Raw genomic sequence first — 45,719 nt, forward strand, 5'->3', positions numbered from 1 at the left:
CATCGGACAGCTGCGAATTGTCCTGCGATGCGCCTTCCGTTCCTTGGCCGCCAGCGTCGGGCGCTGCCGAATTATCCGTTGCGGGCGGCGTCTGCGGCGAGGCGCTGCCATCCTGGGCAAAGAGTGCGTCGGGACTGAGCGTCAGGGTGGGAAGGAGGAGCGCCGAGCCTGCCATGAGGCGGCGGCGGGTGAGCAATGTGGGCATACGAGGGGCCTCCGGCAGAATCGGGCAGATTTTGGGCTATGCGAGGAATATGGCAAGCCTCTGACCTCACCCGATTGCTAACGGATTTTATGCCGCCTTGTCGACGGTAACTTCGACCGTGACGTGGGAGAGCTCATGAATTTCGGCAAGCCGCGCCTTGTAGAAGGACGGATCGCGCGAGACAGGTGTCGCGACCGCAACGATCGCAGCATGGTGCCCCGGGCCGACCTGCCATACATGCAGATCGGTGATGCGATCCTCATCCGTCTCGATCGCCTCGCGAATTTCCTCAGGCAGATCTTCGCTGTCGGGGATGAAATCGAGGAGAACGGCGCCGGAAACGTGCAGCAGGCTCCATGCCCATTGCAGGATCACCAGACCGCCGACGATCCCCATCAGCGGATCGAGGAAGGTCCAGCCGAAGCGACTGCCAAGCAGCAACGCGGCGATAGCCAGAACCGAAGTCATCGCATCGGCGATGACATGGACATAGACGGAGCGGAGATTGTTGTCTCTGCCGCCGCGTTTGCCATGGTCGTGATGGTGGTGATCGTCGTGGTCGTGATGATGATCATGTGCGTGGCCATGACTGTGTCCGTGACCGTGATGATGACTGTGATCGTCGCGCAGCAGCCATGCGCTGGCGAGATTGACCATAAGGCCGAGCACCGCAATCGCGATCGCTTCCCGGAAATTGATCGCCACCGGATCGAGCAATCTTAAAGTGCTTTCCCAGCCCATGATCAGCGCGATCAGCGCCAGCACGATGGCGCTGGCAAAGCCCGCGAGATCGCCGAGCTTGCCCGTGCCGAAGGTGAAGCGCGCATTGTGCGCATGCCGGCGCGCATAGAGATAGGCCAGAGCCGAAATCAGCATGGCGCTGGCATGGGTCGACATGTGCCAGCCATCGGCAACCAGCGCCATCGAGGCATAGATCGTGCCTGCCCCGATCTCGACCACCATCATGACGACGGTCAGCGCGATGACGAGCCGGATGCGGCTTTCGTTGCGCTGGTGGCCGGTGCCCAGAAAGACGTGGCTGTGGCCCATATCGGAGGAAATACTCATGACATCATTCTCCTGTTGATCGTCCCGAATCCCCGATCACCGCAGATAGGTCTTCAGCACATCGGCTATCTCATCGACCGCCTGACGGCGGTCCTCTTCGCTCTCGGCATGAAGCACATGCTCGTGCAGATGATCCTCCAGAACCTCGCCGGTCAGCCCCGTCAGCGCGCCGCGAATGGAAGCAAGGAGCTGCAGCACCTCACCGCATGGACGCTCGGCTTCGAGCGCTCGCTCCACCGCTTCCATCTGCCCTTTCAGGCGGCGGATGCGAGAGAGAAGCTTGGCTTGGTGACGAACGACGTGGGACATTGCAGCCTCGAATTATACTATAGGGGGGTATACTATTTATGGCGGCGGATTGGAAGCCTCCCAGTGGGTTCGCCTAGCCTTGTATTTTTTGCCGACGATTGCATATATTGCTCTAGAGACTAGAGCATGATGCCGAAAAGTGTAGGCGGTGTTCGGACGACATCACGCTCTACTTCTTTGATTCTAGAGCAGATTCAATTTCGGGTCGAACAGACCTAAAATCATCCGGCTTTAAAGGTATTGGAGGCCATACAATGCTGACGATCGGCGATCTATCCAGGCGTACCGGCGTGAAGGTGCCGACGATCCGCTATTACGAGCAGATGGGGCTGATCTCGGAGCCTGAACGCAGCGAAGGCAATCAGCGGCGCTATTCCAAGACGGATATGGAACGTCTCGCCTTCATCCGTCATGGCCGCGATCTCGGCTTGACGATCGATGCCATCAGGGAGCTGATTTCGCTCAGCCAGCATCCCGACCGTCCCTGCGCCGGCGCCGACCGCATCGCCAAGGAGCATCTCGAGGACGTGCGTATCAAGATCGCGCAGCTGAAGAGGCTGGAGCACGAGCTGGAGCGCATCGTCTCGCATTGCGACGGCCACAGCATCGAAGACTGCTATGTCATCCGAGCATTGTCGGACCACGGCCTGTGCGAAGGGGAGCACTGACACGCCCCATTGACAAATTCGCCGAACCGGATCATTGATGCGCCCATGATCACGAACGCGCTCCACAATTGCTCGTATTTTTGGCTGTACCTGTAAGGGGCGGCCAAGACAGATCATATGTCGACAAGCCGCCGTCAGGCGGCTTTGTTGTATCGGCAGCGTCCTGACGGCTCATTGAAAAACAAGGACGCAAAATGCCATGCTAGACGATAGCGACATCTCACTTCTCCGCCCGCCGGTTCTGACCATCCGCAATGCGCAGCCGCGCGACCTGCCGGAGCTCAACGACATGATCCGGCTGCTGGCCGCCCATCATGGCGATCCCTCGGGCACGACGCCCGAGCAGCTCGAGCGCGATCTTTTCGGTCCGGTGCCCTGGATAACCGCACTTGTCGCCGAAGGGGAGCATGGGCTCATCGGCTACGCTATCCTCGTGCCGCTCTACAAGGCGCAGGAAGGCCAGCGCGGCATGGATCTGCACCATCTCTTCGTGCGTGACGGCCACCGCGGCCATGGCGTCGGACAGCATCTCGTCGATCGCGCCCGCGATATCGCCCGCAAGGCCGGCTGCAGCTATCTTTCTGTCGGCGCCGCGACGGGCAATTTCCAGGCCCACCGGTTCTACGAAAACATGGATTTCAAGCCGCGGCCGGTCACCGGTATGCGCTACCTGCAGGCATTGGCCTGATGCCGGCCTTTACCGGGATCGCCAACAGACGCTCGATATCAGCGATCGATGGCGATCCCGCGGCCTGCAAAGAACTTATCGAATATATCCAGCGGCATCTCCACATTCTCACGCGTCGCATCGATGTGGCCGGAGGGATTGTGGAAGCGGATCGTGTTTTCGTCGAGGGCCGTGACCAGCACCAGATGGCCGCCCCTGGCAGGCGGCTCGGTCTCCGGCCAGCGGATGGAATGGTGGACTGAAGCGACGAAAAACTCCGATTGCGCGAGGATATCGGCGATATCGGCGGCGGAAACTCCGGTGACGACTCTTGTATTCATCCCGAAACGATCCCGAACGAAGGGCACGAACGGCGCATAGATCAGTCCCTTGATCCGGCCATCCGGCTCTTCGACATAGCCGCCATAATCCCGGCAGCCCATCGCAAGATCCATGATCGGCACCGCCTTGCCGGTACGGGCGGCAAGCACCATCTTCAGGCAGGCCATGCCGCAGAGATTGCCGGCCCAGCGGGCATAGTCCTCTACATTGCGCGCACCGGATAAGACCCAGCGCGGGTCCTTCAGCAAGGCGGACTGGGCACCTTCGCCCAAGACTGCCAGCGTCATGTCAGGCGTCTCCCGCTGACTGAAATAAGGAACCTTTTGCGCTATCCTTGCGTCCACGACTGCCCTCTCCCGTTGCCGAATCCCACACTATTGCCGATGTAAGCTTGATCGAAAATGCGCTAGAAAAATGGCTATCGGCTTCGATCTGCAACCGGAGGAAGCGTGTCTTGGAACAGCGATTCGCATTCAATGGCGTCGCCAGGCTCTACAACAATGCCCGCCCGATCTATCCCGATGCGCTTTTCGCCGATGTCATCGATTTTGCCGGACTGAAGCCCAAGGATCAGATCCTCGAAATCGGATGCGGCACGGGTCAGGCAACGGAAGGCTTCGCCCGCTGCGGTCTCTCCGTTCTCGCGCTTGATCCCGGCGCAGAGCTGATTGCGGTCGCGCGGGAAAGATTGTCGGCATTTTCGCAGGTGCAATTTCGGCAAACTACCTTCGAAGCCTGGCCGGGCGAGCAGCAGGACTTCAAGCTCATCGCGGCGGCGCAATCCTTCCATTGGGTTTCGCCGGAGCTGCGCTTCGCCAGGACGGCCGCCCTACTCAGGCCGGCCGGCGCGCTTGCCGTCTTCGGTAATGTGCCCATGCCGATCACATCACCGTTTGCCGGACAATTCGCCGATATTTACGCACGCCTTGCTCCGGAGCTTTCGGGACCGCCCGTGGAAGGATGGTATCTGCCTGACGGCCCGTTCTCCGAGCAGCTACGGCAGTCTGACGATTTTGAAAGTTCGACCCAGTATTGCTATCGTTGGAGCCAGCCGCACACCGCGCAAAGCTATACCGACCTTTTGCGCACGCTCTCAAGCTACCGTCTTCTGCCTGAGGATCGGCGAGAGGCGCTGCTTTCCGAACTTGCCGACGCAATCGTGGCCCAAGGCGGCGAATTCGGACTGTATTACGAGACGCATCTCCATCTTGCCCGGCGCTTATAGAGCCCTTCCGCTTCCAATCACGAAAACTCTGCTCCGACCTATTTCTTGGGCAGCGCCTTCAGATAGGCCGCGATCGCTGCGCGGTCGGCTGCCGGCAGATGGGCAATGTTCTGCTGGACTTCGGCCATCGAGCCGCCGGCGGAATCATAGTTCGGCGTGAAACCGGTTTCGAGATAGTTGGCGATGTCCCCCGCGCTCCAGCCGCCGATCGCCTTGGAACCCGGCGTGATATCGGGGATCTGGCCCTTGCCTTCCGGATTGGGCGCTCCCGCCAGCCATTGACCGCTCAGGAAACCGCCAAGGCTGTCGCGCGATGTGTGGCATTCGCCGCAATGTCCAGGCCCTTCCACCAGATATTGTCCACGCTTGACCTTCTCGTCGGCATTGGCGAGCACGACGCGCGGCTGATCGTTCAGATAGAGAAACTTCCAGCCGCCGAGCGCCAGCCGTATGTTGAAGGGAAAGGGCAGTTCATGCGGCGGGGCGACGTTGCTGCTCTTCGGCAGCGTCTTCAGGAAGCCCCAGAGATCGTTGATGTCCTTGTCGCTCATGCGAGCATAGGAGCCATATGGAAAGGACGGGTAGAGATGTTCGCCATTCCTGCCGACGCCGCGCTTCATGGCATTGCCGAAATCGGCAAGCGTCCAGCCGCCGAGTCCCGCCTTCTCGTCCGGCGTGATGTTGGGCACATGGAAGGTGCCGAAGGGGCCGGTGAGTGCAAGGCCGCCCGAAAGCACGAGCTTGGCATCCCCCTGGGCGCCTGGCGCGGCATGACAGCTGGTACAGCCGCCGGCCCAGAAAACCAACTCTCCATTCTTGATGTCGGGATCGCCGAGATTGGCCCAATGGCTTGACGGCAAGGGTGTCGGTGCTGCCACGACATAGAATGCGCCGCAACCAAGGATGATCACGCCGAAAAGGCAAAGCAGCCACCGGATAAACCGCGCCATCACTATCACCCCTAACTTTAGCTCCAGAGTCGTAAAGCATCTGCACCGGCGGCAAAACCGGTGCAGATGCCGAAAACCCAACCGTCGAACGAGGCCGACCTACCGCTTAGTCGTTCTTGACGCGGTAGGCCTGATGACAGGCGCCGCATGCACCGCCGAGCGTCTTCAGCGTTGCCCCGACCCCGGCCCGATCGGCGGGAAGCTGGGCGAGCGCCGTTTCGGCATCGATGGAGAGCTTGGCAGCCTTGGCCTTGAAGTCGTCGAGATTGTCCCAAACCTTCGGACTGACCTCGGCATCGCTCTTGTCGCTCTGCGGATTGAACTGGTTCGGGAACGCCTTTGCCGTTTCGGCGATCGTTGCCAGCGATGCCTTGACGATGTCGGCGTCGTAGGGCTTGTCGCCCTTGGCAATCGCGCCAAGAGCTCCCGTGGCGCCGCCGATCTTCTTCATCATCCCGATGCGGGAGTCATGCGTGCCATCGGCTGCGACAACCGAACCCAGAGCGATGCCGGCCAGAGCCGTTGCCGCCACAATCGCTTTCCACTTCATTTCGTTCTCCTACCTCTTCCTGATGATCAAGACCGCATGCACGGCCAGCGCATGATTACGGGCGACATGTTTGCCGTTTTCCCCTCCGGCAATGAAGTCACAAAGTGGTGAGAATCAAGCGAAATCAGTGTCATGCTGCCGACATATCTACTCGCCGCATCAGCCTTCATGCCGTTTTAAGGCCCTCCCAGACCGTGAACACCGAAACGGCGACAAGCAGCAGCCCCGCGGCGCGGCCGGCAAAAGCGGTCGCCTGCGGATTGGCGACCAACAGGTTGCGACTGCGCCCGGCAGTGACGGCAAGGCCTCCATAAACGGCAAATTGCGTTGCGATGGTCATGGCTCCCATGATGACGGCCTGTATCCACATCGGACCGTAGGCCGGCTTCAGAAACTGCGGGTATACGGCGAAGATGAAGAGATAGGCCTTGGGATTGATGAGGCAAGTCACCGCCCCCTGCCGGAACGCTTTCCAGGCTGAACGGCTGCCGGCCGGCCCTTCACCTCCAACGGTAATGGAACTGCGCATCAGCGTGTAGCCGATAAAGGCCATATAGGCGCCGCCGATAACAAGCAGCGGATTGAAAAGAATCGGCACGAAATGCATCAGCAGACCAATGCCGATGGCACCGTTCAGCGAATGAACGGCGCCGCCGAGCATGATACCGCCGGTTGCGGCAAGGCCGCGATTGCTGCCGCCGGCCAAAGAATTGGCGAGCACGAACAGCATGTCCATGCCCGGTACGATGATGATCCCTAAGAGAAGGATGAAGAAAAGCCAGAGATTTTCTGCGTAGCCCATGTCAGTTGCCTATCGAGCTCTCCATTGAGACCGGAGAGGAAATGGTTGATTTTCAAGTGAATAGGTAATCTTATAAATCCATCCAACTGACGGGGTATTGTCAGTAGCCTTCGTCTTCGAGGATATGAAATGCGCAAGGCATCGCGCCTATTCGAGATCATCCAGATCCTGCGGCTGGCCAGGAGGCCGGTGACGGCGGCCGGTATTGCCGAGCGGCTGGAGGTGACGGTGCGCTCGGTTTATCGCGACATCGCCGCGCTGCAGGCGATGCGGGTGCCGATCGAGGGCGAGCGCGGCATCGGCTATATTTTGCGGCCCGGCTTCGATCTGCCGCCGCTGATGTTCTCGATCGAGGAGATGGAGGCGATCGTGCTGTCGCTGGCGCTTCTGGAGCGCACCGGCGATGTTGAACTCAAACAGGCGGCCAAGCGCGTGAGCGCCAAGATTGCTGCCGCCGTGCCGCCGCCGCTGCGCCAGACGCTCGATGCCAATGCGCTGCATGCCTGGGGCTTTGCAGCGCCTTCGGCCTCCGCGATCGATCTTGCGCTGGTGCGTCGCGCCATCCGCGACGAGGAAAAGCTCGATCTTGCCTATCGCGACGAACTCGGCCGCGCCACCGAGCGCATCGTCAGGCCGATCGCGCTGATCTACTATGCAGAAACGGCCAATATCGTCGCCTGGTGCGAGCTGCGCCAGGCGATCCGCAACTTCCGTAGCGACCGGATCGAGGATTGCCAGCCGACCGGCCTCCGGTTCAAGGGCGAAGGCGATAGCCTCAGGCAGATCTGGGTGAACGGCTGGCAGATAAACACCCCAGCCGCCGCCGGCTGAGGTGTCGGGGCACGCCGCCGAAAAGGGAGGGGACCGAGATGCGGATGGCAGAACAATACAGGTCAGCTCTCGGTTTTGCGCCCCGCTACAAGGCAATCGCGGTCACCAGCAGAATGAAAGCCAGCAATCCAAGGGCTGCGCGTGCGGCATGCGACCATTCCCAGCGATCACGCAGCGCGATCCAATCCGGTTTGGCGTCAGCCTCGATCCGATGACCGCCAAAGGGATCGCGGGAGAAGAAGCTCTCGCCCAATCCTTTCAGCTCGGCATCCTCGAGCCAGAATTTGTTCACCGGCTGTACCAGCAGCCAAAAGACGGCGTGCATCGCGACCATGGCCGCAAAGGCCGCCACAGACAGCCAGAAGGAGATCGTGCTGACCGGCGTCAGGAACAGGAGGAGCAGAAGCAAAAGAGTGCCGATCGGCTCAGCAGCACCGCCGATGGTAAATCCGGGATAATAAATCCGCTGAACGGTCAGATAATCCTCTTTCGACAGCCGCATTTTGCCCGGCAGCTCCAGCAAATGTGCCAGTGCCAGCGCCATTGCGACAGCGACAATCAAGATCGTCAGGATTTGCAATATCGGAAACATCGGCTCCGCCTCACAGCAGCCTCAGTCCCAAAACTTCCGACAGTGCGGATCGTTCCCAGCATCAAAGACGCCAAGGTCTCATCAAGCGCCCTGCAGCGCCAGAACCCGGCTTTCTTCGCGCCCGTATCCGGTGATCTCCAGCCGATTGCCGTAGACAGCGACGATCGCATAGGCGCTCGTATCTTCGGTATCGACCATGCCCTTGAAGTTGACGAAGCAGATTCCGTCGGACACTCCGAAATTGCCGGAGTGATTGTGGCCGCTGAGATAGGCGACGACATGATCGTGCTCGGCCAGCAATGCGAGCATGCGGTCGCTGTTCAGCGCATTATGGGCATTATCCGGGAAGATCGGATAATGGTTCAGGACAATAACCTTCTCGCCTGCCGCTTTCGTCTCCCGCAGCTTCGCTGCAAGCCAGCCATATTGGGTGTCGCCGATCGCTCCGTTCCAGCGTTGCCCATTGAGCGCGCCCGCGCGCTCCAGCGCCGTCATCAGATCTTTCGCTTCCTGCCGGCGCGGATCGCCTTCCGGCGGGGCAAAGACGCTGATCTCATTGCCGTCGAGCACGATGAAGCGATAGCCGAAATGGACGAACTCGTAATAGGCCGACGGCATGCCCACGCGGGCGGATACGCTGCCGAGATGTTGCGATGCCACGGCGAAATCATGGTTGCCAAGCAGGAAGTGCTTGCGATGCTGCAAGGCCTCGTAGACCGGCAAAATGGCATCGAAGCTCTTCCATTCGCGGTCGATGATGTCGCCAAGCGTAACGACGAAGGCGAGATCATGCCGGTTGAACTCCTCGATCGCTGCGCGAAGCTTGTCGAGGCTGTTTGCGGGATAGCGATTGAGGGTGAGATTGGGCGCGAGATCGGCATATTGCGGATCGGCGATGACGCCGAAGCGGAAAAGCGGTGCTGATGGCATTCAGCCTCCTGGGGCACTCCTGGAGCCGCCATGCGGCACACGATACATCAATAAGGCTGGCAGACAAGAAAACACCCGACGCCCAAAAGACGCCGGGTGCGAAAGCGAGCCTATGCGGCGAACTTACTTCGTAGCGGCTTCGTAGCGCTCCAGGACATAGTCCCAGTTGATCAGGCTGTCGATGAAGGCTTCGAGGTACTTCGGACGCAGGTTGCGATAGTCGATGTAGTAGGAGTGTTCCCAAACGTCGACGCCGAGGATCGGGTTGGCGCCGTGAACGAGCGGGTTTTCGCCGTTCGGGGTTTTGGAGATTTCGAGCTTGCCGTTCTTGACGGAAACCCATGCCCAGCCCGAGCCGAACTGAGTGGCGCCGGCAGCGGCGAAATCGGCCTTGAACTTGTCATAGCCGCCGAGATCGGAAGCAAAGGCAGCTTCGAGCTTGCCCGGCAGCTTGTTGCCGCCGCCGCCCTTTTTCATCCACTTCCAGAAATGGATATGGTTGTAGTGCTGGGCTGCATTGTTGAAGAGGCCGGCGTTGGTGCCGAAAGACTTCTTCACGATCTCTTCGAGCGACAGATCGGCAAGACCTGCCTCTGCAGCGAGCTTGTTGCCGTTGTCGACATAGGCCTTGTGGTGCTTGTCGTGGTGATATTCGAGCGTCTCACGCGACATGAAGGGCGAAAGGGCGTCGTAATCATAAGGAAGTTCAGGCAATTCGAAAGCCATGGTCATATCTCCTCTTGGCAAAAAATTGCGTCGGCAGGTGAAGCGGAACATAGGAGCCGTCGCCTGGAAGAGCAACCGGCGACATGCCAAAAAAGTTGCGTGCGGGAGCAAAAATTGCCCTATTTATCAATAATGTATAGCATATACGTAGAAGTTTAACCCAAGTGCATATAATGATGTCCGGATACATGGGGAACGCTATTTCGAAATATCGACAAGCAAGGCTGCCGAGGCTAGATTCGCGGGTCTTCCGCCATGGTTAGGAGAACGCCCGTGACGATCGCCTGCCTGCACACCGCCGAAAGCAACATTGCCGTCTATGAAGCGGCGGCCAAGGCGCTCGGGTTGCCTGATGGCATGCTGCGCCATCGCGTCCGCGCCGATCTTCTGCTCGCTGCCGAAAAGGTGGGACACCTGACGGATGAGATTTCAGCGGAGACGGCAGCCCTCCTTTGGCATCTCGCCGAAGATGCCGATGCCGTCGTGCTCAACTGCTCGACGCTCGGCCCGGCAGCATCGCTCGTCCCTGCCCGCGCAGGTGCGCCGATCATCCGAGCGGATGCGATGCTGGCGGAAGAAGCCGTCAAGGCCGGCGGCAAGGTGATCGTGCTGTGCACGGTCGAGACAACCATCTCCCCGACGACTGCGCTCTTCGAAGCTGCGGCGAAGGCGACGGGCGCGGAAATCGAGGTTCGGCTGGTGCCGGGCGCATGGGCGCACTTCCGGGCTGGCAACCTGTCGGCCTATCTTGCCTCCATCGCCGGTGCGGTCTGCGCCGCCAACAGCGAAGGTCCCGTAACGATCGCTTTCGCGCAGGCTTCGATGACCGACGCGGCACACCTTCTTCCGAAAGGCCACCCGCAACCGATGAGCGGTCCGGCGACGGCTCTTGCAGTGGCGGTGGCGAAGGCTATGGGCTAGCCGTTACAGGTTCCGCCCGAAATAGACATTCACCTCGGCGATGCGGTCGCCGGCAAAGCGGATCAGCTCCACATTGCGAAAGCTGGCGCCATCCATCTTCTCGGCGCGATAGCCGACGATCACGTCGTCGCCGTCAGCGACCAGATGTTCGATGTGAATGTCGCGGAAGGCTTTCTCCTTCGGCCAGCATTGCTCGAAATACTGTTCCCGGTCGATGTGATCGTCGCGCGGGCTGGAAAAGGTGAAATCCCGGGTCAGCATCGGATCGACGATATCGGCATGCTGCGCCACATAGGCGGCAAAGAGACGTTTGACCGCGTCGCAGCGGGCACTTTCGAGAGAATTCATGATCTGCCTCCTCTTTCCGTCAGGATGATTTTGCCATCCAATCGAAACTGGTTGCAAAACGCAATCAGTTAATAGCATAAGTCAGCCGAACCAACAAGCCGTTTTGCGGACTTGGCATCACCGCCCGCGTGGTCCAAACTCCTCGGGCATTCCCAACAGCAGAAAGCCATCGCAGTGTCCGAGGCTCATCACCACATGCTCGAAAAGCTGCGCCGCCTAGCCGCCAAGGACAATCGTCCGGCGGTCGCGCCGACCGGCGTCGGCAGCTATTCCACGCTCTTTACTTTCGTCACCCGCGAACGCGAGCGGATTGCCGGCTCCGCCTTTTCACAGGTTTCAATCGTCGCCATCCTCGAAGGTTCCAAGGAAATCGTCAGCATGGGACGGCAGCGGCATTTTGCAGCCGGTACGGTGCTCGTGCTGCCGGCCGGCTGGAGCGGTGACGTCGTCAACGATCCGGATCCTCAGACCGGTGTCTATCGGGCGATCTTCATTACCTTTCCCGAGGAATTGACGCGGCGGGCGGCAAAGGCCTTTCCGCCTGCCCATATCGCCGCGCAGGCGGAATTACCGCTCGATCCATTGCTGGCCGCTGCCATCAACCATGCCGGCGAAGGTATTGCCGACGGCAACATGCCCATCCCATTGATCGAGCACAGGCTTCTCGAAATCCTCATGGTGCTCGGCATGCGCGGTGCCCTGCCCGGTTCGCCCGAGACCACAGCCGAGGCGGTGCGGGCGCTGGTGCGCTGGCAACCGGATCGAGCCTGGACAGCCGATCTTATCGCCGCAGAGCTCGGCACCAGCAACGCCACGCTGCGCCGCCGCCTGTCTCGCGAGGGCGCTTCCCTGCGGGATGTGCTGGCAAGCGAGCGCGTGGCGCTGGCAACGACCCTTCTCGCCGAGGACGGGCTGTCGCTGCGGGAAGCCGCGGTTGCGACAGGCTACCGCTCGCCCCGACGCTTTGCCGATCGACTTCGCAGCGCGTGAGCGTTTGCGACAGAATTTTGAGCGTTTGAGTGCGCAGCCGCTCGGCACGAATTTGTTAGACCCTGCCCTCGAAGGCTCACAGAAGCCGCAACATGAAAGGGCAACATCATGAAAACCATGCTCAGCGTTTTGAACGCCATCGTCATTGCAGCAGCCATCGCCACGCCGGCGCTCTCGGCCGATCTCAAGGTGAGCTTCACCCAGAGCAACGGCCGGATGCTGCTGCCGGAAAACGCCTCCTGCATTTCGACGGGATCCGACAAGTCAGCGCCCGGGCCGAACAAGAGTCTGGGCGTTTCATGGTCAAAGGGGCCGAAGGGAACGCGCTCCTATGCGCTGACCATGGTCGACCCCGACGTTCCCACCGATTTCTCGCTGTTCAACAAGGCCGACAAGACGATTCCGAAGGACTTCAAGCGGATGGAGTTCGTCCACTGGGTGCTGGCCGACATCCCGGCGTCGCGCACCAGCCTTGCCGAAGGCACGGACGGAAACGGCCCCTCGGCCAATGGTCTGCCGCTCGAGCGCACGGCCTATGGACGGCGCGGCCAGAACGGTGCGGGCGGCGGCAATTTGAAGGATGGGCCGCATGGCGGCTATATGGGCGCCTGCCCTCCCTGGAACGACGAGCGTGTTCATAGCTATCACGTCACGGTCTATGCGCTCGATGTCGACCGGCTGAATCTTCCCGATCTCTTCACCCGCGCGGATCTCATCGCCGCCGCGAAGGGTCATATCCTGGCATCGGGCAGCCAGGAATTGTTCTACACATTGAATGCAAAGGCCGAGAAATGACCGAGACGAGATGGGACGCAGCCACAACAGCCGAACAGGAAGCCGCTCATTGGATGCGGAACCTGATCATCTGCCTCGCCGGCTCGTTCACGACGATCGTGGCGATGACGCTGCTGCTCCCCTTCCTGCCGCTCTATGTCGAGGAACTCGGCGTCGGCGACAAGGCGGCGATCGTGCAATGGTCCGGCATTGCCTATGGCGCCACCTTCTTTGCCGCCGCCTTCGTCGCGCCGCTTTGGGGGCGGCTCGGCGATATCTATGGCCGCAAGCTGATGCTGATCCGCGCCAGCCTCGGCATGACGATCGCCATCTCGCTGATGGGCATGGCCGGCAATGTCTGGCAACTGGCGGCGCTGCGCCTGTTCACCGGCCTTGCCGGCGGCTATGCCTCGGGTTCGATGGTGCTGGTGGCAGCCCAGACGCCGAAACATCGCTCCGCCTGGGCGCTGGGCACGCTCTCGGCGGGTATCATGGCGGGCAATCTCGTCGGGCCGCTGATCGGCGGCGCGCTCCCGCCTGTTATCGGCATTCGCGGCACCTTCCTGCTGGCCGGCGGCGTGATCTTCTTCACCTTCCTGGCGACGACCTTCCTGATCAAGGAGGAGAAATCCACGGCGCGCAAGAAGGCGGCGAAGGCAAGCGGCAGCTGGGCCTCCATCCCGGACAAGCGGCCAGTCATCGCCATGCTGTCGCTCGGCCTGCTGCTGATGCTCGCCAACATGTCGATCGAGCCGATCATAACAGTCTATGTCGCGCAGTTCGTCACGGACGCCAAGGTGACGATGGTCTCGGGCGTCGTTATGGCCGCCGCCGCACTCGGCAGCATCCTGTCGTCCTCATGGCTCGGCAAGCTCGCCGACCGCATCGGCCACTGGACCGTCATAACGGCCGCCCTAGCCATCGCAGCGCTGCTGCTGATACCGCAGGCTTTCGTGACCTCCGCCTGGCAGCTGATCGCGCTGCGCTTCCTGATGGGCGTAGCACTCGGCGGCCTTCTCCCCTGTATCACCGCCGTCATCCGGCACAGCGTTCCCGACGCAGCGACGGGCAGCATCCTCGGGCTGTCCATCTCATCGCAATATGTCGGTCAGGTTGCAGGTCCCGTCATCGGCGGCTTCGTCGGCGGCCATATCGGCATGCGCGCCGTGTTCCTCGGCACCTGCGTGCTGTTGGCGATCGGTGCCGCCTATTGCTGGTGGGTCACCCCGAAGAAAGAAGTGCCATAAAGGATCGATGATTTTGCTCAAGTTTGCCGTCTGTAGATCGATCCGAGCAGCATGAAGCCGACCGTCAGGGCCGACCGCAGATAAAATCGACCCCAGAACGCGCGATCGCCTCCAGCGTTTCGCGCGTATCGCCGGCACGCGCTCGAACGGCAAGCGAATGCATGACAGCGGATGCGAGCTTTGCGAGAGTTGCAGCATCCGCGTCAGCCGGTAGTTCGCCCCGCTCAACCGCAAGCTCCATACGTTCCTTGATCGCGCCGTCGAATTCATTCAAGCTGCGGCGCAACACCTCTCGCACTCGATCATACTGAATAGCTTCTGCCGTCGCAGTGCTGATCAGAAAGCAACCGCGGGCAGCAGTCTCGCCATGCAAGTATATTTTTAGAGCCTCGGCGTAGATGTTCGCCAGATTTTCCCGCAGCGGCAGGGCCGGGTTGAGCGCCTTGAACAATATATCGAGGCTGTCCTCGCGATAGCCTTCCAAGGTGTCAAGATAGAGGTCCTCCTTGTCGCCGAATGCGCCGTAGAGGCTCGGCCGGTTCAGTTTCGTCGCGGCGCTCAGATTATCCAATGAGGCTGCCGAGAACCCCCTATCCCAAAAAACCTCCCGCGCCTGCCCAATCACTGTTTTCGCATCAAAGACGCGCGGGCGACCCTGCTTTTTCTCGCTCTTCATATTTTGTACCATTTCGCATAAAAATCTTGACTGCAGGAATTTTATGCGAAATGGTACAAAAATTCAACCGATGCCGACGCTATGCCTCGCGCCTGCACCGAAAAGGAGAGAAAACCATGAAACTCTACATGCACGCCGCCGCTTGCTCGCTGTCGCCACACATCGTTTGTCGGGAGCTGGGACTCGATGTTGAATTGGTCGAAGTTGATCGGAAGACTCATCTGACAAGCTCAGGCGAGGACTACCTTGCCATCAACGGTAACGGCTACGTGCCGGCACTGATGCTGGATGATGGGAAAGTGCTGACCGAGGGTCCTGCCATCGTGCAATTCCTCGCGGAATGTTCACCGGAGAGATCGCGCCTTCTGCCGGAGGCCGGAACCTATGCCAGAAGCCAGGTTCAATCCTATCTGAATTTCATCACCGCCGAACTTCATAAGCCAATGGCGATGCTATTCAACGCGGCGTATGAAGGCGCTCATGCCGGCATTCATGATCTGGTGTCCAAACGACTGGATTGGCTGAACGGCCGGCTCGCCGGCCCCTATCTGACCGGCGACGACTTCACGGTCGCTGACGCCTATCTCTTTGTCTGCTTGAACTGGTCGCCCTGGATCAGGATCGACCTTGCATCAAGGCCGGCGCTACGGGAATTCATGGCTCGCGTCAGCGCGAGACCGAGCGTCCGCCATGCACTCCGGGCCGAAGACCTCGAGGCTTTCGAGACCGATGGCGTTTTCTTCGCGCCGCGATCCTACATTGCTTCGGCAGGTCGTGTAGGAACACCCGTGCGGCCATAAACGGCCGCACTCTTCTGCACCGCCCTTCTCCTCGTGAGAAGGGTTTATTCCTCGCCGGCACGGCGGCCGTGCGCCCAATCCATATAAAGTTCCAGCGCCTTGCGCGCGACCGGCCCCTCCTGGAACTCGCGATCATCGAGACGGTTGACGCTGACGACCTTGGAATAGTTGCCGGTCGTGAAGATCTCGTCTGCCGCCATGAACTGCTCGACGGACAGGGTTTCCTCCCGGACGTCGAAGCCCTCCCGGCGCAGCAGGCCGATGACGCGGGCGCGGGTGATGCCGGCAAGGAAGGTGCGGTTGGCGACCGGCGTATAGACGATGCCATCCTTGACCATGAAGACGTTGGTCGACGCCGTCTCGACGACATTGCCGTTCATGTCGCGCACCAGCGCATTGTTGAAGCCGCGGCTTCTCGCTTCGAGGATCATGCGGCCGCTGTTCGGATAGAGCGAACCGGCCTTGGCGTCGGTCATCGCCGTTTCCGGCGACGGGCGACGGAAGGGCGAGACGGTGAGCGTGATGCCGCCGGCGCCGCCGAGCGGCGCTTCGAACAGGCAGAGGGCAAAGCGCGTCGATTCCGCATCGACGGCGACGACGCTGCCCGGTGAGCCATGCTCGCCCCAATACATCGGCTTGATGTAGATCGGCGTCTTGCCGTCGAATTTCCTGATGCCTTCCCAGGCGAGCGCCTCGATCTCTTCGGCGGCCTTGAGCGCCTTCAACCCCATGGCAACGGCCGAGCGATTGATGCGCTGGCAATGGAGATCGAGATCGGGCGCAATGCCGTCGAACCAGCGTGCGCCGTCGAACACGGTCGAGCCAAGCCACATGGCATGCGAAGTCGGCCCGATCAGCGGCGGATTGCCGGAAAGCCATTCTCCCTCGACGTAGGTCCAGGTGGTTGTGCGGGGCGACGTATCGACGGACATATGATTTCCTCTCTTAGACGGCGAAGAGCAAATAACCGCGCAACCTCAGGGTCAAGCATAAACTACGCGGCAAAATTCATTTGCAACAAAGCGCCTGATAACGCATTCATAGCGCAATTTTCATGCGTCGAAACAACAACTTGACGAATGAGTCCATCAACGAAAGTGATGGACCATACGGATCGTCAGGAGAGAGGGAGAACTCCCATGAAAGCCATGTATTACGAGGCCTTCGAGGCAACACCCGAAATCCGGACCCTGCCAGATCCGACACCAAGTGAAGATGGCGTCGTCATCGCAGTCGGCGCAACCGGGCTCTGCCGCAGCGACTGGCATGGCTGGATGGGTCATGATCCGGATATCAAGCTGCCGCATGTGCCGGGCCATGAGCTTGCCGGCAAGGTGGTCGCGACCGGCCGTGGCGTCGTCCGCTTCAAGGTCGGCGATCGCGTCACAGTCCCCTTTGTTTCCGGCTGCGGCCATTGCGCCGAATGCCATTCCGGCAACCAGCAGGTCTGCCCCAGCCAGTTCCAGCCGGGCTTCACCCATTGGGGTTCCTTCGCCGAATATGTCGCCATCGACTATGCCGACACCAATCTTGTCCACCTGCCTGAAACGGTCGATGACGCGACGGCGGCAAGCCTCGGCTGCCGCTTCGCCACCTCTTTCCGCGCCGTTGCCGATCAGGCGAAGACGCGGCCGGGCGAATGGATCGCCGTGCACGGCTGCGGCGGCGTCGGGCTGTCGGCGATCATGATTGCCAGTGCGCTTGGCGCCAATGCCATCGCCATCGACATTTCCGAGGAAAAGCTGGCCTTCGCCCGCGAATGCGGAGCCGTCGCGACCATCAATGCGGCTGAGGTCGCCGATGTGGCCGAGGCGGTGCGCGAGATCACCAAGGGCGGCGCCCATGTCTCGATCGATGCGCTCGGCCACCCCGCCACCTGCTTCAACTCCATCAAGAACCTGCGCCGGCGCGGCCGGCATGTGCAGGTCGGCCTCATGCTCGGCGACCATGCGACGCCGCAGATCCCGATGGCGCAGATCATCGGCCACGAGCTGGAAATCTATGGCAGCCACGGCATGCAGGCCTGGCGCTACGATTCCATGCTCGACATGCTCGCCGCCGGCAAGATCGCGCCGCAGAAGCTCATCGGCCGCAGGATCAGCCTGGAAGAGGCCGTTCCGGCGCTGATGTCGCTCGATAAGGCCGAGGGCAAGGGCATCAGCGTCATTACACGGTTCTGATATATCCCGGTGCTATGCGCATCGGGAGAAACGGCAATCTAGGAAGAGGATGGGCTCATGGCATGGTCTGCCGGCCAATATGTAAAATTCGAGGATGAACGCACGCGACCCGCGCGCGACCTGCTGGCGCAAGTACCGCTCGCGCATATCGAGCGGGCGATCGACCTCGGTTGCGGCCCTGGCAACTCGACGGAGCTTATCGTCGAGCGCTACGGTGCGGCCGGCGTCTCCGGCCTCGATAGCGACGACAGCATGCTGGAAGCCGCACGCAAGCGCATGCCGGGCACGAGTTTCGCCAAGGCCGATCTCGCCACATGGCGGCCTGACGAGCCGATGGATCTGTTCTTTGCCAACGCCGTGTTCCAGTGGCTTCCGAACCATCTCGATATCTTCGATCACCTCCTGGACGGGCTGAAGCCCGGCGGCGTGCTGGCAGTGCAGATGCCCGACAATTTGACCGAACAGAGCCATCTGATGATGGAGGAAACGGCGAAGAACGGCCCCTGGAGCGATGCTTTCGCCAGGAAAAGCGTGCGGCGCAACCCGCTGCCCGCGCCTTCGGTCTATTACAACAGGCTGATCGGCAAATCGCAGCGCGTCGACATCTGGCACACCAACTACAATCACGCGCTGGAAAATGCGGCTGCTATCGTCGAATGGGTGAAGGGCACCGGCCTGCGTCCCTATCTCGACCATGCAGGCGCCGAGCATCGCGATGCTTTCGCCGCCGACTATCTGAAGCATATCGAGAAAGCCTATCCGCCGCTTGCCGACGGCAAGGTGCTGTTGCGCTTCCCGCGCCTCTTTCTCATTGCCGTAAAGAAATAGACTGTTTGCCAACCCCGAACCCCGGACTGATGGCGGTGCCTCGATCCCATCGACAACCGCCGTCGGCCCCGCCCTGTAGCGCCGGCACCACATGTGGTGAGCAAAGGCCGCTGTAACACTTTAAATCCGCTGCATAATTTTATCCTCAAATCGATTCCGATTTAAGGAATTATGCAGTAGAACACCTGCAGCCAAAGCGGAAACAGGAATAGCTCCGAGGAGATAGCCGATGTCGTCCAGCCCCCTCCATGGCCGCCAGAAGGAGACGCGCTCATGACCAATCCCGACGTCGCACCCGCCCCGCCGCTGACTTTCGTGATCTTCGGTGCCGCCGGCGACCTTACCCGACGGCTGCTCGTCCCGACGCTCATCAACATGACCCGTAGCGGGCTTATCGGCGAGGATCTGCATATCCTCGGCATCGGCATCGAAACCGGCGGGGTCGATATGCTGCTGGAGCGGCTGGAAGCCTTCCTCAAGACCTCCGGCGACATGGAGGATCCGGAGCGGCAGAAGGCATGGCAGAGCCTGCGCCAGCGCATCAGCTACATCTCCGGCGACTTCACCCAGAATGGCGTCTACAAGGAGATTTCGGACTATCTCTCCCATGCGCCGACCGCCAACGCGGCGTTTTATTTCGCCGTGCCGCCGCGCTTCTTTGGCGATATCGCCGAGAAACTTTCCGAAAACGGGCTGATGAACGAGGCGACCGGCGCTTTCCGCCGCATTGCGATCGAAAAGCCCTTCGGCCATGACCTCGCCTCGGCGCAAGCGCTGAATTCCCGGCTGCTGAACCATGTATCCGAAAGCCAAATCTATCGCATCGACCATTTCCTCGGCAAGGAAACCGTCCAGAACATCATGACGACGCGCTTTGCCAACATGATGATCGAGGCGCTGTGGAACAACAACTATATCGACCATGTGCAGATCACGGCCGCCGAGCTGGTCGATGTCGGCACGCGCGGCAAGTTCTACGACGCGACCGGCGCGCTTCGCGACATGGTACCGAACCACCTCTTCCAGCTTCTAGCAATGGTGGCGATGGAGCCACCGAACAGCTTCGACGCCGAAGCGATCCGCAACGAAAAAGGCAAGGTGCTGAAGGCATTGCGCATCTATTCCCGCGAGGACGCGGTCAAGAACGGCGTGCGCGGCGCCTACACCGCCGGCCCGATCGCCGGCAGGGATTTGCCTGCCTTTACCGAGACCGCCGACGTCGCACCAGACAGCAACACCGAAACTTTCGTGGCGCTGAAACTCTTCGTCGATACCTGGCGCTGGGCCGGCGTACCCTTCTACCTGCGCACCGGCAAGGCGATGAAAGCCCGCGATACGGAAGTTGTCATCACTTTCCGGCAAGTGCCCTTCGCGCAATTCCCGCGCGACGAATCCCGCCCCGAACTGCCGCCGAACCGGCTGATCATCCAAGTCCAGCCCGACGAGGGGCTCGATATGGAAATCTCGATCAAATCGCCGGGGCTGGTGCTGAAGACCGCGCCGGTTTCGCTCGACTTCCGCTATGCCGACAGTTTCGACATCGGCAAACAGACCGGCTACGAAAGCCTGTTCTACGAACTCTTCGTCGGCGACCAGACGCTCTTCCAGCGCGCCGACGGCATCGAAGCGGGATGGGCCGCCGTACAGCCCTTCCTCGATCTCTGGGCAGAAGGCGGCAAGCCCGACCCCTATGCCCCCGGCAGCACCGGTCCGGCCTGCGCCGACGAACTCATCGAGCGCGACGGCCGCAAATGGCATCAGATCGACGAGGCGTCGAGCGGCAGGAGGGTTTGAGATTGAAGCGGGCCTACGTCTATTCGATCTTGCCACCCAAAGCCTGTTTAGGTTGCTGACGTCACGAAATTTCAGCTAAGCCGTTGGGCCAGATCGGCTTCGAGTTCTCAGCCACTGGCCCAACGTTGATTTCAGGACAGCAAATTTATTGCTTTGCTGTCTTCGACTTTCCACAATCGACAGCGGCAATGGTGGAATTATCCGAATTTTGTACGGACTCTAAAAGGACAGCACAGCCGCTGGCTTTCTCTATTGCCTTTACATTCCCGGCATAGATTGTCGGGTTGATAAGCAGGAGAGATGACCCCGTCGGGCGATTCAAGCCGGCCTGCCACGAGTTCTTTGCTGAAAGTGGTCGGGCCATATATTCGATGCCGTCAATAGTTACGACCTTCGAATCTGGAAAATAGCCCGACATAGTGGAACATCCTGTCAGCACAGCAAACGCAAAGATTTTCAAGAGCTGCCTCATATTCGCCCCAATCCCCCATAAGACGCCTGTACGACTCACGTCGAAACTTCATACATTGGACGGAATATACGTTTTGCGTGTCAAGGCAAGGGCATTCTCAGCCTTAGATTGAGCTGAGACGAGGGCGCCGGATTGGCTTGAGGCTATTTGCCCCCGTTTCCGCACCCTCAACAAAACGCCCCGCAGTTCAATACTGCAGGGCTTTTGCTGTTGGTTGCAATACCGATTAAACGAACTGGCTCAAACCCGGAACGGAATTCACGACTTCATCGACGACTTCGTTGCCGGCGTATTGGCGGGCAGTCGCGACCGTTTCCTTTGCGAGGGAGGTGATGTCGCCCATGCCGAGGCCGGTGCTCATCAGCTGCTGGCCGAGACCCATGATGCCGCCGCCGGCACCGACCGCGCTCAAGAGACCGCCGAGAAGGCCACCGCCGCCAGAGCCCTGATCGCCGCCATACTGTGCAACAAGTTCGGTTGCGCCGGGAAAGGATTCGATCATCTTGGTGACGGGGCCGTCCGGAGCCTCGCGCTGCAGGAAGCTGAGAATCATGCCGACAGCCTTCTCTGCGAGATCGGGAGCGATGCCGGCTTTGGTCGCGATCTGATCAATAACTTCGTTCACTGTGGCCTCCTGCCTTTACGACGTTAACGTCAACGTAACTGAATGAAGCAGCCGATACAAGCCGCGCCGGAGGCCATCATTCTACCAGAAGCGGAACCCTACGCGAATGGTTGTCCCTCTCCATGCGAGTTCTTATAACAGTGTCAGGACAAATCGATGAATGGCCCTTGCAGCTTCCAAAAGCTGCTGTGCCGCCGCCCAGAGGGAGACGACACCATGCCGCAGCAGGATGGACAGATTTTCGTCGGCGCGAGCCGCAATCCGGACGAGAGCATCAACAAGGACGAGTTCCTGACGCTGAAATTCGGCAACCGCCACGGTCTCATCACCGGCGCCACGGGCACGGGCAAGACGGTGACGCTGCAGGTGCTGGCGGAAGGCTTTTCCAAGGCCGGCGTGCCAGTCTTCTGTGCCGACATCAAGGGTGATCTCTCGGGCATCGCCGTCAAAGGCGAGCCGAAGGATTTCCTGCTCAAGCGCGCCGAGGAAATCGGCCTGTCGCGCTATGAGTTCGATCAGTTTCCGGTCATCTTCTGGGATCTCTACGGCGAAAAGGGTCATCGTGTGCGCACGACGATCGCCGAGATGGGGCCGCTGCTGCTGGCGAGGCTGATGGATGCTTCGGAAGCACAGGAAGGCGTTCTCAACATCGCCTTCAAGATCGCCGACGAAAACGGCCTGGCGCTGCTCGACCTCAAGGACCTGCAGGCGCTGCTGAACTACATGGGTGAGAATGCCGGCGAGCTTTCCAGCAAATACGGCCTGATCTCGAAATCCTCCGTCGGCTCGATCCAGCGCGCATTGCTCGTGCTGGAGCAGCAGGGTGCGGAAAACTTCTTCGGCGAGCCGGCGCTGAAGATCTCCGACATTATGCGGATCAGCAATGACGGCTATGGCCAGGTTTCGGTGCTGGCGGCCGATAAGCTGATGATGAACCCGCGCCTTTACGCCACTTTCCTGTTGTGGCTGCTATCGGAATTATTCGAGGAATTGCCCGAGGTGGGCGACCCGGAAAAGCCGAAGCTGGTCTTCTTCTTCGATGAGGCGCATCTGCTCTTCAACGACGCGCCGAAAGTGCTGATCGAGCGTGTCGAGCAGGTGGTGCGCCTGATCCGCTCCAAGGGCGTCGGCGTCTATTTCGTCACGCAGAACCCGCTCGACGTGCCGGAGACGGTGCTGGCGCAGCTCGGCAACCGTGTGCAGCATGCGCTGCGCGCCTACACGCCACGCGAACAGAAGGCCGTGCAGACGGCAGCCTCGACATTCCGGCCCAACCCAGCTTTCGATTGCGCCGAGGTCATCACCACGCTCGGCACCGGCGAGGCGCTGGTATCGATGCTGGAGGGCAAAGGCGCGCCTTCCATCGTCGAACGCACGCTGATCCGCCCTCCATCCGGCCGGATCGGCCCCGTCACCGATGGCGAGCGTAAAGCCATCATCAACGGCAGTCCGGTTGCCGGCGTCTATGACCAGACGATCGACCGCGAATCCGCCTACGAGATCCTGACCGAGCGGGCGCGCAAAGCGGCTGCGCCTCAGAGTGAGAGCGCAGGCGATGGCTGGACGCTGCCGGGCTTTGGTGGAGATAGCGGAAAACCCGCCGGTCGCCGTTCGGGCTACCAGCGCGAGACGATCCTGGAAGCGACGATGAAAAGTATGGCGCGCACGGTGGCAACGCAAGTGGGGCGGGCGCTGGTCCGAGGCATCCTCGGTAGCCTGAAGCGATAGAAGACTACCTTCCCTTAAGGGAGAGGTTCGGAGCAAAGCTCCGGGGTGGGGTGATCCGTGACGACTTTCCTGGTTCGAATGTCACCCCCACCCGCCGCTTTGCTGCGACCTCCCCCTAAACGGCAAGGCTATTGCATATGAAGTGAGGTCGTTGCGGCGCACCTCCTTCTCCCCGAGGGGAGAAGGAATTTCCGGGGCTAATCCCGCTCATATGCGATTGCCCTGCCCTCGAGGGGGAGGTGTTATTTACCTCAAGGGGCGTTGATCTACCGCACCGGCGCGACCAGCGAGAAGAACGCACCCTGCGGATCGGTGGCCTGGACGATCCAGCTGCCGCCGGGCACTTCCATCGGGCCGTTGACGATCTTCCCGCCGCCTTCTGTGACGCGAGCGATGGCCGCGTCGATCGCGGGAACGTTGATATAGAAATTCCAGGCAGCCATCGGCATTTCCGCCGGCTTGGTCATGATGCCGCCGAAGTCGCGATCGCCGATCTTGAAGATCTTATACGTGCCCATCGGCCCCATGTCGAAATCGGAGCTCGATTCCCAGCCGAACATCTCGCAATAGAAGTCGAAAGCTTTCGGGCCGTCGCCGGCATAGAGTTCGTGCCAGCCGATATAGCCGGGGGTGGCAGGGGCCGCCGGCTCCCAATTCTGGCCCGGCAGCGGCGTGAAGATGCAGAAGGCGGCGCCATAGGGATCGGCAACGACGGCGAACCTGCCGACGCCTGGAATATCCGTCGGCTCACGATAGGTCTTACCGCCCTTGGCGACGATCGTCTTCGCCGCTTCATCGACATTGGGAACGCCGATGTAGCCGGTCCAGCAGGGTGGCGTGCCCATGGCCTTCGCCTCGTCCGGCAGAATCATCAATCCAGCGACAGGCCCTGCACCGGCACTAAAGAGCGTATAGTCCATCCCGACATCAGGCATGCCCGCATCCGCCGCATCCCAGCCGACGACTTTGGTATAAAAGGCTTCCGCCGCCTTCATGCCCGTCGTCATCAGCTCGTACCAGACAAAATATCCCTTCTCTGCCATGATCTCTCTCCCTATTGCGATTGTGACGGTCATCCGTCCCATCCTGAGCCTGATGTCGGCGCAAGCGCATCATGGCCGATGAACGTGACGGCCGAAGATGGTCAATCGGTTGATCCGTCACTTCCTGGCGAAGCAGGCTCTAGGTCTTAACTAGGCGCAAGGCGTAATAATTCGACCCCTTGCGCCGCATGGCGTAAATTTGGCAGTCTCGTCATGCTTCAATGGCAGCAGGAGCCCGCCTTCGCCGCCTCTTGATATTCGTCGTGGCGTCGCACGAAATCCATGGTGTGGCCTTCATTCCGGCCCTTCGGCGCATTGTCGAGGATCATCAGCGTACCGATCATTTCCTCGCCGCCGCGGGCATAGCTGGAATAGGTGTGAAAGATATTGCCGGCTTCATCCTTGTAGAAGGCGCTGAGACCAGGCAACTCGTCGTTGCCGTCGGCGGCGTTCATATCGTTGAAATTATAGAACACCTTTTCACCGGCGAGCTGCTCTTTGGTGAAAGAGACGTGATAGTCGAAATTGAAATCGTTGGAGAATGACGACACCCATGGGAACTTCCAGCCCATGCGTTTCCTGTAGGCCTCTATCTTTTCGATTGGCGCGCGGGACACGGCGACCAAGGTGACGTCGTGGTGATTGAGATGTGGAAGCGTTCCATCGAAATGATCGGCAAGGAAGGAGCAGCCGGTGCATCCGGCATCCCAATCCGGGCCGAGCATGAAGTGATAGATGATCAGCTGGCTGCGGCCGTCGAAGAGATCGGCAAGCGTCTTCTTGCCGGCCGGCGTGTCGAAAACATAGTCTTTATCGACCTTTACCCAGGGTAAGGCCAGGCGTTCCGCATTGACGCGATCGCGAAGATGCGTGGCCTCCTTTTCCCTGGCGAGCAGTTGACGGCGGGCCTCCAGCCACACGTCCCTGGAAACGACCTGGTTCATTGTCCGCGCCCTCCTCCGGCGTTTTCATTCCCAAATCTTGACAATTATATTGATATCAATATTAATGAATCATGTCAAACGCAGTCGAAATCCCCTTTGAAACCACGCTGTTAGTGCGCGACACCTGCCTATGCCTGCATGTGCAGCGAGCCGCACGAGCACTTGCCCGCCGCTTTGACGAAGCGCTGCGACCTTACGGTCTGACCAACGGCCAATTTTCCCTGATGATGTCGCTGAACAGGCCTGCACCGGCCTCCATGGGGTCGGTCGCCACGCTCCTTGCAATTGACCAGACGACGCTGACGGCGGCACTCAAGCCTCTCGAGCGGCGCGGATGGGTCAGCATCGTACCCAATCCGGAAGATCGGCGCGCCCGCCTGCTCAGCCTGACGCCATCGGGAAAAGCAGCGCTCGCTGCGGCCGTGCCGATCTGGAAGACGGCGCATGCCGTCCTCGAAGAGCGGCTGCCCGACGGCAATGGCGACCGCTTACGCAGCGATCTTGCTACTCTGCTCTGAATTGCGGCTCCGAGAATCGAGGATCGCCCTCGAAATCCCGCCTTTCGAAACCGATGCGGCGCCGGGGGAACTCGCACAGCGCCTGCACGCCGACGCGCGACAGCCGGATGCGCCAGGTCTGGCGCTCGACGGGCTCGCGGGCGGAGAATGCCCCGGCCGTCAGCAATGCGATATTGCTGCCGCCCCGAGGATCGCGGACGGAACGATAGAGAATTGCCTCGATGCCACCGGCTCGTGCCGCTTCCGCAAGCGACTGACAAGCCTCGTAATTGACTGGATCGGTCCATAGCTGCCGATCGCGATCCAAGGGAGGCGCCGTCAGATCGATCGCCGCCTTTGTCGCGATTGCGGCAGAAAAGGCGGTATATTCCGCCGCATTGGCGGGCAGCGGCGTATCGGGGGAATCGCGGAAGAACAGCAGCCTGTAGAAACTCATCTCCGCCAACGCGGTCTCCACCTGCTCCGAAGCATAGAAGACGCCGAGCGTGCGGCCTGCCCGGCGAAAGCGGGAACCGTGGGGATAGATCGCCCCATAACGGAAGGGTGTGGCGAGCAGATAGTCGAGCCCGGCGCATTCCGGCGGCAGGGCTGGCTTGCTTTCCTCAAGCACGCTTTCGAGAAGAGCTTGTTCCTCCAGCGTATCCACAAGCTTCAGCGTCGAAACCTGATGCTGCGATTCCACCAGCCGCCAATATTGGCCGGAAATGGCTCTGATCTCAGACGAGAGCGCGGCGGGCGTCCAGATAGGCAAGGACATCGGTCAAACCGGAAATCGAGACGATCTTGTCGATTGGCGCCGCGCCGAAGACGAGATTGCCGTTGCGCAGCCATTGCCGCGCCACAGCTTCATCACCGCCGACGATGGCGTCGAGCGAACGGAAGAGACGAACGAGAAGCACGGCAAGCTCGAACGGCTTGCTATCGCGCTCCAGCAGATGATCCTGCCGCTTCATGCGCGAAACGGTCGCCTCCGAAACGCCGATAACGGCTGCGAGGACGCGGGCGTTCAATCCCAGCCTCTCGGCGGCATTGACGACAGCCTTGGTGATGACGAGTGCTTCACCGGGTATCGTCCGCCCTATTGCTTGAGCCTTTGTCATGGCTACTTCCTTTCCTAAGAAAAGATATAGCATTTTTCTTGCAAAAGAAAAGGAGCGATCGAAAAACCATCGCTCCTTTTCAATATACTCGCCTATCCGGCCTTCAATCGACCGGCGGCGCTTCAGACGACGGCAACCGGCACTTCGGTCGAGGTGCGCATGGCGTGGCTGTAGGGGCATACGATATGCGCGGCGGCAGCCAGCTTTTCGGCCTCGGCCTTGTCCATGCCAGGAATGTGAACTGCGAGGGACACTTCGATGCCGAAGCCGGTGCCGTCCGCGCGCGGGCCGATGCCGACAGTCGCCGTGACCTTTGCGTCTTCCGGAATCTTGACCTTCTGCTGGCCTGCGACAAATTTCAAGGCACCCAGGAAGCAGGCGGAATAGCCTGCTGCAAAGAGCTGCTCCGGATTGGTGCCGGTGGCGCCATCGCCGCCAAGCTCCTTCGGTACGGTCAGCGTGACGTCGAGGACGCCGTTCTCGGAAACTGCATGGCCGGCGCGGCCACCGGTGGCGGAAGCTTTGGTCGTATAGAGAATAGGCATGTCATGTCTCCTTTTGGTTTGGATGAATTTTATATATATCACGATTTAATCGTGCACAATATGTATTTTTTGCAATTTGATTTTGCAAAGTGAATTTGTGACAATGCCCACCAATAAGAAAATGGCGGAGCAGCAATGACGGACACGGCGGATGGGCAGACCATGATACCCGATGAAGAGAAGAGGCTGGAAAGGCAGCTTTGCTTTGCCGTTTACAGCGCCGCGCATGCCTTCAATCGCGCCTACAAGCCAATCCTCGATCGTGTCGGCCTCACCTACCCGCAATATCTCGTCATGCTCGTACTATGGGAAAAGGGCTTCCTGTCGGTGAAAACCATCGGCGAGAAGCTGGATCTCGATTCCGGAACGCTATCGCCGCTTCTGAAGCGGCTCGAGCAAGCCGGCCTGATCGGCCGGGCACGCGACCCGAAGGATGAGCGGCAGGTGATCATTTCGCTGACGGAAAAAGGCACCGGCATGCAATGCCAGGTCAGCGCGATCATGGACGCCATCGGCCAGGCAACCGGTTGCGATATGACGGAGATGGCCAATTTGCGCGACCGGCTGCAGCAGCTGAAGCTCAATCTGACGGCCGTTTGAAGCCGGCGTCAAAACATCAGATACGTCCCGTCAGGACTGCAAACAAAAGGGCGCCGGCGGCGCCCTTTTGTTTGCGATGATACGATATCAGGCCGTAACCAGGATCGGAGCACGCTCCGGCACGCGATCATAGAGATCGATGACATCCTGGTTGAGCAAGCGGACGCAGCCGGAAGAAACGGCCTTGCCGATCGAGCGCCAATCGGGATTGCCGTGCAGGCGATAGAGCGAATCCTGCTTGTCTTCGAAAATATAAAGGGCGCGCGCGCCGAGCGGGTTCATCAGGCCCGGCTCCATGCCGCCATTGGCGATGGAATATTTCACGAGCTCCGGCTGACGGGCGACCATTTCATCCGGCGGGTTCCAGCGCGGCCATTTCTTGCGCCACTGAATGACGCCGCGGCCCTGCCAGGCAAAGCCCTCGCGGCCGACGCCGATACCGTAACGCATCGCCGTACCGCCCTGCTCCGTGACGTAAAGCATGCGCTGGGTGGTGTTGACGACCACCGTGCCGGGCGCCTCGCCTGTCGGATCGACAACCCGCTGACGATAGAAGCGCGGGTCGATCTGCTTGTAGGGAATCGCCGGAAGATGGAAACCGCCATCGTCCATGGCCGCGTAGATTACGGCCGGATCCGGTTGCTCGCCATCATAGCTGGAGAACCAAGTGCGGAACGGCCGCGGTGAGCCGGTATATTGAACCGGGCTGACGACAGGGCCGTTGTCGATGGTGGAGGCGCAGCCGGCAAGGGTCGAAACGGCGCCGATGCCAGCAAAGGCAAGGAAGTTACGTCGGGAAAGAGATGAAGGCAGGCTCATGTCGACAGCATAGTTCCTTTTGTGGAGGAAGCGAGAACCGGCAACGAACAAGCTGATTCGGCTCCCTGAGAGGTTTGCAGAGACGGGAGCAAAATTAAAGAGCGCAAGCCACCCCGGCTATCGCACTTATGCAACATCACGAAAATTTGTGGTAAATAACCCTACAGGACGACGATTTCCGTCTTGGCGGATACTCGGCTGTAGAGATCTATCACGTCCTGATTGAGCATGCGCACGCAACCCGAGGACGCCGCCTTGCCGATCGACTGCCAATCCGGCGTGCCGTGAACACGGTAAAGCGTGTCCTTGCCATTCTGATAGATATAGAGCGCACGTGCCCCGAGCGGGTTGGTCGGCCCGGGATTCATGCCGCCGCGAGCGGCCGACAGCGGCTTCATCTGCGGATCCCGCGCGACCATCTCGGCAGGAGGCGTCCAGCGCGGCCACTTCTGCTTCAACTGAATCACGCCCCTACCATGCCAGGCATATCCCGCCGCACCGAGACCGACGCCATAGCGCATGGCTTTGCCGCCCGGCTCTACGAAATAGAGGAAATGGTCTCGCGTATCGACGACGATGGTGCCTGGGCGCTCATTGGTCCGGTAGTCCACTTCCTGCCGCAGGAAACGCGGATCGATGCGCTTGTAGGGAATGGCCGGCAGCATGAAATCGTCTTCGTTTCGCTGGGCATACATCGCCTGATGCACTGGATTGAAGGTCGGCAGGCCATAGGTCTGATGGAATTGCGTCCGAAAGAGATCACGGGCCTGCGGCACGGGCTGCACGGGCAGGCGCTGTACCTTTTGCGGATCGATGCCCTCGGGGCGATAGAAGATCGGCGCCGTCTCCTGCGCGAAGCGATCCGGATCCGTCGCGCCGGTGTCCGGAATGATGCTGCATGCGGACAATCCGGCGAGGGCGGCGGCAGCGAACAGGTGACGGGAAGCGGGCAGCAGATCGGCCATCATCGGAAACCAGTTAGGACATATCGGATCGGCCGTATAATGACTGCCGCAGCTGGAGCGAGGCTGGCGTCGATGAGGAAGGTGGCGGCAGCGAAGATATTGCGCGGATTGCCCAAACTGCTGTTTTCCCCCACGGCATCATGGGCTAGACCATTACGGTACGGAGGATCGCATGAACATCGACAGTCTCGACCCGGGCATCTTCGGCCAGACCGATCATAATTCCTGGCTGAAGCTTGTGGAACGCGCACTCAAAGGCAAAGACTTCCAGGAAGCACTGGTGTCGCGGACTGACGACGGCATTGCCATCCAACCGCTTTACGAGCGGCGGCGCGATTGCGCCCCGCTTTCCCGCCAGCAAGCCGATGTGCCCTGGACGGTAACCCAGCGCATGGATGACCCAAACGTCGAGCGGGCGCTTGCGCAGCTCGGCGACGATCTTGCCAATGGCACAAGCGGCATCTGTCTGGTCTCCAAGACTTCCGCCTCCTCTTTCGGCGCCGGCATCGACGCGCAAACCCCAGGTTTTTCCGATGCGCTGGCAAGCGCGATGTCGAAAAAAACCGCTGTCCTGCGCTTCGACGGGCTTGCGCCCCCCTCTATCGATGCCGTGACCGCAACGTTCGCAGATAAGCCCGCCCGCGTCTTGCATCTCGGTCTCGACGCATTTTCGGCGGACGAGGAACAGGCGGCGGCAAAAGACATCCAGCGTTTCGCCAAATGCGGCTTCGCGGGCACCATCGTCAACGCGGACGGCCGTGCGGTGCATAATGCCGGCGGAACGGAGGCGCAGGAGCTCGCAGTCATGGCCGCGAGCCTCGTCGGCCATCTGCGACTGCTTGAAGAGGCCGGGTTTTCACCAAAGGCAGCCCTGGCGGCAATCAGCCTCTGCCTTTCGGCCGATCAGAACCAGTTCGCAACGATCGCAAAGATGCGTGCGGCGCGGCTGATCTTTACCCGGATCGCCGAGGCTTGCGGCGTCTCAGGCCCACAGCCGGCACATGTGTTTGCGGAAACGAGCTATCGCATGCTGACGCACCTCGATCCCGAGACGAATATTTTGCGCAATGCGATCGCGGTCTTTTCAGCCGGCGTCGGCGGTGCCGACGAGATCTGCGTTCTGCCGCACAGCCTGACGCATGGCATTCCCGATCCGCTAGCGCGGCGGCTGGCGCGCAACACCCAGACGATTCTGGTCGCCGAAAGCCACCTCGATCACGTCGTCGATCCCGCCGCGGGAGCCGGCGGCATCGAGGCACTGACCGATGCTCTCGCCGAGCGGGCATGGGACATCTTTATCGAGATCGAAGGCAAGGGCGGACTGGCAACGGTGATTGCCAGCGGCCAGCTGGCGGCCATGATCGCGAAGGCACGCAAGAGCCGTATCGCCAAGCCGATCGTGGGGACGACGCTGTTTGCGATGAAGACCGAGCGGCCGGTGGCGGTTTCGGGGCCATTGAGCCTGGTTGCTGGCGGGATGGGGTTGATGCCCGTGCGATTGGATGAGGGGGTAGAGGGATGAGAATGGACATCGTGTTCGCCGCAAGTCCGATACCCCCCTCTGTCGCTTTCGCGACATCTCCCCCACAAGGGGGGAGATCGTTCGGAGAATGCCGCACGCCTCACAATGGAACCCCATACCATGTCACCAAGGCGCAAGAAATTTTAGGGCAGATACGCGCCGTAAGCCGCCAATCTCCCCCCTTGTGGGGGAGATGTCACGAAGTGACAGAGGGGGGTATCGCAGGTTCCGCATTTCCGGAGGCCGCCGCTCCATGACCAAGATCCCCAACTTCACCACCATCCCCTGGGCCAAGCCACAGGCAATGACTCCACCAACCGACGCCCCAATCTGGGAAACTCCCGAAGGCATCGCCGTCCAGCGTCGTTACGGCGAAAGCGATCTCGGCGGACTGAACTTCCTTGACACCTATCCCGGCGCCGCACCGTTCCTGCGCGGCCCCTATCCGACAATGTATGTCCAGCAGCCCTGGACCATTCGCCAATATGCCGGCTTCTCCACCGCCGAAGAATCCAACGCCTTCTACCGCCGCAACCTCGCGGCCGGTCAGAAGGGTCTTTCCGTCGCCTTCGATCTTGCCACTCATCGCGGCTATGACAGCGATCATCCGCGGGTATCAGGCGATGTCGGCATGGCGGGTGTGGCGATCGATTCCATTCTTGACATGCGCCAGCTCTTCGACGGCATTCCGCTCGACGAGATGAGCGTGTCGATGACCATGAACGGCGCGGTGCTGCCGATCATGGCGCTCTATATCGTCGCGGCGGAGGAACAGGGCGTCTCCGAGGATAAGCTTTCCGGTACGATCCAGAACGACATCCTCAAGGAGTTCATGGTTCGCAACACCTATATCTATCCGCCGCAGCCCTCGATGCGCATCGTCTCCGACATCTTCAGCTACACCAGCCAGAGGATGCCGAAGTTCAACTCCATCTCGATCTCCGGCTACCATATGCAGGAAGCCGGGGCGACCGCGGATCTGGAGCTGGCCTATACGATCGCCGACGGCATAGAATATGCGCGGGCGGGTGTCGCCGCCGGGCTCGATATCGACAGCTTCGCCCCTCGCCTCTCCTTCTTCTGGGCGGTCGGCATGAACTTCTTCATGGAAGTCGCCAAGATGCGCGCGGGACGGCTGATCTGGGCCGCGCTGATGCAGAAGAATTTCGCGCCGAAAGACCAGAAATCCCTGGCGCTCAGGACCCATAGCCAGACCTCCGGCTGGTCGCTGACGGCGCAGGACCCGATGAACAACATCATCCGCACCATGGTCGAGGCCATGGCGGCCACGCAGGGACACACACAATCGCTCCATACCAATTCCTTCGACGAAGCCCTGGCACTGCCGACGGATCATTCCGCGCGCATCGCCCGCAACACCCAGATCCTGCTGCAGAAGGAATCGGGGACAACAGGCATTATAGACCCGTGGGGCGGCTCGGCCTATGTCGAACGCCTGACCCATGATCTTGCCGCCCGCGCGATGGCCCATATCGAGGAGGTCGAAGCGCTCGGCGGCATGGCGAAGGCGATCGAGAAGGGCATTCCGAAGCTCCGGATCGAGGAGGCTGCAGCCCGCACGCAGGCACGCATCGACAGCGGCCATCAGACCGTGGTCGGCGTCAATTTTTCCAAACCGGAAAAGGACATCGAAGTCGATGTCCTGAAGGTCGACAATTCCGAGGTGCGGGCACGCCAGCTTTCCAAGCTGCAGCAGCTGAAGGGCACGCGCGAAACCGCTGCGGTCGAACCAGCCCTGGATGCGCTGACGGAGGCCGCACGAAACGGCACAGGCAATCTGCTCGATTTTGCCGTCAAGGCAGCGAGGGCAAGGGCCACGGTCGGCGAAATCTCGCTGGCGCTGGAAAAGGCCTATGGCCGCCATGTCGCCGAGATTAGGACCATCTCAGGCGTCTACCGCAAGGAAGTCGGCACAAAAGATCCGGCCTTCAATGCGGCAGTGAGCAAAGTGGAAGAATTCCGCAAGGCGCGGGGCGAAAAGCCACGCATCCTCATCGCCAAGATGGGTCAGGACGGCCACGACCGCGGGCAAAAGGTGATCGCCACGGCCTTTGCTGATCTCGGCTTCGATGTCGTCGTCGGCGCGATGTTCCAGACTCCGGAAGAAGTTGCCGATGTCGCCGTGCGCGAGGGCGTCGATATCGTGGGCGCATCGTCGCTGGCCGCAGGTCATTTGACGCTGGTGCCGGAATTGAAGACGGCGCTTGCACGCCGTCATGCCGGCAATGTGCTGATCGCCGTCGGCGGCGTCATTCCGCCGCAGGATTTCGCAGCGCTTGAGGCCGCCGGCGCCGACGCGATCTTTCCACCCGGAACCGTGATCGCGGAAGCGGCGACAACGCTGATCGAGACGTTGATGGCGTAAGCAGCGACGTGCGGAGCAGTTCGGCTCATCTCCCACGCCGCCCTTACGGAGCCGGTCTAGACGGCCACGCTCCTGAAGAACTCGATGCTCTGTTCGATCTCACCCGGCAGCGCCGAATTATGGCTGCCGGTTACAGTCGCCATCTCCATCTTCACGCCGGCGGCGGTTGCCCGTTTTGTGAGCAGCGCCAGGCGCGAGTCGAAATGTGCCTCTTCGGTGCCGTGGAACAGCTTTATCGGGCTCCTGAAGCTGTGCGCATAGCAGAGCGGCGAGCGCATCTGGTATTCGCGCGGGTTCTTGGTGTTGAAGCGGATATCCTGCGGATAGCGGCCGAAGAAGGCATAGGCGTCCGGATTGCCCGACATCGGCGCCACCGCGCGGAACCGCTTCGTCGACATGGCGGCCAGCATGGCCAGTGTACCGCCGATGCTGTGTCCGGCCAGGAACATGCGATGCGGATCGACGCCCGGCAGATGCCGCAGCCGGTTGGAGGCGGCCAGCACATCGGCAACTTCATCGTAAAAACCCGAGAAATTGCCCTTCTGGCCGTTTTCCCCACGCATAGAGGGGATCATGACGACATAGCCGGCTTCGACATAGGGCTTCATCAGCTGCCAGTGCCCCTGCCCGATGGCATTGCCGCCATGCAGGAACAGCACGGCCGGCTTCGGCTTCTCCGAGCGCGTATAGCGGGAAACCCAGGCGACGAGCTCCAGCTCCTCGCCAACGCCGCTGCGATAGAAAAGCCGCTCCGCCGTCGAGGGCGTGACCAGCGGTTCGTAGATGTCGGGAGCCGGCCCCTTGCTCAAGAGGTCAGTCCGAAACAGACGGCGCTCCTTGGCATAGTCGCCCGAAAGCAGCGGCGGCGCATCCGCAGCCTTTTCATCGCTCTGGGCGGCGGCACTCTTGCTGTCGGCGGGCTTGCTGCCAGCCGTACTGTCGTCGGCAGCTCTGACGATGGAGGGAGCCAAAAGCGTGACCGCCAGACCGGCAAGAACACCGCGGCGATTGGGGCGGAATGCGTTATCGTCAGACATGGTCATAGGCTCGTCCAAATATCCCGGCGCGGCACAAATCTGCACGGGTTGAAAGGCAACGCCAACTCACTTTGTGGTGAGGAATCACCTTGCCCTATTCATCGACAGCCGGAGCCTTGGCGTCAATCATCGCGATCAAAGTTTCCAGCCGGTCGGCCTCGTAGGGCGGCTTGTCGGGCCGCAGCCGGGCGATGCGCGGAAAACGCATGGCAACGCCAGATTTATGGCGGGTGGAACGGTTGATGCCTTCAAAGGCCACCTCGAGCACGAAGCCGAAATCACGATCGGCGCGCACGGCCCGCACAGGGCCGAAACGATCGACCGTGTTGTTGCGCACGAACTTGTCTAGCACTTCCAGCTCGGCATCCGTGAAACCAAAATAGGCCTTGCCCACAGGCACGAGCTGCTCGCCCTCCGGCGTCGTCGCCCAGACGCCGAAGGTGAAATCGGAATAATAGCTGGAGCGCTTGCCGTGACCGCGCTGGGCATACATCAGCACGGCATCGACGTTGTAGGGATCGCGCTTCCATTTGAACCAAGGCCCCTTGGCGCGGCCGGCAAGATAGGCGCTATCCCGGCGCTTGATCATGACGCCTTCGATCACCGGATCGGGCGGCGAGGTTCGCAACCGGTCAAGCTCTTCCCAAAAGGAGAAATCCACGAGCGGCGACAGGTCGAAGCGATCATGCGGCGCCGCCTCGATGATCTCGGTCAACCGCTCGCGGCGGCCGAGGAAGTCGCGGGCGCGCACGTCCTCGGCACCGTCGAACAGAAGATCGTAGGCACGGATGAAGGCCGGAAACTCGTCCAGCATCTTTGCGGTCACGGTCTTGCGGTTGAGGCGCTGCTGCAGATCGGAAAATGTACGCGTCGGGCTGTTGGAGCGCACCGTGCCGCCGACCAGCAGCTCGCCATCCATGACGCCCTCGAAGTTCATCGCATCGACGATGTCCGGAAAGGCGCCTGAGATATCGTCGCCGGAGCGCGAATAGAGCTTGCTTGTCGCTCCAGAGCGGGAAAGCTGGACACGGATGCCATCCCACTTCCATTCAGCGGCGAAATCACCGGGATCGAGTCCATCGAGATCGCCGGGTTCGACCGGATTGGCGAGCATGACGGAATGAAAGATCGCCGGCGTCACCAATATCGGGCGTTCGCCCTTGCCTTCAAGCCAATGGAACAGGCTTTCATAGGGTGGCTGCAGGCCATGCCACAACGTTTCGATTTCGGTCACGTCCTTGCCGCTCAGCTCGGCCAGCGCCTGCTTGGCAAGCCGAGCCGAGACGCCGATGCGAAGGGCGCCAGTTGCAAGCTTCAGGAAGGCGAAACGACCCGACGTATCCAGCCGGTCCAGCAGATCTCGAACGAAACTGCGTACCTCGGTCCGCCCGAGCGCATTCATGCGGCGGATGACCTCGCCGAGCTTCGGCTGCTCGCCGGCGGGACGTTCGATGTCGCTTTCCTTATCCCAGACCAGCGAGATCGTTTCCGCGAGATCGCCGACATAATCGTAGGAATATCGGAACAGTATCTCGTCCATGCGCTCGAGAACGAGTTCGCGCAGCATGGCGGGCTTGACGTTGCGCACCTCGAGCGTACCGGCAATCGCTGCCAGGCCATAGCCGCGGTCGGGATCGGGCGTATCGCGGAAATAATCGATCAGCAGCTTCAGCTTGCCGTTGCGGCTCGGCGTCAGCACCAGGCGGTCGAGAAGATCGGCAAAAGCTTTCATCTGTGCACCTCCTTCTCCCCTCGGGGAGAAGGTGCCCGGAGGGCGTATGAGGGGGAGCAGGGGTAATCCCACACGCCACACATAAACTGCAGCGTTGCAATATCGCAGAAATCCCCCTCATCCGACCCTTCGGGCCACCTTCTCCCCGCCGGGGAGAAGGCGAGACAAACGACGACCCTCATCATCTAGTCTCCCTCGTCTTCATAGCCGATGAGATGCAACGGCTTGGCGGCGATGCCCTGCAGCTCGCACCAGCGCACCAGCGCTTCTTCGCGGCCGTGGGTGACCCAGACCTCGCTCGGTTTCAGATCGGAGATCGTCTCCGTCAGCTCGGGCCAATCGCAATGGTCCGATATGACCAGCGGCAGCTCGACCCCGAGCTGCTTGGCGCGCTGGCGCACCATCATCCAGCCGGAGGCGAAAGCCGGAAGTGGATCATGGAACCGCCTCGCCCAGCGATCCTGGAACGCAGAGGGCGGGCCGACGACGACGGCGCCGTGAAAGATTGACTGATCGCGGCTTTCGACGGTCGCCGGCTTGAGCTCCCCGAGCGCGATGCCTTGGCCGACATAATAGTCGCACAGGGTTTCCAGCGCGCCATGGATGAAGATCGGCTTGTCATAGCCGGCGTCGCGCAAGAGGCGGATGACGCGCTGCGCCTTGCCGAGCGCATAGGCGCCGATCAGATGCGTTCGTTCCGGAAACTGGCGAAGGGAGGCCAGGAGCTTGCGTGTTTCGGCCAATGGATCGGGATGATGGAAGACCGGCAGGCCGAACGTGGCTTCGGTGATGAACACATCGCAGGAAACCGGCACATAGGGTTCGCAAGTCGGGTCCGGCCGGCGCTTGTAGTCCCCGGACACGACGATCCGCAGTCCATCCTTCTCCACTGCGATCTGCGCCGAGCCGAGCACATGGCCCGCCGGGTGGAACCGGACCTTGACGCCGTTGATCGTCACCTCCTCACCGAAGGCGATCGCCTGCTCCGATCCCGCAAAGCCGTCACCGTAGCGAATACGCATGATATCGAGGGTCTGTCGCGTGGCGAGCACATGGGCATGGCCGGAGCGGGCATGGTCCGAATGGCCATGCGTGACGAGCGCACGCTCGACCGGCTGCACGGGATCGATATGGAAGCCGCCGATCGGGCAGAACAGTCCTTCAGGCGCGGGATAAAGCAGTTGTTCCGGTCTCATGATGCAAGAGGATAGCGCGATTTGCACGATTAGGTAGCGACAACGGCAGCTTTTTGAGCAGGTCCGCGTTCGGGTTGCCGATCGGGCAGATCGAAAACGAGGACGTCCTCGCAATAAGGCTTGGCCTTGGCGACGACGACGCCGTTCGGATCGACGATGGCGCTGCTGCCATAACTCACCCAGCCGTCCTCGTTGCTGCCGACGACATCCGACGCCATGACCCAGCATCCCGTATGCCTGGCACAGATCTGCAGGCTCGAAATCCCAGGCTTGTGCCACCTTTCCGCCTTGTGGGGCCGGAGCATCAGATTGACGGGATTGCAGATGAGACCTGCTCCCTTTTCGGCCAGGCGGCGGGCTGTATAGGGATATCGGAGATCGGCGCAGATATTGATGCCGAAGCGCCAACTCCCCTCCTCCCACACGGGAAAATCCCTTCCGGGCATGCAGCCCTTCTCAAGCGGATGCGCCTTGGCATAGACCCCGATGATCCGGCCGGAGTTGGCAACGAGGGCGCTGTTGTAGACACCATCGTCCCTCCGCTCGAAAAAGCCGACGACAGCTGTGGTTTTCCCTGATGCGAACCGGGTGACAAGGGCGTTCAGATGCGGATCGTCCAACGAAGATGCGCGGCGTTTGGCAACCGCTTTGTCATAGCTGTGCCCTTGCAGATAGCATTCGGGAAAAAGGGCAAGATCGATGCCCTGCGCTTCCGCCCAGGCCAAATCACGTGCAAGGACGTCTGCCGCCTGCTCGACGGCGTCGAAAAGTGCCAGACGTTGAAAGGCCGCAATCCGCATGTGGCAGGGGTATCATGCGCTGCGAGTCGTCCCTAGCGCAGATCGATCGTGGCAGAGCGTCGTGTGTGCCGGGCTGGTAAGTAAAATTGCAAGAGCCGCAGCCTTTCGCCGGTCCAGCGCGTTTGATGAGCCGACCCTGTATCAAAACGACACAAATAGGCCTGGCATGATTTCTGCTTCGGCGGCGTCATCTACGGAGTTCGCAATGATCCAACGCCGCACCTTCATCGCTTCCATCGCCGCATCGGCAGCGGCTGGCTTGCTTGCGCCCCGCAGCTTCGCCGCGCCTCTGGCCAAGATGACCGGCGCCGAGCTGCGGGGGCCGATCGATGCCGTTGCGGTGAAGACGACGCCGGGAGCGAGCGACGTCAAGAGCGGCAAGCTGCAGGCGATGATCGACAATGCCGCGCGCGCCAACATGCCGCTCTTCCTGCCGCCCGGCACGTACAACATCTCCAACCTGACATTGCCTGACAATACGCGGATCACCGGCGTTCCCGGCGCTTCGCGGCTCGTCTACAGCGGTGATGGTCATCTGATGAATGCGGACAAGGCCAGGCGCATCGAGCTTTCCGGCCTTGTTTTCGACGGCGGCAATCGCTGGCTCGCCGACTATGCCGGCGGCCTCCTGCAATTTGCCGGCGTCGACGAGTTACTGATCGACAATTGCGAAGTTACCGGCAGCCGCAAACACGGGCTGCAGCTGGAGCGCTGCGGCGGGCGGATCGAGCGGAGCCGTATTTCGGGGGCCGCGGAAGCCGCCATCTATTCCGTCCAGTCCGTCGGATTGACGGTGACCGGCAATCGCATCGAGGATTGCGGCAATGGCGGCATCCTGATCCATCGCTGGGGCAAGGCCGAGGATGGCAGCAGCGTCATCAACAACCGCATTTCCCGCATCCGCGCCAATGGCGGTGGCACCGGCCAGAACGGTAATGGCATCAATGTCTTCCGCGCCGACGGCGTGACGGTTTCGGGTAACCAAATCGCCGATTGCGCCTTTACCGCCATCCGCGCCAACTCGGCATCGAATGTGCAGATCTCGAACAATCAATGCCTGCGTTCGGGCGAAACCGCGATCTATTGCGAATTCGAGTTTGTCGGCGCCACGATCAGCAACAATCTGGTCGATGGCGCAGCAAACGGCATCTCGGTGACGAATTTCGACAAGGGCGGAAGGCTCGCCTCGGTGACGGGCAATGTCATCCGCAACATGTCGCTGACAGCACCTTACGCGCAGGATGGGGGTTTCGGCATCGGCATTTCGGCGGAAGCCGATACGCTTGTCGCCGATAATGTTATCGAGAACGCACCGCTCTGGGGCCTGCGGCTCGGCTGGGGGCAATATCTCCGCAATGTGGTCGCGACCGGCAACATCGTCAGGCACGCCGGCATCGGCTGCGTGGTCTCGGTCGCGGACGGTGCCGGCTCGGCCGTAATTGCCGGCAACCTTTTTCAGGAAATGCAGCAAGCCGCGATCATGGGCTTTCGCTGGGACAAGCCGGCATCCGGCGATCTGATCGGGGGAAGCATGCAGTTCCCGCAATTGACCATCGAAAACAACAGATTGGTTTAACGCATGCCGCGCAAAAGTGTGCAGCGGTTTTGCGATAACGACGGCATGCGCTTCAAATCATTCGCCAGTTCGGCTGCCGCTTTTCGAAAAAGGCGGTGACGCCCTCCCTCGCCTCCTCGGTTTCCCATGCATCGGCCAATTGTTCGACGACATGATCGATCATGCCGTCGGTAATCGGCCGGCCTACGGAACGCGCCAAAGCCTTGGCACGAGCAGCTGCCTGCGGCGATGCCGCCAAAAAATGGCGGACCTCCGCCTCGACAGCTTCATCCAACGCCTCCTCCGCCACGACCCGCGACAGGAGACCTGCGGCGTGCGCCTGCCAGGCATCGATGATCTTGCCGGAGAGGAAAAGTGGGCGGGCATTCGTTTCGCCGATGCGGGCGACGACATAGGGGCTGATGGTGGCGGGGATGATGCCAAGCCGCACTTCCGTCAGGCCGAAGCGGGCCGTCGATGCCGAAATCACCATATCGCAGACGCTCAAAATGCCGATGCCGCCGCCGAAAGCATTGCCGTGAACACGGGCGATCAGCGGCTTCGGCAATTCGTTCAGCACCTTGAACAGCATGGCGAGCCGGCGCGCTTCGACCACGCGCCCAGCGCGGGTTGCGTCGAACTGGGCGCGCATCCAGCCGAGATCGCCGCCGGCGCAGAAGCTGGCACCCTCGCCGGTGAGCACGACGACACGAACCGTTTTGTCATGGGCCAGCTCATAGGTTGCTGCGATGAAGTCATCGATCATCTCGGCCGACAGGGCATTGTGCTTTTCCGCGCGCGTGAATGTCAGATACGCGACGCCGCGTTCGTCGGTGGTGATGCGGATCGTTTGCGATATCATGCGGTACTCCTGAGGCTGCGGGCGAAGGCGGCGGCGGCCGCAAGCTTGTCCTTGTCCAGGCCGGTTTCGTATCCCTGCGTCTCCAGATAATCGCAGACCGCTACGGTATCGACATTGCCCTTGGCACCAGGGGCAAAGGGGCAACCGCCAAGGCCGCCGGCTGATGCATCGAAGACGCGCAGACCGCATTCCAGGGCGACGGCGATATTGTCGAGAGCGCGACCAGACGTATCGTGAAAATGACCTGCCAGAGCTGCGGCTGGGAGTTCGCCCAGCACCGCGGCAAGCATCCGGTCGACGGCTTCCGGCGAACCTCTGCCGATCGTATCGCCGAGGCTGATCTCGTAACAACCGAGGGCACGCAGCTGCCAGGCGACATCGACGACATTCTGCGGCGGCACCGCCCCCTCATAAGGGCATTCGACGACGCAGCTGACATAGCCGCGCAATGGAACGCCGCCATCCCTGCTGGCCGCCGCGACGGGCCGGAAGCGTTCGATGCTCTCGGCAATCGAGCAGTTGATATTGCGCATGGAAAAGGTTTCGGAGGCAGACGCAAAGATCGCCAACTCATCGGCGCCGGCCGCAAGTGCAGCCTCGAAGCCCTGCATGTTGGGCGTCAGCGCTGCGTAACGGACGCCCGAACGCCGCTTTATCCCAGCCATGACATCGGCGGCATCGGCAAGCTGCGGCACCCACTTTGGACTGACGAAGCTCGTAACCTCGATGCGCTCGAAACCGCAATCGGAGAGCAGATCGACGAGTTCGATCTTGCGCGCGGTATCGACCTGCTGCTTTTCATTCTGCAGACCGTCGCGGGGCGCCATCTCGACGATGGTGACGTAATGGGAAGGCTTGTCCGTCATGCCGCATCCTCCGGTCGAAGCAACAGAAGCACAGCGCTTTCGCTGGTTTGGTCGCCCTCGCCGATATGCAGGCTTTCCACGACGCCGTCGCGTGCGGCCGTCAGCGTCAGCTCCATCTTCATGGCTTCCATAACGATCAGCGCCTGGCCCTTTGCCACCGTCTCGCCTTCGCGCACACGGACGATCTTGACGAGCCCCGGCATCGGCGCAACCACGCGGTCGCCGCCAGCGACGGCCTCCTCGCTGCCATCAAGCAGATCGAGGCGATGGAAATGATGGGTTTGCCCGTCGAGGAACAAGGTCACATCTGACGATGTCTCGAAGATATCGACATGCGATTGCCTGCCGCCGATCTCGACACGCCGGGAAACATCATCTCCTTCGAGGAGACGGACGGGGATGGTGCGGTCATCGAAGGCAACGTCGAAAAGTGTGCGTCCCTTTGCGATCACGCGAGCACGCCTCTGACCGCCGGCAAAATGCAGCGTGACCGGACGGCTCGCCTCCCCCCAGAGCTGCCAGGCGCCGAGCGAGAACCAGGGGTCGTTGCCATCGCTTCGGCCAAATCCGCCCGCTTCGACAATGGCGGCAATGGCAAGAGTTGCATCGTCGGGCTGCCGCGCCGAAGTCAGCGTCTCCACGTCCCGGTCGATCAACCCCGTGTCCGGGTGACCGGCGGCGAAATCTGGCTGGCGGCTCAACCGGATGAGGAAATCGAGATTGGTGGTGGTTCCGGCAACCTGCGTTTGCTCCAGACCGCGCGTAAGCTTGGCAAGCGCAGCCTGACGATCCGGCGCATGCACCGTGAGCTTGGCAATCAGCGGATCGTAATGCGGGGTGATTGTATCGCCTTCGCGTACGCCGGCATCGACGCGGGCATCGCCGCCGGGAAAGCGTAAGTGCGAGAGCGTGCCGGTTGCCGGCAGGAAGCCACGGGCCGGGTCTTCGGCATAGATCCGCGCTTCGAAGGCCCAGCCGTTTATGGCGAGCTCAGCTTGCGTTTTCGGCAACGGCTCGCCGTTTGCGACGCGCAATTGCCATTCCACCAGATCGACGCCGGTTATCGCCTCGGTGACCGGATGTTCGACCTGCAGGCGTGTATTCATTTCCATGAAGAAGAAGCGATCCGGCGACAGGCCGTCGGAGACATCGGCGATGAATTCGACCGTACCGGCGCCGCGATAATCGATGGCGCGGGCGGCGCGAACGGCCGCTTCGCCCATGGCGCTGCGCATCTCCTCAGTCATGCCCGGTGCCGGCGCCTCTTCGATCACCTTCTGGTGCCGACGCTGCAGTGAGCAATCGCGCTCGAAGAGATGCACGGCATTGCCATGGCTGTCTCCGAAAACCTGGATCTCGATGTGACGCGGCTTGATCAGATATTTCTCGATCAGCACGGCATCGTCGCCGAAGGCGGATTTCGCCTCGCGCTTCGCCGCCTCCAGAGAAGCGCCGAAATCCTCCGGCCGGTCGACGCGCCGCATACCCTTGCCGCCGCCGCCCGCCCGTGCCTTGATGAGAACGGGAAAGCCGATAGCCACCGCCTGCTCGGCAAGGAAGCCGGCTTCCTGCCTATCGCCGTGATAGCCGGGAACGACCGGCACGCCTGCCCGCTCCATCAGCGCCTTGGCCGCATCCTTGAGCCCCATGGCCCGGATTGAGACCGGCGACGGACCGATGAAGACGAGACCCGCGGCCTCCACCGCTTCGGCGAAATCGGCATTCTCCGAGAGAAAGCCATAGCCGGGATGGATGGCTTCCGCGCCGGTTTGCTGAGCCGCCGCGATGATCGTCTGCTTCGAAAGATAGCTTTCCCTCGCCGCCGCCGGGCCGATGTGAACGGCTTCGTCGGCCAGCGCCACGTGCAGCGCATCCCGATCGGCGTCGGAATAGACGGCAGCCGTGCGGATGCCAAGGCGCCTCGCCGTGCGGATGATCCTGCAGGCGATTTCGCCGCGATTGGCGATCAGTATCTTCGAAAACATCGGCGGACCCTATTGCGCGGCAATGACTTCGACTTCGAGCAGCCAGGCCGTATCGAAAATACCGGCAATCACGACAGTCATGGCCGGCGTGAGAGAGCCCAGATATTCGCTGCGGATCTCGCGGTTCTCTATCGTATGGTGCCGGTCGGCAAGGAAGGTGGTGACCTTGACGATATCGTCCTTGGTCATGCCGGCCGCCTTCAGCTGGGCATCGACGTTGTGCCAGACCTGGCGAGCCTGCGCCTTGAAACCTTCCGGTAAGGCATCATCGACATCGGTCGGTATCTGGCCGCTGATAAAAAGCAACCGCTCGAAATTTTCGAGTTTTACGGCCTGCGCATAACCGCCGCGGGGTTGCGGCGCATTCTTGGCATTGATGGCATCGCGTTTCATGTCCGTCTCCTCACATCCTGAACAGACCGAAGCGTGTGTCTTCGATCGGTGCGTTGAGTGCTGCCGAAAGCGACAGAGCCAGCACGTCGCGGCTCTTGCGCGGATCGATGATGCCATCGTCCCAGAGGCGGGCCGAGGCGTAGAGCGGATGGCTCTGGGTTTCGAACATCTTGAGCGTCGGCGCCTTGAAAGCGGCCTCTTCCTCCTTCGTCCAAGGCTTGCCGGCACGCGCCAGGGCCTCGCCGCGTACGGTGGCAAGGACACCCGCCGCCTGCTCTCCGCCCATAACGGATATGCGGCTGTTGGGCCAGGTCCAGAGGAAGCGCGGCGAATAGGCCCGGCCGGCCATGCCGTAATTGCCGGCGCCGAAGGAGCCGCCGATCAGCATGGTGATCTTGGGGACCTTGGTCGTGGCCACGGCCGTCACCAGCTTGGCGCCATTCTTGGCGATGCCCTCCGTCTCGTATTTGCGGCCGACCATGAAGCCGGTGATGTTCTGCAGGAAAACCAGCGGAATCTTGCGCTGCGAGCAAAGCTCGACGAAATGCGCCCCCTTCAGCGCCGATTCCGAGAAGAGAACGCCGTTGTTGGCGATGATTCCGACGGGAATACCGTGAATATGGGCGAAGCCGCAGACCAGCGTCGTGCCGTAACGCGCCTTGAACTCATCGAGCCGGGAGCCGTCCACCATGCGGGCGATGACCTCGCGCACGTCATAGGGCGTGCGCAAGTCGGAAGGCACGATGCCGAGGATTTCTTCAGGATCGTAGAGCGGCGCTTCCGGCGTGCGAAGTTCAACGCTCTCCGGCTTGCGGCGATTGAGATTGGCGACGGCCTGCCGTGCGAGCGCGAGGGCATGGGCATCGTCGTGCGCCAGATGATCGGCGACACCGGAGAGACGCGTATGCACATCGCCGCCGCCGAGATCCTCGGCCGAGACAACCTCCCCCGTCGCCGCCTTGACCAGCGGCGGACCGGCAAGAAAGATCGTTCCCTGTTTGTCGACGATGATGGTTTCGTCCGACATGGCAGGCACATAGGCGCCGCCTGCCGTGCAGGAACCCATGACGACGGAGATCTGCGGGATGCCGGCCGCCGACATATTGGCCTGATTGTAGAAGATGCGGCCGAAATGATCACGATCCGGAAACACCTCGTCCTGGTTCGGCAAGTTGGCACCGCCGGAATCGACCAGATAGATGCAGGGGAGATTGTTTTCCGCCGCAATCTCCTGCGCCCGCAGATGCTTCTTCACCGTGATCGGATAGTAGGTGCCGCCTTTGACCGTGGCGTCGTTGCAGACGATCATGCAGTCACGGCCAGAAACGCGGCCGATACCGGCGATCAGCCCGGCACCCGGCGCTTCGTCGCCATGCATTCCATGCGCTGCCGTCGCGCCGATTTCCAGAAACGGTGTGGCAGGATCGATCAGGCCGGCAACGCGATCACGCGGCAACATCTTGCCGCGGCTCACATGCCGTTCACGCGCCTGGGCACCGCCACCTTCCGCCGCCTTCGACGCCGCAGCCTCGGCAAGGCCGATTGCCTCCAGCAACGCGGCGCGATTGTCGCGGAAGCGATCCGAATGCGTCGATATCTCTGA

General features: G+C 61.0%; 48 protein-coding genes and 1 pseudogene. 18 read left to right on the plus strand and 31 right to left on the minus strand.

Going from position 1 to position 45,719, the window contains the following annotated elements; all coding sequences use genetic code 11:
• The 3 genes and pseudogenes from Q4Q11_RS13820 to dmeR form a co-directional block, all read right to left on the minus strand.
• Nucleotides 1-205, minus strand: a pseudogene (locus tag Q4Q11_RS13820) (class A beta-lactamase); the annotation flags it as partial.
• 87 nt (nt 206-292) lie between these two features.
• Complete coding sequence (dmeF, locus tag Q4Q11_RS13825; RefSeq protein ID WP_498569841.1) at nt 293-1,273, minus strand: CDF family Co(II)/Ni(II) efflux transporter DmeF; 981 nt, start codon at nt 1,271-1,273, stop codon at nt 293-295.
• Between the two features lie 36 nt (nt 1,274-1,309).
• Nucleotides 1,310-1,582: a Ni(II)/Co(II)-sensing transcriptional repressor DmeR gene (dmeR, locus tag Q4Q11_RS13830; RefSeq protein ID WP_112512235.1), complete on the minus strand. Its 273-nt coding sequence runs from the start codon at nt 1,580-1,582 to the stop codon at nt 1,310-1,312.
• A 254-nt stretch (nt 1,583-1,836) separates the two neighbouring features.
• Between dmeR and Q4Q11_RS13835 the strand changes: the two genes are divergently transcribed.
• Nucleotides 1,837-2,250, plus strand: a complete 414-nt coding sequence (locus tag Q4Q11_RS13835) for a MerR family transcriptional regulator (protein WP_112512234.1) — start codon at nt 1,837-1,839, stop codon at nt 2,248-2,250.
• A gap of 199 nt (nt 2,251-2,449) precedes the next feature.
• Nucleotides 2,450-2,938 (plus strand): GNAT family N-acetyltransferase, encoded by a 489-nt coding sequence (locus tag Q4Q11_RS13840; protein ID WP_498569842.1) that lies wholly within the window; start codon nt 2,450-2,452, stop codon nt 2,936-2,938.
• 38 nt (nt 2,939-2,976) lie between these two features.
• On the opposite strand, the gene Q4Q11_RS13845 is transcribed toward Q4Q11_RS13840, so the two are convergent.
• On the minus strand, nt 2,977-3,546 hold the full coding sequence (locus Q4Q11_RS13845; RefSeq protein ID WP_498569843.1) for a cysteine peptidase family C39 domain-containing protein: 570 nt from the start codon (nt 3,544-3,546) through the stop codon (nt 2,977-2,979).
• Nucleotides 3,547-3,713: 167 nt separating this feature from the next.
• Here Q4Q11_RS13845 and Q4Q11_RS13850 point away from each other — a divergent pair, with 167 nt between their 5' ends.
• Nucleotides 3,714-4,484: a class I SAM-dependent methyltransferase gene (locus Q4Q11_RS13850; RefSeq protein WP_498569844.1), complete on the plus strand. Its 771-nt coding sequence runs from the start codon at nt 3,714-3,716 to the stop codon at nt 4,482-4,484.
• 38 nt (nt 4,485-4,522) lie between these two features.
• Here the strand turns inward: Q4Q11_RS13850 and Q4Q11_RS13855 are convergent, their stop codons facing one another.
• The 3 genes from Q4Q11_RS13855 to Q4Q11_RS13865 all read right to left on the minus strand — a co-directional run bounded on the left by Q4Q11_RS13855 (nt 4,523) and on the right by Q4Q11_RS13865 (nt 6,786).
• A complete protein-coding gene (locus Q4Q11_RS13855; RefSeq protein ID WP_498569845.1) occupies nt 4,523-5,437 on the minus strand; it encodes a c-type cytochrome in 915 nt (304 codons plus the stop codon).
• Between the two features lie 103 nt (nt 5,438-5,540).
• Entirely contained in the window at nt 5,541-5,984 is a 444-nt protein-coding gene (locus Q4Q11_RS13860) for a c-type cytochrome (RefSeq protein WP_498569846.1), read from the minus strand.
• A 166-nt stretch (nt 5,985-6,150) separates the two neighbouring features.
• On the minus strand, nt 6,151-6,786 hold the full coding sequence (locus tag Q4Q11_RS13865) for a LysE family translocator (protein ID WP_498569847.1): 636 nt from the start codon (nt 6,784-6,786) through the stop codon (nt 6,151-6,153).
• Nucleotides 6,787-6,915: 129 nt separating this feature from the next.
• Between Q4Q11_RS13865 and Q4Q11_RS13870 the strand changes: the two genes are divergently transcribed.
• Entirely contained in the window at nt 6,916-7,617 is a 702-nt protein-coding gene (locus Q4Q11_RS13870) for a helix-turn-helix transcriptional regulator (RefSeq protein WP_112512228.1), read from the plus strand.
• An 85-nt stretch (nt 7,618-7,702) separates the two neighbouring features.
• On the opposite strand, the gene Q4Q11_RS13875 is transcribed toward Q4Q11_RS13870, so the two are convergent.
• From Q4Q11_RS13875 to Q4Q11_RS13885, 3 genes are all read right to left on the minus strand, one after another.
• Entirely contained in the window at nt 7,703-8,209 is a 507-nt protein-coding gene (locus Q4Q11_RS13875; RefSeq protein WP_112512227.1) for an anthrone oxygenase family protein, read from the minus strand.
• An 81-nt stretch (nt 8,210-8,290) separates the two neighbouring features.
• Nucleotides 8,291-9,139 (minus strand): metallophosphoesterase, encoded by an 849-nt coding sequence (locus Q4Q11_RS13880; RefSeq protein ID WP_498569848.1) that lies wholly within the window; start codon nt 9,137-9,139, stop codon nt 8,291-8,293.
• Between the two features lie 123 nt (nt 9,140-9,262).
• Complete coding sequence (locus Q4Q11_RS13885) at nt 9,263-9,865, minus strand: superoxide dismutase (protein WP_112340320.1); 603 nt, start codon at nt 9,863-9,865, stop codon at nt 9,263-9,265.
• A 273-nt stretch (nt 9,866-10,138) separates the two neighbouring features.
• Here Q4Q11_RS13885 and Q4Q11_RS13890 point away from each other — a divergent pair, with 273 nt between their 5' ends.
• Complete coding sequence (locus tag Q4Q11_RS13890) at nt 10,139-10,786, plus strand: aspartate/glutamate racemase family protein (protein WP_498569849.1); 648 nt, start codon at nt 10,139-10,141, stop codon at nt 10,784-10,786.
• Nucleotides 10,787-10,789: 3 nt separating this feature from the next.
• On the opposite strand, the gene Q4Q11_RS13895 is transcribed toward Q4Q11_RS13890, so the two are convergent.
• The gene (locus Q4Q11_RS13895; RefSeq protein WP_113217539.1) at nt 10,790-11,134 is read right to left on the minus strand and encodes a nuclear transport factor 2 family protein; all 345 of its coding nucleotides are present in this window, start codon (nt 11,132-11,134) and stop codon (nt 10,790-10,792) included.
• A gap of 174 nt (nt 11,135-11,308) precedes the next feature.
• Between Q4Q11_RS13895 and Q4Q11_RS13900 the strand changes: the two genes are divergently transcribed.
• From Q4Q11_RS13900 to Q4Q11_RS13910, 3 genes are all read left to right on the plus strand, one after another.
• A complete protein-coding gene (locus Q4Q11_RS13900) occupies nt 11,309-12,124 on the plus strand; it encodes a helix-turn-helix domain-containing protein (RefSeq protein WP_498569850.1) in 816 nt (271 codons plus the stop codon).
• 108 nt (nt 12,125-12,232) lie between these two features.
• Nucleotides 12,233-12,919, plus strand: coding sequence for a YbhB/YbcL family Raf kinase inhibitor-like protein (locus Q4Q11_RS13905; protein WP_498569851.1), 687 nt, complete (start codon nt 12,233-12,235; stop codon nt 12,917-12,919).
• Nucleotides 12,916-14,145 (plus strand): MFS transporter, encoded by a 1,230-nt coding sequence (locus Q4Q11_RS13910; RefSeq protein ID WP_498569852.1) that lies wholly within the window; start codon nt 12,916-12,918, stop codon nt 14,143-14,145. The genes Q4Q11_RS13905 and Q4Q11_RS13910 overlap by 4 nt, the downstream gene beginning before the upstream one ends.
• 64 nt (nt 14,146-14,209) lie before the next feature.
• On the opposite strand, the gene Q4Q11_RS13915 is transcribed toward Q4Q11_RS13910, so the two are convergent.
• Nucleotides 14,210-14,821 (minus strand): TetR/AcrR family transcriptional regulator, encoded by a 612-nt coding sequence (locus tag Q4Q11_RS13915; RefSeq protein ID WP_498569853.1) that lies wholly within the window; start codon nt 14,819-14,821, stop codon nt 14,210-14,212.
• 116 nt (nt 14,822-14,937) lie between these two features.
• Between Q4Q11_RS13915 and Q4Q11_RS13920 the strand changes: the two genes are divergently transcribed.
• Nucleotides 14,938-15,621 carry a glutathione S-transferase N-terminal domain-containing protein gene (locus tag Q4Q11_RS13920; protein WP_498569854.1) on the plus strand — a complete coding sequence of 228 codons (684 nt, stop codon included), beginning with the start codon at nt 14,938-14,940 and terminating at the stop codon, nt 15,619-15,621.
• Nucleotides 15,622-15,665: 44 nt separating this feature from the next.
• On the opposite strand, the gene Q4Q11_RS13925 is transcribed toward Q4Q11_RS13920, so the two are convergent.
• Nucleotides 15,666-16,553 carry a branched-chain amino acid aminotransferase gene (locus Q4Q11_RS13925; RefSeq protein ID WP_498569855.1) on the minus strand — a complete coding sequence of 296 codons (888 nt, stop codon included), beginning with the start codon at nt 16,551-16,553 and terminating at the stop codon, nt 15,666-15,668.
• Between the two features lie 207 nt (nt 16,554-16,760).
• Between Q4Q11_RS13925 and Q4Q11_RS13930 the strand changes: the two genes are divergently transcribed.
• The 3 genes from Q4Q11_RS13930 (at nt 16,761) to zwf (ending at nt 20,423) form a co-directional block, all read left to right on the plus strand.
• A complete protein-coding gene (locus tag Q4Q11_RS13930) occupies nt 16,761-17,801 on the plus strand; it encodes a zinc-dependent alcohol dehydrogenase family protein (RefSeq protein ID WP_498569856.1) in 1,041 nt (346 codons plus the stop codon).
• Nucleotides 17,802-17,858: 57 nt separating this feature from the next.
• The gene (tam, locus tag Q4Q11_RS13935) at nt 17,859-18,629 is read left to right on the plus strand and encodes a trans-aconitate 2-methyltransferase (protein WP_498569857.1); all 771 of its coding nucleotides are present in this window, start codon (nt 17,859-17,861) and stop codon (nt 18,627-18,629) included.
• Nucleotides 18,630-18,902: 273 nt separating this feature from the next.
• Entirely contained in the window at nt 18,903-20,423 is a 1,521-nt protein-coding gene (gene zwf, locus Q4Q11_RS13940) for a glucose-6-phosphate dehydrogenase (RefSeq protein WP_113213665.1), read from the plus strand.
• A gap of 145 nt (nt 20,424-20,568) precedes the next feature.
• Here zwf and Q4Q11_RS13945 read toward each other — a convergent pair whose 3' ends face one another.
• Nucleotides 20,569-20,841 (minus strand): hypothetical protein, encoded by a 273-nt coding sequence (locus Q4Q11_RS13945; RefSeq protein ID WP_498569858.1) that lies wholly within the window; start codon nt 20,839-20,841, stop codon nt 20,569-20,571.
• 280 nt (nt 20,842-21,121) lie between these two features.
• On the minus strand, nt 21,122-21,520 hold the full coding sequence (locus tag Q4Q11_RS13950; protein WP_112512213.1) for a hypothetical protein: 399 nt from the start codon (nt 21,518-21,520) through the stop codon (nt 21,122-21,124).
• Nucleotides 21,521-21,736: 216 nt separating this feature from the next.
• Here Q4Q11_RS13950 and Q4Q11_RS13955 point away from each other — a divergent pair, with 216 nt between their 5' ends.
• Nucleotides 21,737-23,248 carry a helicase HerA-like C-terminal domain-containing protein gene (locus Q4Q11_RS13955; protein WP_498569859.1) on the plus strand — a complete coding sequence of 504 codons (1,512 nt, stop codon included), beginning with the start codon at nt 21,737-21,739 and terminating at the stop codon, nt 23,246-23,248.
• 266 nt (nt 23,249-23,514) lie between these two features.
• Here the strand turns inward: Q4Q11_RS13955 and Q4Q11_RS13960 are convergent, their stop codons facing one another.
• Nucleotides 23,515-24,291 (minus strand): VOC family protein, encoded by a 777-nt coding sequence (locus tag Q4Q11_RS13960; RefSeq protein ID WP_498569860.1) that lies wholly within the window; start codon nt 24,289-24,291, stop codon nt 23,515-23,517.
• Between the two features lie 218 nt (nt 24,292-24,509).
• Nucleotides 24,510-25,235 carry a DUF899 domain-containing protein gene (locus tag Q4Q11_RS13965; RefSeq protein ID WP_498569861.1) on the minus strand — a complete coding sequence of 242 codons (726 nt, stop codon included), beginning with the start codon at nt 25,233-25,235 and terminating at the stop codon, nt 24,510-24,512.
• A 71-nt stretch (nt 25,236-25,306) separates the two neighbouring features.
• On the opposite strand from Q4Q11_RS13965, the gene Q4Q11_RS13970 reads away from it, so the two are divergent.
• Complete coding sequence (locus Q4Q11_RS13970; RefSeq protein ID WP_112512209.1) at nt 25,307-25,753, plus strand: MarR family transcriptional regulator; 447 nt, start codon at nt 25,307-25,309, stop codon at nt 25,751-25,753.
• Here Q4Q11_RS13970 and Q4Q11_RS13975 read toward each other — a convergent pair.
• The 3 genes from Q4Q11_RS13975 to Q4Q11_RS13985 form a co-directional block, all read right to left on the minus strand.
• Nucleotides 25,740-26,510, minus strand: coding sequence for an RES family NAD+ phosphorylase (locus Q4Q11_RS13975; RefSeq protein WP_498569862.1), 771 nt, complete (start codon nt 26,508-26,510; stop codon nt 25,740-25,742). The genes Q4Q11_RS13970 and Q4Q11_RS13975 overlap by 14 nt on opposite strands.
• On the minus strand, nt 26,470-26,853 hold the full coding sequence (locus Q4Q11_RS13980; RefSeq protein WP_112512207.1) for an MbcA/ParS/Xre antitoxin family protein: 384 nt from the start codon (nt 26,851-26,853) through the stop codon (nt 26,470-26,472). Before Q4Q11_RS13980 ends, Q4Q11_RS13975 begins: the two co-directional genes overlap by 41 nt.
• Before the next feature lie 122 nt (nt 26,854-26,975).
• A complete protein-coding gene (locus tag Q4Q11_RS13985; protein WP_069613858.1) occupies nt 26,976-27,398 on the minus strand; it encodes an organic hydroperoxide resistance protein in 423 nt (140 codons plus the stop codon).
• Nucleotides 27,399-27,533: 135 nt separating this feature from the next.
• Here Q4Q11_RS13985 and Q4Q11_RS13990 point away from each other — a divergent pair, with 135 nt between their 5' ends.
• Nucleotides 27,534-27,998 (plus strand): MarR family winged helix-turn-helix transcriptional regulator, encoded by a 465-nt coding sequence (locus Q4Q11_RS13990; protein WP_498569863.1) that lies wholly within the window; start codon nt 27,534-27,536, stop codon nt 27,996-27,998.
• Between the two features lie 87 nt (nt 27,999-28,085).
• Here the strand turns inward: Q4Q11_RS13990 and Q4Q11_RS13995 are convergent, their stop codons facing one another.
• Both Q4Q11_RS13995 and Q4Q11_RS14000 read right to left on the minus strand, forming a co-directional pair.
• The gene (locus Q4Q11_RS13995) at nt 28,086-28,817 is read right to left on the minus strand and encodes a L,D-transpeptidase (RefSeq protein ID WP_112512205.1); all 732 of its coding nucleotides are present in this window, start codon (nt 28,815-28,817) and stop codon (nt 28,086-28,088) included.
• 161 nt (nt 28,818-28,978) lie between these two features.
• Complete coding sequence (locus Q4Q11_RS14000; RefSeq protein ID WP_498569864.1) at nt 28,979-29,782, minus strand: L,D-transpeptidase; 804 nt, start codon at nt 29,780-29,782, stop codon at nt 28,979-28,981.
• A gap of 172 nt (nt 29,783-29,954) precedes the next feature.
• On the opposite strand from Q4Q11_RS14000, the gene Q4Q11_RS14005 reads away from it, so the two are divergent.
• Together Q4Q11_RS14005 and scpA are read left to right on the plus strand one after the other, a co-directional pair.
• Nucleotides 29,955-31,304, plus strand: coding sequence for a methylmalonyl-CoA mutase family protein (locus Q4Q11_RS14005; protein ID WP_498569865.1), 1,350 nt, complete (start codon nt 29,955-29,957; stop codon nt 31,302-31,304).
• Nucleotides 31,305-31,557: 253 nt separating this feature from the next.
• Nucleotides 31,558-33,690, plus strand: a complete 2,133-nt coding sequence (gene scpA / locus Q4Q11_RS14010; protein WP_498569866.1) for a methylmalonyl-CoA mutase — start codon at nt 31,558-31,560, stop codon at nt 33,688-33,690.
• Nucleotides 33,691-33,746: 56 nt separating this feature from the next.
• Here scpA and Q4Q11_RS14015 read toward each other — a convergent pair whose 3' ends face one another.
• The 4 genes from Q4Q11_RS14015 to Q4Q11_RS14030 all read right to left on the minus strand — a co-directional run bounded on the left by Q4Q11_RS14015 (nt 33,747) and on the right by Q4Q11_RS14030 (nt 38,455).
• Complete coding sequence (locus Q4Q11_RS14015; protein ID WP_498569867.1) at nt 33,747-34,733, minus strand: alpha/beta hydrolase family protein; 987 nt, start codon at nt 34,731-34,733, stop codon at nt 33,747-33,749.
• A gap of 88 nt (nt 34,734-34,821) precedes the next feature.
• Complete coding sequence (locus Q4Q11_RS14020; RefSeq protein ID WP_498569868.1) at nt 34,822-36,459, minus strand: cisplatin damage response ATP-dependent DNA ligase; 1,638 nt, start codon at nt 36,457-36,459, stop codon at nt 34,822-34,824.
• Nucleotides 36,460-36,644: 185 nt separating this feature from the next.
• Complete coding sequence (locus Q4Q11_RS14025; RefSeq protein WP_498569869.1) at nt 36,645-37,655, minus strand: ligase-associated DNA damage response exonuclease; 1,011 nt, start codon at nt 37,653-37,655, stop codon at nt 36,645-36,647.
• A 29-nt stretch (nt 37,656-37,684) separates the two neighbouring features.
• Entirely contained in the window at nt 37,685-38,455 is a 771-nt protein-coding gene (locus Q4Q11_RS14030) for a carbon-nitrogen hydrolase family protein (RefSeq protein ID WP_498569870.1), read from the minus strand.
• 205 nt (nt 38,456-38,660) lie between these two features.
• Between Q4Q11_RS14030 and Q4Q11_RS14035 the strand changes: the two genes are divergently transcribed.
• A complete protein-coding gene (locus Q4Q11_RS14035) occupies nt 38,661-40,031 on the plus strand; it encodes a TIGR03808 family TAT-translocated repetitive protein (protein ID WP_498569871.1) in 1,371 nt (456 codons plus the stop codon).
• 52 nt (nt 40,032-40,083) lie between these two features.
• Here the strand turns inward: Q4Q11_RS14035 and Q4Q11_RS14040 are convergent, their stop codons facing one another.
• From Q4Q11_RS14040 to Q4Q11_RS14060, 5 genes are all read right to left on the minus strand, one after another.
• Nucleotides 40,084-40,872: a crotonase/enoyl-CoA hydratase family protein gene (locus Q4Q11_RS14040; protein WP_498569872.1), complete on the minus strand. Its 789-nt coding sequence runs from the start codon at nt 40,870-40,872 to the stop codon at nt 40,084-40,086.
• The gene (locus tag Q4Q11_RS14045; RefSeq protein ID WP_498569873.1) at nt 40,869-41,738 is read right to left on the minus strand and encodes a hydroxymethylglutaryl-CoA lyase; all 870 of its coding nucleotides are present in this window, start codon (nt 41,736-41,738) and stop codon (nt 40,869-40,871) included. Before Q4Q11_RS14045 ends, Q4Q11_RS14040 begins: the two co-directional genes overlap by 4 nt.
• Complete coding sequence (locus tag Q4Q11_RS14050) at nt 41,735-43,723, minus strand: acetyl/propionyl/methylcrotonyl-CoA carboxylase subunit alpha (RefSeq protein ID WP_498569874.1); 1,989 nt, start codon at nt 43,721-43,723, stop codon at nt 41,735-41,737. The genes Q4Q11_RS14045 and Q4Q11_RS14050 overlap by 4 nt, the downstream gene beginning before the upstream one ends.
• 9 nt (nt 43,724-43,732) lie before the next feature.
• Nucleotides 43,733-44,116: a RidA family protein gene (locus tag Q4Q11_RS14055; RefSeq protein WP_112512195.1), complete on the minus strand. Its 384-nt coding sequence runs from the start codon at nt 44,114-44,116 to the stop codon at nt 43,733-43,735.
• A gap of 10 nt (nt 44,117-44,126) precedes the next feature.
• The coding region (locus Q4Q11_RS14060; protein WP_498569875.1) for a carboxyl transferase domain-containing protein at nt 44,127-45,719 on the minus strand (1,593 nt) is incomplete at its 5' end.

It is taken from the genome of Rhizobium sp. UFLA01-1127 (assembly GCF_059803845.1).

Excerpts from the sequence above, each read along its gene's own strand:
- dmeF (WP_498569841.1), bottom strand. The coding sequence starts at position 1,273 with ATGAGTATTTCCTCCGATATGGGCCACAGCCACGTCTTTCTGGGCACC.
- Q4Q11_RS13930 (WP_498569856.1), top strand. The coding sequence starts at position 16,761 with ATGAAAGCCATGTATTACGAGGCCTTCGAGGCAACACCCGAAATCCGG.
- Q4Q11_RS13840 (WP_498569842.1), top strand. The coding sequence starts at position 2,450 with ATGCTAGACGATAGCGACATCTCACTTCTCCGCCCGCCGGTTCTGACC.
- Q4Q11_RS13895 (WP_113217539.1), bottom strand. The coding sequence starts at position 11,134 with ATGAATTCTCTCGAAAGTGCCCGCTGCGACGCGGTCAAACGTCTCTTT.
- Q4Q11_RS13960 (WP_498569860.1), bottom strand. The coding sequence starts at position 24,291 with ATGGCAGAGAAGGGATATTTTGTCTGGTACGAGCTGATGACGACGGGC.
- Q4Q11_RS14030 (WP_498569870.1), bottom strand. The coding sequence starts at position 38,455 with ATGCGGATTGCGGCCTTTCAACGTCTGGCACTTTTCGACGCCGTCGAG.
- zwf (WP_113213665.1), top strand. The coding sequence starts at position 18,903 with ATGACCAATCCCGACGTCGCACCCGCCCCGCCGCTGACTTTCGTGATC.
- Q4Q11_RS13875 (WP_112512227.1), bottom strand. The coding sequence starts at position 8,209 with ATGTTTCCGATATTGCAAATCCTGACGATCTTGATTGTCGCTGTCGCA.
- tam (WP_498569857.1), top strand. The coding sequence starts at position 17,859 with ATGGCATGGTCTGCCGGCCAATATGTAAAATTCGAGGATGAACGCACG.
- dmeR (WP_112512235.1), bottom strand. The coding sequence starts at position 1,582 with ATGTCCCACGTCGTTCGTCACCAAGCCAAGCTTCTCTCTCGCATCCGC.
- Q4Q11_RS13920 (WP_498569854.1), top strand. The coding sequence starts at position 14,938 with ATGAAACTCTACATGCACGCCGCCGCTTGCTCGCTGTCGCCACACATC.
- Q4Q11_RS13860 (WP_498569846.1), bottom strand. The coding sequence starts at position 5,984 with ATGAAGTGGAAAGCGATTGTGGCGGCAACGGCTCTGGCCGGCATCGCT.
- Q4Q11_RS14055 (WP_112512195.1), bottom strand. The coding sequence starts at position 44,116 with ATGAAACGCGATGCCATCAATGCCAAGAATGCGCCGCAACCCCGCGGC.
- Q4Q11_RS13910 (WP_498569852.1), top strand. The coding sequence starts at position 12,916 with ATGACCGAGACGAGATGGGACGCAGCCACAACAGCCGAACAGGAAGCC.
- scpA (WP_498569866.1), top strand. The coding sequence starts at position 31,558 with ATGACCAAGATCCCCAACTTCACCACCATCCCCTGGGCCAAGCCACAG.
- Q4Q11_RS14045 (WP_498569873.1), bottom strand. The coding sequence starts at position 41,738 with ATGACGGACAAGCCTTCCCATTACGTCACCATCGTCGAGATGGCGCCC.
- Q4Q11_RS13925 (WP_498569855.1), bottom strand. The coding sequence starts at position 16,553 with ATGTCCGTCGATACGTCGCCCCGCACAACCACCTGGACCTACGTCGAG.
- Q4Q11_RS13965 (WP_498569861.1), bottom strand. The coding sequence starts at position 25,235 with ATGAACCAGGTCGTTTCCAGGGACGTGTGGCTGGAGGCCCGCCGTCAA.
- Q4Q11_RS13955 (WP_498569859.1), top strand. The coding sequence starts at position 21,737 with ATGCCGCAGCAGGATGGACAGATTTTCGTCGGCGCGAGCCGCAATCCG.
- Q4Q11_RS13905 (WP_498569851.1), top strand. The coding sequence starts at position 12,233 with ATGAAAACCATGCTCAGCGTTTTGAACGCCATCGTCATTGCAGCAGCC.
- Q4Q11_RS14025 (WP_498569869.1), bottom strand. The coding sequence starts at position 37,655 with ATGAGACCGGAACAACTGCTTTATCCCGCGCCTGAAGGACTGTTCTGC.
- Q4Q11_RS14005 (WP_498569865.1), top strand. The coding sequence starts at position 29,955 with ATGAACATCGACAGTCTCGACCCGGGCATCTTCGGCCAGACCGATCAT.
- Q4Q11_RS13885 (WP_112340320.1), bottom strand. The coding sequence starts at position 9,865 with ATGGCTTTCGAATTGCCTGAACTTCCTTATGATTACGACGCCCTTTCG.
- Q4Q11_RS13970 (WP_112512209.1), top strand. The coding sequence starts at position 25,307 with ATGTCAAACGCAGTCGAAATCCCCTTTGAAACCACGCTGTTAGTGCGC.
- Q4Q11_RS14020 (WP_498569868.1), bottom strand. The coding sequence starts at position 36,459 with ATGAAAGCTTTTGCCGATCTTCTCGACCGCCTGGTGCTGACGCCGAGC.
- Q4Q11_RS13880 (WP_498569848.1), bottom strand. The coding sequence starts at position 9,139 with ATGCCATCAGCACCGCTTTTCCGCTTCGGCGTCATCGCCGATCCGCAA.
- Q4Q11_RS13990 (WP_498569863.1), top strand. The coding sequence starts at position 27,534 with ATGACGGACACGGCGGATGGGCAGACCATGATACCCGATGAAGAGAAG.
- Q4Q11_RS13915 (WP_498569853.1), bottom strand. The coding sequence starts at position 14,821 with ATGAAGAGCGAGAAAAAGCAGGGTCGCCCGCGCGTCTTTGATGCGAAA.
- Q4Q11_RS13845 (WP_498569843.1), bottom strand. The coding sequence starts at position 3,546 with ATGACGCTGGCAGTCTTGGGCGAAGGTGCCCAGTCCGCCTTGCTGAAG.
- Q4Q11_RS13865 (WP_498569847.1), bottom strand. The coding sequence starts at position 6,786 with ATGGGCTACGCAGAAAATCTCTGGCTTTTCTTCATCCTTCTCTTAGGG.
- Q4Q11_RS13945 (WP_498569858.1), bottom strand. The coding sequence starts at position 20,841 with ATGTCGGGCTATTTTCCAGATTCGAAGGTCGTAACTATTGACGGCATC.
- Q4Q11_RS13835 (WP_112512234.1), top strand. The coding sequence starts at position 1,837 with ATGCTGACGATCGGCGATCTATCCAGGCGTACCGGCGTGAAGGTGCCG.
- Q4Q11_RS14050 (WP_498569874.1), bottom strand. The coding sequence starts at position 43,723 with ATGTTTTCGAAGATACTGATCGCCAATCGCGGCGAAATCGCCTGCAGG.
- Q4Q11_RS14035 (WP_498569871.1), top strand. The coding sequence starts at position 38,661 with ATGATCCAACGCCGCACCTTCATCGCTTCCATCGCCGCATCGGCAGCG.
- Q4Q11_RS13995 (WP_112512205.1), bottom strand. The coding sequence starts at position 28,817 with ATGAGCCTGCCTTCATCTCTTTCCCGACGTAACTTCCTTGCCTTTGCT.
- Q4Q11_RS14015 (WP_498569867.1), bottom strand. The coding sequence starts at position 34,733 with ATGACCATGTCTGACGATAACGCATTCCGCCCCAATCGCCGCGGTGTT.
- Q4Q11_RS13975 (WP_498569862.1), bottom strand. The coding sequence starts at position 26,510 with ATGTCCTTGCCTATCTGGACGCCCGCCGCGCTCTCGTCTGAGATCAGA.
- Q4Q11_RS14000 (WP_498569864.1), bottom strand. The coding sequence starts at position 29,782 with ATGGCCGATCTGCTGCCCGCTTCCCGTCACCTGTTCGCTGCCGCCGCC.
- Q4Q11_RS14040 (WP_498569872.1), bottom strand. The coding sequence starts at position 40,872 with ATGATATCGCAAACGATCCGCATCACCACCGACGAACGCGGCGTCGCG.
- Q4Q11_RS13870 (WP_112512228.1), top strand. The coding sequence starts at position 6,916 with ATGCGCAAGGCATCGCGCCTATTCGAGATCATCCAGATCCTGCGGCTG.
- Q4Q11_RS13980 (WP_112512207.1), bottom strand. The coding sequence starts at position 26,853 with ATGACAAAGGCTCAAGCAATAGGGCGGACGATACCCGGTGAAGCACTC.
- Q4Q11_RS13985 (WP_069613858.1), bottom strand. The coding sequence starts at position 27,398 with ATGCCTATTCTCTATACGACCAAAGCTTCCGCCACCGGTGGCCGCGCC.